Raw genomic sequence first — 56013 nt, 5'->3', positions numbered from 1 at the left:
AGGCTGAGGGTCACGTCGGCGGTGGAGAGCTGGACGCCGTTGGACCACTTCTCCAGGTGCACCTTGATGCTCCGGCCCGGCACGTAGTCGGAGATCTGGACGTGGTCGTCGTAGTCCGAGCCGTCGATCAGGACGTACGAGACGGGGGGGCTGACGCGCCTGTCGGTCACGATCCCGGCGCCGAGGGTGGAGTCGAAGGTCATGAGCTGCCGGCCTTCCAGGGCCAGCACGTCCGGTCGGTACGACCTGCGGGGCGACTTCTTCACGGGGCGTCTCCTGGCTGTGATCGCTGGGGTTGGCGACGATCGCGAAGGCCCGTGGCCACGGCGGTCACGGTCGATCACGGTCGTCGCACCCCCATGCGACGCAGGAGCCCGGGACGCGTCAGGCCCGTTCGGATTTTCCCCCGGGGTCGTCGCCGGCCATGGCGGCGTACAGCCAGGCGCGGGCGTAGCGCCAGGAGCGGTCGGCGGTGGAGAGCGAGACGCCCAGGCAGGCCGCCGCCTGCTCCAGGGTCAGGCCGCCGAAGAAGCGCAGCTCGACCAGCTTGGCCTTGGTCGCGTCGTGCGCGGCGAACGCCTCGAGGGCCTCGTGCAGGGCGAGGATCTGCTGCGGGGCGCCGCCGGCGCCGAGGTCGTCGAGGTCCGCCTGCTCGCGACGCCGCCCGCCGCCGTGCTTCTCCCGCCCCTTGCGGCGGGCGTTCTCGACCAAAATGCGGCGCATGGCCTCGGCGGCGGCGGCGAAGAAGTGCCCGCGGCCGTCCCATCGCCGGTCGCCGTCGGGGCCGACGAGGCGCAGGTACGCCTCGTTCACCAGCGCGGTGGCCTGGAGGGTCTGACCGGGCTTTTCGCGGGCCAGGCGCTGGGCGGCCAGCCTGCGCAACTCGTCGTAGACCAGCGGCAGGAGCTGCTCGGACCCCTGGGGGTCGCCCCCCTCGATGGCCGCGAGGGCGCGTGAGACGTCGTCCATGGGCGTGGGGCTCGGGGGCAACGCGGGATCCGCCTGAAGGCTCGAGACGCTCGGCCGGGCGTCGCGCCCTCGCGCGAGCCCGGACCGAGCGTCCGATTCCGTCGGGATTGTACCACGAGGTCTCGTCGGCTCAGCGCGTCTCCTCGGCCGGGTCGATGCGGTAGACGGCGTCGGCGAGCTTGACGACGACCGATTCGCTGAACGTCAGGTACTGGTTCCAGTCGGCGGACTGGGCGCGGGCCAGGTTGAAGTAGTCGTCGCTGAACTGGCGGACGACCTTCGCGGCGGCCGCGTCCTCGGGCTTGACCGTCGAGTCGACCCAGCGGCCCTCCTTGAAGTAGAACGTCTTGGGGCCGACCTGGCGGACGGTCTCGGCGCGGGCCTGATCCCAACCCTGGCCCTGCGCGTCCTTACGCCCGACGGCCCGCCCCAGGAGCACGGGCGCCGCGGCGGGCTGGCCCGGCTTGGCGGTGGCCTGGGCCTCGCCCATCATGCCGCTCATGCCGCCGTAGCCCACGCCCCCGCCCATCATGCGGGCACGGCCGGCCTCGGACGCCGGCGCGGCGCCCGCCCCCATCATGCCCATCATGCCCGCCATGCCGCCCGACTTCGCGTCGAAGCCCTCGCGCCGGGCGGCGTCGGCCAGGATGGCGCCGTCGGCCTGCTCGGCGTTCCGGTAGTAGTTCTTCAGGCCGCGCTGGTTGACGCCCGACGCGCCGCTCAGGGACTCCAGCTGATTCAGGGCCACGCTGGCCTTCGAGGCGTTCTCGGTCATCGCGTGCAGCGGCGTCCGTTCGTCGGCGAGGAACGAGGTGTAGGGGGTCATGACCCCGTACTGGGTGCTCAGCCGCACCAGCTCGTCGATCAGCTCCTTGTTCTGGCCGTTGAGGTCGATCTGGTCGATGAGGTCGCCGATCCGGCGCACGACCCAGATCCGCTCGACGAAGCGGTAGGCGTTCCCCCGGTCGCTCTCGGCCAGCTCGGCGGGGAACTCGAACGAACGCGAGTCGCCGCCGACCTTGCCCGCGACCTTCAGGTTCGTCCGCCCCGAGCGCCGGTAGCGGCCGGCCCAGACGACCTGGCCGCCGTCGAAGAGGTCGGGGACCTCGCGGGGGTAGGCCCTGTTGACGTCGGAGTCGGCGAACTCGATCCGGACGCCGGTCAGCACGGGGCTGGTCATCTTCGAGGAGAACCGGGCGACGTGGGCCTCGATGTCCTCGTCGGGCTTCACGTACTCGCTCGCCCCGCTGTTGCCGGCGCTCAGGCGGTCGAGGAGCCGGGCGTTGACGTCGTAGCCGACGCCGAAGCTGAACACCCGCGCCTTGCGGAGGTTGGCCCGCTTGCAGGCGTCGGCGATCTTGAACTCGTTGGTCTCGCCCGCCGTGGGCAGGCCGTCGGTCAGGAACAGCACGTAGCTCGGCCGCGAGTCGTCGCGGATCAGCTCGAGCGCCGACCGCAGGGCCGCGTCGATGTTCGTGCTCCCCCCCTCGCGGATGTTGTCGACGAACCGACCGGCGTCGGAGCGGGCCTCGGGGCTGTAGCGTTGCAGCTCGGGCTTGTAGGTCTCGACCCGGTCGTCGTACGCCACGATGTTGAACAGGTCGTCCTCGCGGAGGTTGTCGAGCACCGACCGCAGGGCCTTCCGCGCCTGGTCGATCTTCTTGCCGGCCATCGAGCCCGAGCGGTCGAGCACGAACACGACCGTCTTGGGGAGGGGCTTCGACTCGGCCGCCTTGACCTCGGGGCTCGCCAGGACGAGGAAGTAGCCGTCGTCGCCGGCGCTCGGGCGATAGCTCAGGACCGACGCCCCCAGCGCGCCCTCGGCGAGCGTGTAGACCACCCGGAAGTCGTTCGCCGGCGTGGCGTTCGACCGCTCCAGGGCCACGCGGACCTCGTGGTCGCCGGCGCGGTCGATGCGGGCCTCGTCGCTGGGGCAGAAGACCGACTTGATCGAGTCCTTGCTGGCGATCGCCACCCGGACGTTCAGCCGCTGGATCGGCTTCGACGCGTATTTCTGCGTCGAGAGCGGGTACGAGAACTCGACGACGTCGCGGTCGCGGCGGCAGAGCTGGGTGTAACGCATCAGCACCTTGCGCTCGGCGCCGGCGGGGATCGGGAAGACGCTCGTGCGGTAGAGCCCCCGGCCCATGTATTCCAGGAGCGCCGGGTCGCGCTTGCCCCGGACGATCTCCTCGTAGATCCGCCGGGCCTCGTCCTTGCCCATCAGGCGGCCGGGCAGCTCCTTGCCGTCGACCATCAGCACCAGGTTCTCGACCACCGCGTCCTCGGGGATCGGGAAGAAGTACTCGGCCTCCAGTTCGGTCGACCCGGGGTTGTAGAAGGTCTGCGCGACCTGCACCTCGGCCGCCTGGTCGCGGAGCTTCGCGTCGACGGCCAGCTCGCGGACCTCGAAGGTCCGCTGGATCGGGATCGTCGGCCGGCGGTCGATGATCCACCCCTGGGCGCGGGCCTCCGCCCCCATCCCCGCGGCGAGCAGCCAGGCCGCCGCCACCATCCGCACCGATGCGACGTTCCGTCCCGCAATCATGACCGTCTCCCCGGGCGACGCCCGTCGGACAGGAATCCTGAGGTCCTCCGACCCTTAGACGTCCGGGCGACGGATTTCTGAGGAGGCTCGCCGAGGAAATCGAAAAATCGGCCGCCGGGCCGTCATCCGGCCATCGGCTCCGCTTCGGTCCGTTCGCTTCGTTCGTCGGCCGGTCATGATCATCGTAAATCTTTATAAATTAACGATTTACGGAGTTATTTTGGCCTCCGGGGTTGGCTTCGCTCGTCGAAATTTTTCTGGAAAACATCCCTCCACGGCACCCTCGATCGTCCTCTTCCGCGGGCTCGATGCGCACCGAGCCTTCGTAAGGAACATTGGGACGCGATCGCCGATCGCGTGCGCCGAATTCGGGGGCGTGGGGGCGAATTCCCGCCTACCGGGGCTGCCGCCTCGCGGTCAATCGTCCCCCAGCCTCCGCAGCAGCTTGGGGGGCGCCAGCCATTCGAGGACGTGGCGTTCGCCGTCGGAGGACGGTCGCCGCAGGCAGGCGACGCCCCCCTTCTTGAATTCGAAGCGCAGGGCCCTGGGGTCGTCGAGCAGCAGCAGGCTCAGCAGCTCGTCGAGGGTCGGATTGTGGCCGACGATCATCAAGGGGGCCTCGGGCTGGAGTCCCAGCCATTCGGCCACGTCGCGGGCCGTCGACTCGGCGCGGAGGACCGCGGCGATCTCGACGTCGGCCGCCATCCTGAGGCCGTGGGCGAGGATCTCGGCCGTCCGCCGGGCCCGGGGCAGGGGGCTGGAGGCGATCCGGTCGACCGGCAGCTCAAGCGCGGCGAGGCCGGCGGCGACCTCGCGCATCCGCTTCTCGCCCCTGGGCGTCAGCGGCCTCTCGTCGTCCGGGATCCCCGGCGTCCCCCGATCGACGGCGATCCCGTGGCGGACGATGTACAGTTCCCACATGCTGTGCTCGATCGGTTTCTCTTGAGGGTTCAGGAGCGGCGCCATTCGGCGGCGCCGAAAAAATCGAGGAAAGCGGACGGCCAGGGTCGGCGCCGCCCGCCCCACGGTCCGACGTCCCGGTCGCCGGCCCGCTCAGTCGAGAATGACGCCTGCAAAGCGCGGGCCGCCAGAGGGCGCGGCGGCAGTTCCTCTCGTCGGTCGGGACCCCGTGGGCCGACGAGTCGTCCTCGGGAGGGGGGTGCCACTCCGCCTCGCGCCGGCCGCCGGGGCTCGGCGCGGCCCCTGGGAGGCGTCCCGATGCGGTCGCCGACGATCACGAGGCGGCCGCCGGGCCGCCAGGGATTTCGGGCCGGATCCCGACCCTCAGGGATCGCTTCGCGAGGTCCGAGCCCACGACGGCGTCGATCTCCGACAACGGCCGCCACGACGAGACGAGCGAATCGAAAGGGTACTGCGGGCTCCTCGCCAGGAACTGGAGGGCGTCTTGCAGGTGCCGGGGCGCGTAATTGTGGACGCCCCGGACCGTGACGCAGCCCCGGACGATCCGCTCCGGGACGACCGAGATCGGGCGGGTCGGGAAGACGGAGCCGACCAGGACCAGCGTCGCGCCCACGCCCAGCAGCGGCAGGGCGTCCTCGATCGCCTCGGGCGAGCCCGAGAGTTCGACGACGACGTCCACTCCCCGCCCCCCGGTCGCCGCCGCGACCGCCTCGGCGAGCCCGGACGGGGCGGCCGTCCTCGTCGCGCCGAAGGCGGCGGCCGCGGCGAGGCGCTCGTCGCTCGGGTCGCAGACGATCACGTCGGCCGCCCCGAGCACGCGGGACCAGGCGGCCGCCGTCACCCCCAGCATCCCCGCCCCGACGACCAGGACCGATCGCCCCTCGATCGGGCCGGCGGCCTCCAGGGCGGCGGCGACCGTGGCCGTCGCGCAGCTCGCCGGGCAGGCGGCGGCGTCGGAGAGCCCGTCGGGGATCCGGAAGATCGCCGTCCCCGGCACGAGCAGGCAATGGTCGGCCAGGCCCCCGGAGAGTTCGCGGCCGGGCCTCAGCGGCTCGTGGCCGTACTTGAAGCCGGACTCGCACTTCTGGGGGAGCCCGCGGCGGCACGGCAGGCACGCGCCGCAGCTGGCGACCACCGCCCAGGTGACGCGTTCTCCCGCGGCCATGGGCCGGCCTGCGGCGTCGTCGCGGCCGGCCTCGGGCCCGAAGGCGGCGATCCGGCCCAGGATCTCGTGGCCGAGGACCGAGGGCGTCGGCGTCGGCCGCCGGCCGTGGATGCTGTGCAGGTCGCTGCCGCAGAGGGTGCAGGCGACGACCTCGACGAGGATCTCGCCCCCGACCGGGTCGGGCCGCGGCCAGCTCGTCAGCTCGATCGGGCGCCCGACGCCTCGAAAGACCGCCGCGATCGCCCTCACGCCCCGACCTCCGCAGGGACGAGCCCGGCCGATCGGGACGCGAAATAGATCCAGGCGACCCCCAGGCCGAGCGACGCCAGGACGCCCATGCTCCACCAGGTCGCGACGAAGAAGGGGAGCGGGTCGCCGGCCACCGGCAGCCAGCCCCGGAACAGCACGAGCGCGGCGTAGGCGAGGTAGCCCGCGGCGTCCGCCACGTACATCAGGAAGCCGAGGTTGCCCCGCTCGCGGGTCATCGCGATCAGGCGTTCGAACATCGTCGTATGGATGGCGACGTAGGGCAGGTAGAGGCCCAGGCCCAACATCACCATGAACGGGAACGACCCCACCCATCCCCCTCGGAGCCCGACCAGGGCCGCGACGATCAGGGCGCACCCCGCGAGGCCGACCGCGATCGACGCGAAGAAGGCCCGGCGGTTGTCGACGATCAGGACGCTCAGCCCGTTGGCGACCAGGACGCCGAGCGCCACGAGGGCCTCGGAGTTGGAGAAGGTCGCGGGCGCGGCGGGCGAGCCGAGGGCCTTCCAGATCTCCGGGGCGAAGTCGGCGCGCACGCCCCGGGCGACGGTCACCAGCAGATAGGCGGCGACGATGGCCGCGATCCCCACGAAATGCCGGCGGAGCATCGCGGCCCGATCCGCCCCGTCCATGGGGGTGCGCTCGCTGCGGTGCTCGAGGTCTTCGGGGTCGGGGGAAGGCACCTTCGACAGCATCCAGGCGAACAGGCAGGCCGGCCCCAGGAAGAGGAGCCCCGCCGCCGCCGGCATCCAGCGTTCCGAGAGCCCCCGGCCCAGCAGCCAGGCGCCGACCGACTTGCAGGCCCCGTCGGCCATGATGAAGCTCGCGCAGAGCCCGGCCGTCAGGGCCTCGGTGTGCCGCCGGCCCTCCAGGAACCCGAGGATGAGGCCGAAGACCATGCCCAGGGACAGGCCGTTGAGGAACAGGCCGGCGACGTGGATCGGCGACGGCGCGGCGGCGAAGAGGACCAGCGACAGCTCGGCCGAGGCGATCAGCAGGACGATCCCGAGCGTCCGGGCCCCGGGCGAGACCTCCGCGATCACCCGGATCCCCACGAACTTGGCGAGCATGTAGCCGAGCACCTGCGCGACGACCAAGACGCTCTTCTCGGCGACCCCCCACACCGTCGAGTCGGCGAACACGGCGGCCGTCCACGGCTTGCGGAAGGCGTACGTGCAGAAGTACGCGCCGAAGGCCGCGACCACCGCCCAGGCCGACGCGGCCAGGCGAGGACGGCCGCGCATGAACGGGGATACGGATCGACTCGCGGGTCGGTTCATGCAAGAATCTCGCGTCGGCTGCGTTCGGGACGGCCCAGGTCGGCCCTACGTAAGTAACCCATCGGCGTTAAGGAACGATGTAGGCGGATGGAAATGGACGACCCGCGCATCGCGACGGCCGATGAGATCGTCCGGATCTTCGCGGAACGGGGGGGCTCGGCCTACGGCCGCGAGGCCGTCACGCAGCGCGAGCACGCCCTCCAGGCGGCCTACCTCGCGAGGGAGGCCGGCGCGGCCCCTTCGCTGGTCGTGGCGGCCCTGCTGCACGACGTCGGGCACCTGCTCCACGACCTCCCGGACGACGCCCCCGACCTCGGCGTGGACGATCGCCACGAGGAGCTGGCCGCCCGATGGCTGGCCGCCCGGTTCGGGCCCGACGTCGTCGAGCCGGCCCGGCTCCACGTGGAGGCCAAGCGCTTCCTGTGCGCGACCGAGCCGGGCTATCGCGACGCCCTCAGCGAGCCGTCGAAGGTCAGCCTGCGATTGCAGGGCGGCCCGATGTCGCCCGAGGAGGCGGAGCGGTTCCGGGCCTCGCCCCACGCCGAGGCGGCCGTGATTCTCAGGCGGTGCGACGACTCGGCCAAGACGCCCGACCTCGTCGTGCCCGGCGTCGAGGACTACCTTCCCTGGATCGAGCGGGCCCTGGGCGGATCATGAGCGATCGATCGGACGTCGGCATCGTGGGCGCGGGGGTCGTCGGGCTGGCGCACGCCTACGCGGCGGCCCGCCGCGGGCGTCGGGTGACCGTCTTCGAGCGGAGCCCGGCCGCCTCCGGCGCCTCGATCCGGAACTTCGGCATGGTCTGGCCGATCGGCCAGCCGGCCGGCGAGTGCCGGGCGATCGCCCTGCGCAGCCGGGAGATCTGGCTCGAAATCGCCGAGGAGGCCGGGATCTGGGTCGACCGGTGCGGCTCGATCCACCTCGCCCACCGCGACGACGAGTGGGACGTGCTCCGCGAGTTCGCCGGGACGGCCCCGGACCTGGGCTGCGACTGCCGCCTGCTCTCGCCGGGCGAGGTCGCCGGGCGCACCGACTTCGCCAACCCGGACGGCCTGCTGGGAGGCCTGTTCAGCCCCGCCGAACTCTGCGTCAACCCCCGCAGGGCCATCCGCGAACTGCCCGCCTGGCTCGGAAGCCGGTACGGCGTCCGGTTCGAGTTCGATACGACCATCGCCGAGGTCGGGCCCGGCTGGGTCCGCGCCCCGGGCGGGCCGGGTCGGGACTTCGAACGCGTCGTCGTCTGCGGCGGGGCCGATTTCGGGCGCCTGTTCCCGGGCCTGGCCGCGACCTCGGGCCTCCGTCGTTGCAAGCTGCAGATGCTCAAGGTCGGCCGCCCCCGGGCCGGGAGGCTCGGGCCGCACCTGGCGAGCGGCCTGACGCTGCGGCACTACGCCAATTTCGAGGCGTGCCCGAGCCTCCCCCGGCTCAAGGAGCGGATCGCCGCCGAGACCCCCGAGCTGGACGAGTTCGGCATCCACGTGATGGCCGCCCAGGACGACGAGGGCGCGCTCATCCTCGGCGATTCGCACGAATACGACGCCGCCATCGAGCCCTTCGACAAGGCGGCGATCGACGACCTGATCCTGAGGGAGCTGCGGCGGGTGATCCGGCTGCCGAGCTGGGAGGTCGCCGAGCGCTGGCACGGGATCTACGCCAAGCACCCCACCCGGCCGATCTTCGAGGCCGAGCCGACGCCGGGCGTCTTCATCCGCACGGGGACGGGGGGGTCGGGGATGACGACGGCCTTCGGCCTGGCCGATCGCGACTGGGAGGGGTGGTCATGAGCGCTCGACTCGCGGCCGTGATCTTCGACTGGGCCGGCACGACCGTGGACCACGGCAGCCGGGCCCCGGCCCGGGTCTTCGTCGAGATCTTCGCCCGGTGCGGGGTCGCGATCGACGAGGGCGAGGCGCGGGGGCCGATGGGCAAGGCCAAGCGCGACCACATCGCCTCGATCCTCGCCCTCCCCCGGGTCGCGGCCGCCTGGCGCGAGCGCCGGGGGGCCGGACCCGGCGAGGCCGACGTCGATCGCCTCTACGCCGACTTCCTGCCCCTCCAGCTCGCGTCGCTCGCGGGATACGCCGACGTGATCCCCGGCGTCCCCGAGGTCGTCGCCGAGTGCCGCCGCCGGGGCCTGAGGATCGGCGGGACGACCGGCTACACCCGCCCCCTGATGGACGTCCTGGAGCCGATCGCCCGCGACGGCGGGTATCGGCCCGATGCCTCGGTGTGCGCCGACGACGTGGCCCAGGGCCGCCCCGCGCCCTGGATGCTCTACCGCGCCGCCGAGCGGCTGGGCGTGTACCCCATGGCCGCGGTCGCGGCCGTGGACGACACGCCCGTCGGCGTCGAGGCCGCGCGCAACGCGGGGGCCTGGGCCGTGGGCGTCAGCCGGACGGGGAACGGCCTCGGCCTCTCGCGCGAGGAGGTCGACCGCCTCGACCCGCGCGAACGGGACCGCCGCCTGGCGGTCGTGAAGGCCGACCTGGAACGGGCCGGGGCCCACTTCGTCGTCGAGAGCGTCGCCGACCTGCTCCCCGTGCTCGACGAGATCGACGGGCGGCCGGCCGGAGGGGGCGGCGTCTCGCCCCGAGGTCGGGGCGACGACGCGTCTTGAATCGGCCCGCCTTCGCGCCGAGTTCGCCGATCCCCCGCGGCTTCTTCGCGAACGCCGCCTCGTCGCATGGCGAGGCCGAGAATGATCCGTAAGCATTGCATGAGGATCGGCATATCTTCTTGGTCGGAGGGGGGGCGTCGATCATACTTCGCTACGTGCGACGCGCCGGCCCGGGACGAGGTCCCGCCGCGGGTCGATCGCACGCCTCGGCGGGCCCTCGGCCCGGGGGGGCGCGGCCCGTTCGCGAGCAAGATCCATTTGCGGCCTCACGCTCGATCGCAGTCCGGGGGATCCCGTCATGCAGCGCGACCTTGAGAGGCGCCAGGGCCAGCCCCTCAGGCGCTACGACTGCCTGGTCATCAGCGACCTGCACCTGGGCAGCGACGTCTGCCAGGCCAAGCCGCTCGCGGAATTCCTCGGGTGGGCGGCGGAGAATTCCCGCGAGCTGGTCATCAACGGCGACATCTTCGACGACCTGAACTTCAGCCGGCTCTCCAAGAGCCATTTCGCCTGCCTCAAGGCGATCCGCCGCCACTCCGACCGCGACGACTTCCGCGTGTCGTGGATCCGCGGCAATCACGACGGCCCCGCCGACGTCGTCGCCCACATCGTGGGCGTCGACGTGCTCGACGAGTATTACTTCGAGAACGAGCGGCTCCGCCTCCTGATCCTGCACGGCGACCAGTTCGACCGGTTCGTCGAGAATTACGGCCTGCTGACGGAGGCGGCGTGCCGGGTGTACTATTACATCCAGAAGTGGGCGCCGCACCACGCGTCCCGGTACATCCGGCGGGTCTCCAAGAAGTTCCAGCGCAGCAGCGAGATGATCCGCGACGGCGCCGTCGCCTATGCGGCGTCCAAGGGCTGCCGATACGTCGTCTGCGGCCACACCCACCTGGCGGGCGTCGAGGAGGTCCGCGGCGTGCTCTACGCCAACAGCGGGACCTGGACCGAGCACCTGCCCTGTCCCTTCGTCTCGGTCCGGGGGGACGAGGTCCGCCTGGAATACTGGCCCCCGGCCGAGGCCGAGGGCGAGGCCGACGACGCCTCGGCCGGCTTCGACCGCGAGGAGGAGTCGGCCATGGCCTGCCCCTCGGCCGCCGAGCCGCAGCATCTCGCGCCTTTTCGGATCCTCGACCGATTCCTCCAGCTGTTCCCACTCGGGCATTCCCAGAAGGCAGGTTCCCCGCTATGAGCACGGCGACCGTACACCACGCTTACAACGACGTCGTCGCGACGCACTACGACCTCGACCCGCAGGGGGTGATCGGCAGGTCGCTCGACCGGGGCATCCGGCAGATGCGGCAGGAGGGGCTCCTCGAGGCGGGCTCCGAGCTGCACGTCCTCGACGTCGGGATGGGGACCGGCCTCTTCCTGGGCAAGCTCGTCGAGCAGTCCGAGGCCCGGATCGTCCCCTTCGGCGTCGACCTCGCGGACAACATGCTGGAGGTCGCCCGCCGGCGTCTGCCCGGGCTGACCGCCGTCGCCGGCGATGCGTCCGACCTCGACGCCCACTTCCCGGGGAAGCAGTTCGACTGCATCTGCACCCACTTCGTCACGGGCTTCGTCGGCATGAAGACGCTCGCGCCCCAGATCGCCTCCCGGCTGAAGCCGGGCGGGTGGTGGTCCCTCGTCGGCGGCACGAAGGCGGCCTACAAGGCGCTCCAGGCGAAGGGGGATTCGCGGATCCTCCGGATGCTCTCCGGCGCCGGCGATCGCAGGATGGACGACACGGTCCTGAACCCGGCGGACCTGGCCGAGGTCGCCCGGATCATGGAGGCGCACGGCCTCGACGTCCGCCGCGGCGAGACCTTCGAGCCGCCGCTGGCCTTCGAGGACTTCGACGCCTTCATGGAGTTCGGCCACCGCGGGGGCTGGCTCACGCCCCTGATCGAGGAGATGGGCCTGCACAAGGCCGGCCCGCTCAAGCGCTGGCTCATCAACCGCCTGGCCTTCCCCGTCGAGGACGCGCACAACATCGTCGTCGCCCTCGGCCGCAAGCGTTGAGGCCGGCGGGCGGCCGGCCCCGCCCCGCCGCGGATCTCGGGGCGGGGCGGCGGCGTCTCAACGGCGCCAGTCCTTTCGGCGGAAGCAGAGGTATTCGAGGCAGATGGGGACCTCGAAGAGGAGCAGGATGAGGTTCAGCTCGCGCCCCGGCGGGAACCGCCTGTTGAACTCGGTCATGTCGGCCGCCTCGACCCAGACCCGGTGGCTCCAGCTCTGGAGCTTGTAGAAGGCCGGGATCACGGCGAGGAAGGCCGGGATCGACCAGGCCGGCAGCGCCGGCACGGCCAGGACGCACGCGAGGAAGAGGGCCAGGAAGGCGGCCGTCGCGACGGCCGCCCGGAAAGAGGCGTTGGACGCCACGGCCGCCAGGTAGGCGAGCGCCAGCCCCGCCGCGGGGGCCCACCACGCCTGCAGGCCCGCGAGCCGAGCCCCCTGCGTGACGGCCGAATAGATGCAGAACCAGATCCCGAAGAGCGCGATCAGGTGGACGACGTTGATCCCGAACTGGGAGTGTCGCCCGAGGTGCCGGGTGTAGAGCCCGGCGAAGTCGATGTGCGTCAGGCTCAGACGCGGGGCGGTTTCCGTGCTCATGGTCTCCTCTTCGTGGTCGGGAACGGGGGGATGAGTCGGCCGAGGCCGGCGGCGAGGACGCCGAGGAAGGGCCGCTTCAGGACGTTGACGATCGTCCCGCAGAGTTCCCGGACGTCCTCGGGGTCGGAGTCGAGGGGCGGGGTGATCTTGAGGGTCTCCGGCTCGCACTGGCAGATCCCCGCCAGGACGGGGAAGCGGCGATGCCGGAGCATGGCGAGCGCGTAGAGCGGGCCCAGGCGCCTGCGGAGCCGCCTCCGCAGCGGGCCCGTCGCGTCGAGCTCGATCCCGACGAGCAGCCCGAAGACCCGGACCTCGCGGACCCCGGCGTCCGCCCCGAGCCCCTCCCGGAGCCGGCGGGCGATCTCCTCGCCCGCGTCGGCGACGCGCCGCGGCAGGTCGAGCGACTCGCCCAGGCGGAGGACGTTCAGGACGGTCCGCGAGCCCAGGTCGTAGCCGAACCGCCGCCGGACCACCCCCGGGGTCGTCGAGCCGAGGGCCGCGAGCTCGGCCGCGAGCGAGTCGGAGTAGAGGGTCAGGGCGGTCGGGAACATCATGTCCGACGCCGCCTTGCCCAGCAGCAGGAGGTCGGGCTCCAGGCCCATGGCCGCGGAGCGCACGAACGGCCCGGTCCGGTACATGCCCGTCTGGACCTCGTCGACCACGAGGAGGTAACCCCGGTCGCGCCGTCGCGCGTCGAGGTGCCGGACCAGGTCCTCCGGGACGGCCCGCACGCCGCCGACGGACTGGATCAGCTCCAGCTGCACGGCGGCGAAGTCGTGCCGGTCGAGCAGGGCGTCGACCTGCGCGCGGGCGTCGGCCGCGAACGGGTCGACGTAGTGGACCTCGGGGTGGAGGGGGCCGATGCGTTCCTTGTACGACGGGTTCGCGGTCGCGGCGAGCGAGAGGAGCGTCTTGCCCCCGAAGCCGGCCTTGAGGGCGAGGACGTGCCGCCTCGGGCCGCGCGCGATCAGCGCGAGCTTGAGGGCGTTCTCGACGGCGCCGGCCCCGCTGACCGCGGGGAGCACGTTCCCCAGGCCGGTGAGCGCGCGCAGGCGGTCGCGAAGCTCGGACTCGACCTCCTCGGCCGACGACGGCAGCGCCTCGATCTCTTCGAGATACCTCGGGGGGTTGTGCCCGCGCACGCTGCACGCGACGCCGCCGACGGCGTCGTACACGCGGCGGCCGTCGACCGCGACGAAGGGGCCGTCGGCCTCGACGGCCTTGGTTTCGAACCTCGCGGCCCGGATGAGCCGGAGCAGCGTGGGGTTGTAATACCGCCCGAACGCGTCGGCGCGGCGGCCGAGGTCGTCGCGGACGGCCCTCAGGTCGCCGGCGTGCTGGGCCAGGAACTCGGGGTCGCGACGGGCCAGGACGTTCATGAACTGGAGGGCCGAGATCGTGTTCGGCTGGAACGTCGTCGAGTGGAAGGTCCCCTTGCCGAGGCGGTTCCAGGGGGCGAAGAGCGTCCTCCGGGCCGTGAACGCGCCGAAGGGGACCGCCCGGTCGGTGAACGTCTCGTCGAACACGACGACGTCCGGCGCGACCTCGTGCAGCCAGCCGCGGGGCCCGCCGCGCAGCGCGTCCAGGTCGTCCCGGCCGACGCAGACGATCACGGCCGGCGCGTGGCGGCGGATCGCCTCGCGGATCGCGTCCGCACGCCCCGCGGGGAGGTCCCCGGCCAGCACGACCAGGTCGATCGGGGCCGCGAGGTCCGCGTCGCCCAGGTCCCCCCGGGTCGCGCGGAGGCCCGGCAGGAACTCCACGCGATCCCCCCCGGGGAGGTCCTCGGCGGCGAAGGCCGCGAGGCGGTCCTCGGGGTCGACGATCCACCCGTCCGCCCGCGCCGCCGGCGCGGGGCGGTTGTAGCGCACGAGCTTGATCGCGCCGCCGAGCGCCTCGTCGAGGCTGTTGGCCAGGAACGACTGGCACTCGCCCACGTGCCAGGTCTCGCGGACGAGGCCGTCCAGGCAGTAGCAGGCCTGGGCGACGTGCGGATTGAGGTAGCACCGGAGGAAGTTCGGCTCGCGGTCGCGGAGGATCCGGGCGATCGTCTCCAGCGGCGACGACGAGGGGCGGGCGGTCTCGCGCGGCGGGATCGGCGCGGGCGCCCCGAGGGTCGGCGAAGTCGGTTGCATGCGGGCCTCAGTGGCTGTGCTTGCCGGGGTTCGTCCGGACGCGGGGCAGGGTCCGCGCGAGGTACTCGCCGAACGCGTCCCGGTGGCGGCGGAACATGAAAAGGTCGGCGGAGACGCGGTCCTCGTCCCGGAAGGGCGAGCTCGGCATGCCGTCGCGGTGGATGTATCGCAGCTGGATCTTGCGCAGGGGGAGCTGGGCCCGGGTCTCCCAGAACGTCGCGAACTCCTCGGGCGTGAAGAAGAGCTCGGTGTGCCAGGCGACGTGGCGGCTCCCCGCGTGCATGAGGAAGGACGAGACCGGGTTCTCCTCCAGCCGGTCCCAGAGCCGGCCCAGGGCGTCGCGCGGGAGTTCGAGGGCGGCCCCGGCCCCGACCCCTTCGCCGGGCTCGTCGTAGTAGCGGGAGATCGTGACCTTGGGGCTGGCGGAGTGGGCCTGACGGACCTCGACGTTGGTGGCGTCGCGGTCCCGGAGGGCCTCGAGGATCTCGCCCGCCGAGGGCCGGACGCGGGTCTCGCGGCGGACGAAGTACCGCGCCTTCGGCCTGGTCCGCAGGTAGAGCCGGAGGACGACCACGGGCGAGTTCATGTCGTAGACGTTGCGCCGGAACGCCTCGTCGTCGCGGCCGGCCGAGACGATCCCGTCGCGGATCGGGTCGAAGAAGACGACGCGGTCGATCGTGTCGGCGACCGTGGCGTAGTCGACCGACGACCCGTGGATCGGCACGAAGAAGGCCGTGCCGAGGGCGACGTACGAGTAGTTCGGGATGACGTACAGGTCCTCGCCGCGCTCGGAGAGGCGGTCGAGGGCGTCGCGGATCGTGGCCCCGGAGTCGGCCTTCAGGCGGCCGGGCCGGAGGTGGACCGTCCGTCGGAGCAGGCCGGTGGAGACGATCGTCCTGCCGGGGTGGCGATGCCCGAAATGGTTGACGCCGTTGTTGTATCCCACGACCCGGACGTGCTGGATGTTCCGGCGGTGGCAGAGGGCGATCAGCTCGCGCATCGAGCGCGGCCGCAGGGTGTGGACGTGCCAGGGCCGCAGCCGCGGCGACCATCGCGCGAGGCCGGTCAACGCCGCGCCCGCCGCCCGGCCCGCGCCCAGCCAGGCCAGGGGCCTCGACAGGGCCCTCGCGAGCCGGCCGCCGAGGGAGGCGGGCGGGCGGCGCTCGAGCATGACGCGCCAGGGGACGTTCTCGCCCAGGATCGTGTAGGTCCGCCGGCCGTGGGCCCGGGCCCGCTCCGCCTCGATCGCGGCGAACAGGTCGGCCCGATCCACGAAGCAGGAGCGGAGGCGGCGCGGCGCCAGGGGGGCGAACGGGGCGAGCCGCGTCAGGAGCCGGTCCGCGTCGGAGTTGGGGCCCACGACGTGCCCCGTGCGGATGAGCGACACGTTCGCGCCCAGGCCGCTCGCCTGGAGCTGCGCCAGGACGAGCCGCTCGGCCTCCTCGGCCTCGGGGTCGCCGAGGTGGACCGCGAAGGAGCCGACCACGGCGACGAACCGGACCGGCCATTGCCGCGCCGATTCCAGCAGGGCCTTGATCGCGTCGCGCTCGGGCTCCGAGGGGCGTGCGGAGAGGAACAGGATCAGGCTGGCCCGCCGTTCCCGCCAGTCCCAGTCGTCGGAGGCCGGGGCCCGGCCGTCGGCACCCGAGGGCGAGCCGCCGGCCCCCCCGTCGGGGAAGACGACGACCTCGTCCCCCCCGGCCCGGCCGAGGTCGTCCGCGTAATCGGCCGCGCCGGACCCGGGGCGGCCGGCGACGACGACGAGGTCGCCCCGGGGCCCGCGTCGGTCGCCGGACGCCGCCCGCGCGGCCCGGCCGGGGCCGGCGTCAACGGGGGCCGGCGGCGTGGTCGAACCGGAAGAGGGGCTGCCCATAGCGGACCTTATCGTCAGGGGAGACCAGGGGCGTCGCCGAGGGCGTCGCCGAGGTGATGAGGACGACCGTCGAGCCGAGCCCGAAGGTCCCGATCCATTCGCCCCGCCCCACGGGGGCCGGGGAATCCCATCGGTGCGAGTCGATCCGACGTCGTCTCGGGCGGAACGTGGGCGCGAGCGGCGACGTCACGTCCCCGACGCCCCAGCCCGCGACCATGACGACGGCGCACGAGCCCTCGGGGCCGGAGAGCCGGAAGATCATCCGCTCGTTCAGGGTGTACACGGGGAACTCGGGCCGCTGGAAGGGGGGATGGACCAGCAGCCGCGAGCCGGGGACGTGCGTCATCGCGTCGACCCGCCCGTCCATCGGGCTGAAGACCCGGTGGCAGTCGATCGGCGATAGGAAGACGATCGCGAACCGCCCCCCCTCGAACGCGCCGAGGTCGTCGCACGCGAGCAGCGAGGCCGCCGAATAGGCGATCCCCTTGACGGTCAGGATCCGCCCCCGCTCGACGCGGCCGACGTCCTGGACCGTGCCGTCGCAGGGGGAGAGCCACTCCGGCGTCCCGGCGGGGACGGGCCGGCGCTCGGGCCTCAGGCCCCGGGTGAACAGGGCGTTGAACGAGCGATACTCGTCGAGGGGCCGTTCCGCCTCGCCCTCGTCCAGGCCCGGCGGGTAGAGCCGCGCGTAGGCGTCCCGGAAGAGCCGCAGCCGGAGCCGTCGCGAGGGGATCGGCAGCCGGGACATCCGGACCGCGGCGACGGCCAGGGCCAGGCGCGGCAGCCCCCCGTGGATCCGGCGGGCCTGCCGGAACTGCTCGCGACGGATCGACCATCGGGAAGGGCCTGGGGGCGGCGGGCCGACGTCGCTCATAGCTCGGCCGTCACCTTGGCCGCCACCCGCAAGGCGTTGGCCATGATCGTGAGCCCGGGGCCCACCCCCAGCGAGGTCGGCATGAAGCTGCCGTCCACCACGAACACGGACGGGTCGGAGTGCATCCGGCAGTCCGGGTCGAGCACCGCGTGCGCGGGATCGGCCCCGAACCGCAGGGTGCCGCACTGGTGCGCGACGTGGTCGTGGGCCGAGTAGCCGCGCGAGATGCAGTAGACCGCCCCCGCCCTCTTGAGGATCCGCGCGACGGCGGGGGCCATGCGCCGCCGCCGCATGCGGTCGTATCGGGAGTAGCGGTGCGTCAGCCGGAGCCCGCCGTCCGGGCCCAGGGTCACCCGGTTGGCCGGGTCCGGCAGGTCCTCGATCATCCCCGCCATCGGCAAGACCCGCTCGCGCAGGAACTGGCGGACGGGCGCGGGGAGGAACGGGGCGACCTTCGCCGTCATCAGCGGCCCCGGCACGGGGAGCGACTGCACGATCCCCATCTTGTGGCGATGCCTCTTGGTCCCGAAATAGTAGTCGGTGAAGCCGAGCTGCTTGACGAACGAGGAGCCCGCGTCGGTCGCCTGCGGGAAGACCCCGGCGACGATCGCGGCGATGTGGAGCATGTAGTTCCGGCCGATCAGCGGGTGGACCGCCCCGGAGCGCTCCAGGAGCAGCGGCGAGCCGATGGCCCCGGCGGCCAGCGCGTAGCGGCGGGCCCGGTAATGCAGGCGACGCCCCGTGGTCCGGTCGATCACGGCGAGCAGGGTCGAGCCGGTGCCGGGCTCCTTGACCAGGCGCTCCGCCTCGACCTGGGTCCGGACCTGGAGCGAGTGCCCCCGGGCGACCGCCGACTCCAGCAGCGCGACCGAGGAGCCGCGCGCGCCGGTGGGGCAGACGTATCCCGCGCAGACGCCGCAGCGGAGGCAGCGCGAGCCGTCGATGGCGAGCGGCAGGCGGAACGGCCTCAGCCCGCGTCTGCGATTGGCGGCCACGATCCGCTCGTTGAGGGGGTGCAGCGGCAGCGGCTCGCCGCCGAAGCCTCCGGCCGGCTTGCCCAGCGGGCCGAAGTCGTCGTCCGCGCAGCCGGCGACCCCGTAGAGGCGCTCCGCCTCGTCGTAATACGGCTCGAGGTCGCCGTAGGAGATGGGCCAATCCCAGATCGCCCGGGGGATCCGCCGGCCGTAGTAGCGACCCGGCTGGAAATCCTGGTCGCTGGGACGCAGGAGCGCCCCGCCGTAGACGCTCGTGCCCCCCCCGAGGATGCCGCCCATGTAGAGGCGTCGGGGCGTGCCGTTGACGTCCACCTCGCGGTCGTCGAAGGGCCCCTTGTCCATCAGGGTGGCCTTCTCGTCCTGCGCCCCCGCCCCGGCGAACCGGCGGTCGCCCCGCTCGAGCAACAGGACGGACTTCCCGGCCCGGGCGCACGCGTAAGCGAACGCACCCCCACCGGCCCCGCCTCCCACGACGATCACGTCGAAATCGTATTGCAAACGGGAGCCCCCGGGCGCGTACGAAGCGGCGGCGGCCGATCTCGACCACGGCCCGCCGCGATCGGCGCCCAAGCATCGTCGTCGCAGGGCGCGGCGGATTCAATACGCCCTACGACTATTTACGGAAGCCCAACGTTATCTTCACACGGAGCCGAAAACGCCGGCCGCGGCGGCGCCCGGCTCGCCGCGCCGGCGGGGTCCTCGGTCGCGTCCGAGCCCCGGCGGGCTGGAGGCGGGAAGGTCGCGCACGTCGAGCCTGAGGCCATCCCCGCCCGAGGGCCCGGCATCCGGCGTCGAGCCGGGGGGATGGAGCGATATTCCGATCGACGCGTCCGTTTCCGCCTCCGCACGATGCGCTTTCGGGGGGGCCTGCCGGTGGAAATCCCTCCCGCGATCCCCCCATAATGGACGGCGCCCGGCGGCGCGACGCAAGGCTTTACAGCCCCCTATCAGTCCGTATACCATAAAATACGACAAATCTCAGGCGACGCGTCCCGTCGCGGCGACCGTCCCGCGTGACGAATCCGAACCCCAGGCTGAAACGAGGTCCCGGTATGGCCCAAGCCATCGCAAATCCCGAGGAGATCCGCCGCTTCGCCGCGCGGTTGAAGCAGTTCAACAACGACCTCTTGAACCAGCTCACCGTGATCCACGGGCAGGTTTCCGGCCTGGGCCAGACCTGGCGGGACCGCGAGCACGACAAGTTCGTCGAGGAGTTCGACCAGACGCTGACGGTCGTCAAGCGGTTCGTCGACACCACGAATCAGCACATCCCGTTCCTGCTCCGCAAGGCCGAACGGCTCGAAGAGTATCTCCAGCAGCGTTGAGGTCGGGCCGAAGGGGGCCGCCGGCCGCCGGCCGGAGGCCCCTCCCCGCCATCTCGCGGGCGTCGGCCGCCCGGCGTCCCGGACCCCAGACCCGCCCAGCAGGACCCAGCACCATGAGCCAGGACGCCCGAGTCTTGTCGGTCCAAGCCCTGAGGGACTTCAAGGGCTCGATGATCAAGTTCGTCGAGGAGGCGCGCGGCGCCCTCTCCGGGGTCGACATGGAGTTGCGCCGGATGCGCGACTTCCTGGAGCGCGACCAGCTCGGCTACTGGCAGATGCAGATCAAGAAGCGGTCGGAAGCGGTCATGAACGCCCGCTCCGAGCTGGCCAAGCGGCAGATCGCCGCCAAGGGCAACAGCTCGATCTCCGACACCGAGCAGAAGGAGAACCTCCGGATCGCCATGCAAAAGCTGCGGGTGGCCGAGGAGAAGCTGGCGCTCGTCAAGAAGCTGATCCCGGTGCTGCACCACGAGATCGCCGAGTACAAGTCGTGCGCCTCGCCCCTGGGCGACCACCTCTCCGGCGGCTTCGAGCGGTCGCTGGGGACCCTGGAGAAGATGGTCCGCTCCCTGGAAGACTACCTGGCGCTGCAGGCCCCGACCACCGCCCGCGACGCCCCCCTGGGCAGCTCCGCCCGGTCGGCCGAGGGCGTGAGCGCCGCCGGCCCGCGGCCCCCGCGGCCGAGGCCGCCGGAGCCGCCCCGGCCGAGTCCGCCCCCGCCCAGCCGGCCGAGGCCGCCGCCGACCGCTGAGGCCGATTCCGTCCCCGTCCCCGTCCCGAACCCGTCTGAACGCACCCCTGGGTCGATCGATCGACCCGGACCGACCGCCGCCGCGGCCGGGAGGAGGCCTCCGCCATGAGCAGCCATTCCGCCCGCATCCAGCACGCGCTGAGGGACCTGCGCGAAAAATGGGCCGTGACCACCGACGCCTGGGCCGACCAGGTCGCCCGGGATTACGAGAAGAACCACATCGCGCCCGTCGAGGGCCTGGTCAAGCGGACCATGGTCGGCATGGACAAGCTCTCGGAATCCCTGACGAAGATCCGCAAGGCCCTTGAGGAGAACGGCTGACCGGCTCCGGCACGGCCCCGCACCCCGCGACCCGCATCGCTCGATCCTGCTCACCCTGACTATCGGATATCGCGAAAATGCCCGAGTCACCGCTGGTCCAGAAAGAAGTCGCCGCGCTGACCGACCTGGAGGGCCTGATCGCCCAACGGGCCAAGGTCGAGACCGAGGTCGAGCAGAACTTCAAGCGCCGCCGCGACCGCGAGGAGCAGGAGCACCGCCAGGCCGCGCAGGAGCTCGCGGCCCGGTACAAGGCCGAGAGCGAGGCCCTCCAGTCCGAGTACGACAAGGTCCGCGCCGCCATCGTGCGCAAGGCCCAGGCCGACACCCAGGCGACCGAGGCCGAGTACGCCCAGGTCAAGCAGAAGATCGAGGCCCAGTTCAAGTCCGAGCGGGCCAAGTCGAAGAAGGCCAGCGACGAGTCGCGCTGGCAGTCGCTGGCGATGTACGAGGCCGCCCGCGACAACACCATCAAGCGCCGGAAGTCGCTGGACGACGCCCTGGCGGCGTCGCGCCGCGACCTGGAGCACCTGCAAGACGTCTCCGAGCCCGTGCTGGGCCGCTCCGCCCGGCTCGCCGGGGCCGAGATCGCCGTCGAGCCGACGACGACCGTCAAGCCCCCGCCCCCCGCCGAGGCCCCCACCGAGGACGGCGCCGAGCTGCTCGCCCCCCCCGAGCCCAAGGGCGACCCGACCAAGCTCGACCTGCTCCAGGAGGTCGTCCGCAAGATCGACGAGGAGCTGCTCGCCCTCGAGTCGCTCAAGCTCCCCAACTTCCTGAAGATCTCGAACTTCATCTGGCCCTTCCTGCTCCTGGGCGCGGCGGCGGGCGCCGGCGGGTGGTTCGCGACCGGCAACCCGACCGTGGCGGGCGTCGCGGCGGTCGCGGTCGCGGCGGCCTCCGGCGCGGCGGCCTTCGTGATGCTCAGGAAGGCCGCCCAGCCGGCCGTCTCGCGGCACTACTACCCGCTGAAGGCCTACCTGGAGGAGGGCGCCCGGCTCCAGGAAGAGGCCAAGGATTGGATCAAGACCGACACCGAGGCCCGCCAGAAGCAGGCCGACGAGCGCCGCGAGGAGAACTACCGGACCGCCGAGGAGAAGATGATGGTCCGCGTCGCCGAGGCCGAGGCCCGCATGGGCAAGGCGCTCGGCGAGGCCGACGTCGCGTATCCCGCCCGCCTCGCCGAGATCAAGCGGAAGCGCGACGACGACCTCAAGAAGGCCGAGGGCCACTACCCCCCCAAGATCCAGGCCCGCAAGGAGAAGCACGAGCAGGAGACCAAGGCGGTCCAGGACCGGATCCGCAAGGAGAAGGAGGCCACCAAGGCCGCCTACGACGCCGCCTGGGCCGACCTGATCAAGACCTGGACCGACGGCCTGGCCCGCGTCGGCGCGATCGCCGACGACGTCAACGCCGAGTCCGCCCGGCGGTTCCTCGCCTGGGACGGCCTCAAGGAGGTCGACGGCTGGCAGCCCCCCGACGAGGTTCCCCCCGCCTTGCCCTTCGGCCGCTTCAAGTTCGACCTCGGCGAGTTCCCCCACGGCCGGCCGACCGACGAACGCCTGAAGGCCGCCGGCCCCACCGAGTTCGACCTGCCGGCCTTCGTCCCGTTCCCGACCCAGAGCTCCGTCCTCATCAAGACCGGCGACCAGGGCCGGGCCGAGGCCAACCGGCTCCTCCAGAGCCTGATGCTCCGGTTCCTGACCTCGATCCCCCCCGGCAAGGTCCGGTTCACCATCTTCGACCCCGTCGGCCTGGGCGAGAACTTCGCCGCCTTCATGCACCTGGCCGACTACCAGGAACTGCTCGTCACCAGCCGGATCTGGACCGAGGCCCGCGACTTCGACCAGCGCCTGGAGGACCTCTCCGCCCACATGGAGAACGTCATCCAGAAGTACCTGCGCAACGAGTTCGAGTCGATCGAGGCGTACAACGTGCACGCCGGCGAGGTCGCCGAGCCGTTCCGGGTTTTGGTCGTCGCCAACTTCCCCAGCAACTTCAACGAGACCGCCGCGCGGCGGCTGCTGAGCATCGTCGCCAGCGGCGCCCGCTGCGGCGTCTACGCCCTGATCTCGGTCGACCCGAAGCTCCCCATGCCCGCCGGGCTCCAGCTCAAGGACCTGGAGGCGAGCTGCATCAACCTGAGCTGGCGCGACGGCAAGATGGGCTGGCGCGACGACCACTTCGGCCGCTTCCCGCTGACGCTCGACACGCTCCCCGAGTCGACCTACTACAGCAAGCTCATGCACTTCATGGGCGACGCGTCCAAGAACGCCAACAAGGTCGAGGTCCCGTTCGACTTCATCGCCCCGACCCGGGACAAGTTCTGGACCTGGGACAGCGGCAAGATCATGGAGGTCCCCCTCGGCCGCGCCGGGGCCACCAAGTACCAGCCGCTGCTGCTGGGCCGCGGCACCTCGCAGCACGCGCTCGTCGCCGGCAAGACGGGCTCCGGCAAGTCGACCCTGCTGCACGCCCTGATCGTCAACGCGGCCCTGCGGTACAGCCCGGACCAGCTCGAGCTGTACCTGATCGACTTCAAGAAGGGCGTCGAGTTCAAGGTCTACGCCGAGAAGGAGCTGCCGCACGCCAAGGTCATCGCCGTCGAGTCCGAGCGCGAGTTCGGCCTGAGCGTGCTCCAGCGGCTCGACGCCGAGCTGAAGTACCGCGGCGACCTCTACCGCGACCACGGCGCCCAGGACCTGAAGGGCTTCCGCGAGGCCAAGCCCGACATGGTCATGCCCCGCATCCTGCTCGTCGTCGACGAGTTCCAGGAGTTCTTCGTCGAGGACGACAAGATCGCGCAGGAGGTGTCGCTGCTGCTCGACCGCCTGGTCCGTCAGGGTCGTGCGTTCGGCGTCCACGTGATCCTGGGCTCGCAGACGCTCGGCGGCGCCTACTCGGTCGGCCGGGCGACCCTGGGCCAGATGGCCATCCGCATCGCCCTGCAATGCTCCGAGGCCGACGCCCACCTGATCTTGAGCGAGGACAACAGCGCCGCCCGGCTGCTGACCCGCCCCGGCGAGGCGATCTACAACGACGCCAACGGCATGCCCGAGGGCAACAACCTGTTCCAGGTCGTCTGGCTCTCCGACAAGCGCCGCATCGAGTACCTGCAGGACATGCTCGACCTGGCCAAGGCCCAGAATCGGCCCCCGGCCACGCCGATCGTCTTCGAAGGCAACCTGCCGGCCGACATCCACAAGAACCCGCTGCTCAACAAGCTCCTCGAGGTCGCCGAGTGGCCCGCCGAGTCGCCGCGCTACGAGCAGGCCTGGCTCGGCGACGCGATCGCGATCAAGGACCCGACGGTCGCCGTGTTCCGCCCCCAGTCGGGCTCGAACCTGCTGATCATCGGCCAGAACGGCGAGGCCGCCCTGGCGATGATGCTGATGGCCGGCGTCGCCATCGCCGCCCAGCACCCGCCCAAGAAGCGGACGGGCGTGAAGTTCTACATGCTCGACGGCTCGCCGGTCGACTCGTGGCTCGCCGGCAAGCTCGGCCAGCTCAAGGACTGGCTGCCCCACAACGTGACCAACGTCACCCAGCGCAACCTGGCGGCCTCGATCAACGAGATCGCCTGCGAGATCGACCGCCGCCGCGACCACGCGGGCGACGCCGACGACCAGGCGCCGGTCTACCTGGTCATCTACGACCTCCAGCGGTTCCGCGAGCTTCGCAAGTCGGACGACGACTTCGGCTTCTCCTCCAGCAGCAGCTTCGGCGAGGAGAAGGCCCCGTCGCCCGGCAAGCAGTTCGGCGACATCCTCCGCGAGGGCCCGAGCTTCGGCGTCCACACGATCGTCTGGATCGACAGCGTCAACAACATGAACCGGATGTTCGACCGCAACGCCCTCCGCGAGTTCGAACTCCGCATCCTCTTCCAGATGAGCGCCAACGACTCCAGCACGGTCATCGACTCGCCGGCCGCCGGCAAGCTCGGCGAGAACCGGGCCCTCTTCTACAGCGAGGAGGAGAACCGGGTCGAGAAGTTCCGCCCCTACAGCCTCCCCGACCCCGAGTGGGCCGCCGAGGTCAAGGCGAAGTTCGCCGCCCGCCCGGCCCCCTTCGAGCCCGAGGCCCCGCCCGAGCCCGAGAAGAAGGAGCCGCCCGAGCCGACGCTCCCCAAGGAGAACGGCTTCCACAGCCGCTACGACGACGACGCCCCCCCGCCGTTCCCCCGCTTCGAAGACATCGAGGCGCCGCCGCTCCCCCGCTACGAAGACCCCGTCGAGGCTCCCGCGGACGAGTCCAAGCCCGACGACCTCTGAGCCCCGACGCCCTTCCCCTCGGCCGGCGCCGGCGGGAAGGACGTTTTTCTTGCCGATCCGCCGATCGCGGATCCCGATCGGCCGAGGCGGCGGAAGGTCGCGGCCATGTCCTGCACGACGCGCCTGCTCTATTACCGCCCCGAGGCCCCGAAACGCCTGACGCCCGCGGCGCTGGCCGCGTTCGCCCGCGAGTTCGCGGCGTCGACGGTCTCGAAGCCCGAATACGGCATCGGTTTCCAGGTCGGGTTCGGCAAGGCGATCGACCAGGACGATCGGCCGACTTCGTGGGACGAGCCCGGATCTTGGGTCGTACAAGAGTTCGAGTACGACGCCGAGGAAGACGAATTCTCGGACCTGGCCCGCATGGCCGACGCCCTCGACGGCCTGCCCGACCGTCCGATCTATCGGGCCACGCTCCTGCTGGGGAACCTCGTCCGCCCCATGTACGAAAGCCTCTGGCGCGAGCCGTCGGCGGAGAACGAGACGCAACTCGGCTTCAACTACGGCTGGTCGCTCGAAGCGGGCCCGATCGAGTGTTTCGACCCGGCCCTCGGGCCCTTCCCGGTCGGCTGGCTGGCGTTGAACCTGGACGGGCAAGGCGATCCCTACCCCTGGACGTATCGCGAATTGATCGCCCGCGCCGAAGGGACCCCCGGCTACGCCGCCGCGCTGGACGTCTGCCGCCGCTCCTGGCCGGTGGACGGCCCGCGTAAGCCGGGCCGGAAGGTCGTCGATCAGCGCCGGCTCATGAAGGACCTTTGGCCCTACGATGACGTCCATCGACCGTCGGACTGGTCCTGGGGCCTCCAGGTCCACTGCTAACCCCTGGGCCGAGGAGCCCGCATCGTGGGGCTCGACGACCTCCTGATCCATCGCCGCTGGTGGACGTACGCGCCGCGGACCGCGACGTGGATCGAGCACGCGACCCACGGGTTCAACCCGTTCGAGGGGACGGCCTGGGTCGTCTTCGCAGGCCTGGTGCTGGCGCGGTTCGTCCGGCGGGGACGGTCGCGGGTCGAGGTCGTCTATGCGCTCGCGTTCTTCACGTTCGGGCTGACCGATTTTCGAGAGGCCTACGCGCTCGACTCCTGGCTGATCGGGATCAAGGCGCTGAACCTCGTCGCGCTCTTCGGCCTACGGGCCCACGTCATCCGGCGGTGTCATCCGGAAGGCCGGCTGTACTGAGGGTCGCCTTCCGCGTCACGATCGCCCGGCCGGGTCCGGCGCCGCCGGTGAGGAAGAGGACGGTCGGCGAATCGCCGTGGTGGCGGAGCAGGGGGCGGAGGGCCTCGGGCTTGAGGTCGGTCGTCCGGTGCTTCACGGAGACGGGGCCGAGGCGGTCGACGTCGATCAGGCGTCGCAGCTTCTTGAGGTCCAGGGGATGGACGCCCAGGATCTCGAACGCCTCCAGCCAGGGGGTGGCGAGCGGGGCGTCGGACGTCAAATAGGGCAAGTCGGCGGCGATGCGCCCCAGGCCGTGGTCGCGGGCGAACGAGTCAACGAGTCCCGCGCGCGAGAGGGCCGGGTCGGGGTCGTAGAGCCATCGCGAGGTCGGGGCGACGACCGGGTATTCGCTCCAGGGCTCGTCGCCCATGCGGTCGGTCCAGGTGACGCCCTCGGGGAGCTTCGTCGCGCGACGGCGACAGGAGACGGCGGCGCCGAACCAGACGACGGCCTCCTTGGCCTCGCCCCCCAGGCTGACGATCTCGACCTCGCACGCCTCGTCCTCGGCGAACCGGGCGAAGTCGCTCGCCGGGCCGAGCTTGATCGCGCCGCCGGGCGCCCGGCGCATCAGGGCGTGGAGGAACGCCGGGCCGGGGACGTAGCCCTCGGCGTCGACGGCCCGGCCCCGGCCCGAGGTGCGGCGGTCGGGGTCGATGTGGGCCCAGGCCCCGCCGGGGATCGGGAACGCCTCGGCCGTCGCCCGGCAGGGGAGGACGCGGCCGCCCCGGTCGTAGACGTCGGCGTTCCAGGCGACGCGCCGGCCCATCCCCTGGTCGCGGTCGACGGCCAGGACCTGCGAGCGCCCCGCCAGCGCGATCGCGTCGCCGCCGATCCCCGAGCAGAAGTCGACGACCACGTCGGCCTCGAACCGTCGGGCCTTGTGGACGGCGACCGCCTCGGCCGTCGCCTGTTCGAGGCCGACCGGGTCGAGCCACATCCGCTCCCCGCGCGAGAACTTCGCCGGGGCCTTGCGGCGGGCCTCCGCCAGCCGGATCGCCGCGGCGACGACCTCGGGCGCGGAGCCCTTCCGCCACCGGGTCAGGTCGGCCGGGCCGGGCGTCTTCACGGCCTGCACCTCGACGAGCAGGGCGCGGCCGGCGTCGGTGGAGAGGACCTGGAATTCGGCGTCGGACTCGTCCGGGGCGCGGACGCGGCGATCCTGGGTCGAGCGTCGGGCGTCGTTTTCGTAAGATGTCATGGTGAAATCGTGAGAATCCCGGACGTCGATCCGTCGCCCCTCGGAGTTGATCGTTGAGCCTTCGCGAACCCTCGCCATTGTACCCGCCGGTCCCGCCGATCGCCCGCGAGCCGCTGCGGATCGGCGGCGTCGCGGTCCCCTCGCGGTTCTTCCTCGCGCCCCTGGCCGGCTACACGAGCCTGGCCTTCCGCCTGGCCGTCCGCTCGCTGGGGGGCCTCGGGCTGGCGACGACCGACCTGGTCAACGCCCGCTCGCTCATCGAAAAACGCCGCCGCGCCCTGGAACTCGCCGAGACGAGCGAAGCCGACAGGCCGCTCTCGATCCAGATCTACGGCCAGGTCGAGGCCGAGATGGAGCAGGCGGCGCGGTACGTCGCGACGCACGGGGCGACGATCGTCGACATCAACATGGGTTGCCCCGTCCGCAAGGTCGTGAAGACCGGCGGCGGCTCGGCGCTCATGTGCCAGACGCAGCTCGCGACGGACCTCGTCTCGGCGGTGGTGAAGGCCGCGGGCGTGCCCGTGACGGTCAAGATGCGGCTGGGCTGGGACTCGCAGACGCTCTCGGCGCCGGCCCTGGCGCGGGCCTTCGAGCAGGTCGGCGTCGCGGCGGTGATCGTCCACGGCCGGACGCGCGCCCAGGGGTTCTCCGGGGCGGTCAACCGCGAGGGGATCCGCGCGGTGGTCGAGGCCGTCGACTCGATGCCGATCGTGGCCAACGGCGACGTCCGCTCGATCGCCGACGCGGCCTCGATGATCGCCGACACCGGCTGCGCGGCCGTCTCGATCGGCCGCGGGGCGCTGGCGAACCCGTTCTTCTTCCGCCAGCTCGACTGCTGGACCCGCACCGGCGAACCCGGCCCCGACCCGACCTTCGAGGAGCGGCTCGACTTCATGAGCACGCACTTCCACGGCCTGCTCGAACGCCGTGGCGAGCACTACGCCTGCCTGCAGTTCCGCAAGATCCTCAAGTGGTACTACCACTTCACCCGGATGCCCCGGAAGTTCTACCTCGAGCTGATCAACCTCCGCTCCTCGGCGATTTTCGACGAGGTCGCCGCCGCCGTCCGGAACGAGGGACCCAGCTCGCCCCTCCCCGGCCACTTCGAGGCCCACGTCCCGGTGCCGTCGGGGCCGATCGAGGTGTGGTGAGAAGCTGACCGATCGGAGGTCTGCATGAGTGATCAAGAGGCCCTGCTGGCGCGCTGGAAGGCCCTGGCCGGGGACCATTCGAGGCGGCCGTGGACGCCCGACCATCTGGCCGGGTTCTTCCAGAACTTCCGGCCCCACGGCGTGGGGCTTGCCGAGGTCTTCGAAGGGGTCGAGGGGGCCGACGAGATCACGCCTCGCCTCCTGGAGATCTATCGTGCGACGGCGGAAGGCTGGCGGGACGACGGCGGCTACGACGCGTATTTCAACGTGAAATCCCCAGTCCCGCTGGCGGCCCCGCGCGCCGTCGAGCTGGTCCTCGGCCATCTGGAGAAGGTCCGGGCCATGGCCGAGGTGCTCGGCCGCGACGACCTGGTCGCGAGCCTCGATCCCGCGCCGGCGGTCGACGTCGTCGTCGGCGAGACGCCATGGCCGCCCGGCCCCGACGACGTCGAGTCGACGATCTACGAGGTCGTCGGCGACTACATGGCCCTTCTGACGCCGCGCGAGAGCCCGGCCCTCGGGATGGAAGAAGGGCTCTGGACGATCGCCGGCGATTACAACCTGCGGCACTACGTCCTCTGGCCGCTGTATCGCGGGGTCGGGACGATCGAGGAGCCGTTCCAGCCCTACTTCGAGCTCTGGCGGCATGGCGCGGGCTACCGTTTCACGCCCGAGGGGGCCGTGCACGTCTACACGCCCGCAGGGGCCGCGTCGCCCTGAGGCCGGTTTTCTTTCCGACGGGCGCCCCCTAAGATGGGGGAATACGATCGATCGGCAGGACCGCCCGCCCCGTCGCGGGCGGGGTCCCCTCTCTGTCCCGTTCGGCGACGATCACCCGACATCGGAAAGGACGTGCGCATGGCCACCGCGACCCAGCCTCGCCGCAGCAAGCCCGCCGCCTCGTACCAGACGAAAATGCTGATCGACGGCCAGTTCCGCGACGGCGTGGAGGGCAAGACCTTCGCGACGATCAACCCGGCGACCGAGAAGGAGATCGCCCAGGTCGCCGAGGGGACCGCCGCCGACATCGACCTGGCGGTCAAGGCGGCGCGGAAGGCGTTCGACGTCGGCCCCTGGTCGAAGATGGACGCCCGCGACCGCGGCCGGCTGATGTACAAGCTCGCCGACCTGATCGAGGCCAACATCGACGACCTCGCGGCCCTGGAGAGCCTCGACAACGGCAAGCCGCTGAAGGAGGCGCGCCACGGCGACCTGCCGCTGGTGGTCGACTGCCTCCGCTACTACGCCGGCTGGGCCGACAAGCTCACCGGCGACACGATCCCCATCCGCGGCAACTATTTCTGCTACAGCAAGCGGGAGCCCGTCGGGGTGGTCGGCCAGATCATCCCCTGGAACTTCCCGATGCTGATGGTCGCCTGGAAGTGGGGCCCCGCGCTGGCGGCGGGCTGCACCGTCGTCATGAAGCCGGCCGAGCAGACCCCGCTGACCGCCCTGCGCATGGGCGAGCTGGCGATGGAGGCGGGCTTCCCCGCCGGCGTGATCAACATCGTCCCCGGCTTCGGCGAGCCCGCCGGCGCGCCGCTGGTGGCGCACAAGGGGGTCGACAAGATCGCCTTCACCGGCTCGACCGAGGTCGGCAAGATCATCATGAGGAACGCGGCGCAGACCCTGAAGCGGGTGACGCTGGAGCTGGGGGGCAAGAGCCCCAACATCGTCTTCGCCGACGCCGACCTCGACGCGGCCGTGGACGGGGCCATGCTCGGCCTCTTCCTCAACCAGGGCCAGTGCTGCTGCGCCGGCAGCCGCCTGCTGGTTCAGGACAAGATCTACGACCAGATGGTCGACAAGCTCGCCGCGGCGACCGAGAAGCGGAAGGTCGGCGACCCGTTCGCGGCCGACACCGACCAGGGCCCGCAGATCGACCAGACCCAGTTCGACAAGATCCTCGGCTACATCGAGAAGGGCAAGGAGCAGGGGGCCCGCTGCGTGGCCGGCGGCGAGCGCTCGGGGACCGAGGGCTACTTCATCAAGCCCACCGTCTTCGCCGACGTGAAGGACGAGATGGACATCGCGGTCGAGGAGATCTTCGGCCCGGTCATGCAGGTGCTGAAGTTCAAGGACGTCGACGAGGTGGTCCACCGCGCCAACACGACCGACTACGGCCTGGCCGCCGCCGTCTGGTCGCGCGACATCGCCAAGGCCCACTCCATCGCCGACCGCCTGCGGGCCGGCACCGTCTGGATCAACTGCTACGACGTCTTCGACGCCGCCGCCCCGTTCGGCGGCTTCAAGTCCAGCGGCATCGGCCGCGAGCTGGGCGCCAAGGCCCTCGACAACTACACCGAGCACAAGACGGTCACCGTGTCGCTGAAGTGAAGCCGCGGCTCCGGGGGCCCGCCGCGCGGGATCGAACGATGAGGGGCGTCGGCCGTTCGCGGGCCGGCGCCCCTTCGTCGTTCAATTCGCGGACGCCAGCGCGGGGTAGTCGGTGTAGCCGTGGTCGTCGCCGCCGTAGAAGGTGTGGACGTCCCAGGGGGCCAGCTCGGCCCCGACGCGGAGACGCTCGACGAGGTCGGGGTTGGAGATGAACGGCCGGCCGAAGACCACGAGGTCGACGCGCCCGGCCGCCAGCGCCGTCGCGGCCGTCGCCCCGGTGAAGCCGCCGACCCCCAGGATCGGGCCGCGGTAGAGCGGGCGGAGCAGGTCGATGGGGTTGAACGGCGGGGCGGTGCCGCGGCCGTAGCCGCTGTCGTAGCCGACGTGCAGGTAGGCCAGGCCCAGCGGATCGAGCCGCCGGACGAGGTGCGTGTAGGTCGCGGCCGGGTCGTCGTCGAAGGTGTCGTTGACGGTGAAGCCGGGGGCGATCTTGATCCCGACCCGGTCCGCGCCCCGCACGTCGCAGAGGGCCTCGATCACCTCCAGCGTGAACCGCGACCGCCCCTCGACCGAGCCGCCGTAGGCGTCGGCGCGGCGGTTCGAGCCGGTGACCTGGAACTGGTTGGGGAGGTAGCCGGTCGCCGCGTGCAGCTCCACGCCGTCGAAGCCCGCCGCGATCGACAGCTCGGCCGCCCGGCGGTACTCGGCGACGACGGCCGGGATCTCGTCGGCCTCCAGCGCCCGGGGCGTCTCGAAGGGGGCCTTGCCCTCGAACGTGTGGATCGAGCCGGCGACGGCGACGGCCGACGGGGCAACCGGCAGGGCGCGGCCGGGGAGCAGCGACGAGTGCGACACCCGGCCGGCGTGCATGAGCTGGACGAAGATCCGGCCGCCGGCGGCGTGGACGGCGTCGGTCACCTTCCGCCATCCCGCCGCCTGCTCGTCGTTGTGAAGGCCGGGAGGGTGGGTGTAGCCGCGCCCCATCGGGCTCGGGTGCGTCCCCTCGGTGATGATGAGGCCGGCGGAGGCCCGCTGCGCGTAGTACCGGACCATCCGCTCCGAGGGGACGCAGCCCTCGTCGGCGCGGATGCGGGTCATCGGCGACATCACGATGCGGTTGGGCAGCTCCAGCGGCCCGATCCGCACCGGCGTGAACAGGTCCGTCGAAGCGCCCATCCGTCGTCCTCCCCGAGATTCGATCGGCCGGCGCCGGCGGAACGACGCCCGCGCCTGAGGGCGGACCGTCGGTGATCGCCGACGCGAACGTCCCCGCCCCGATCGCCGGGGCCCGTCGAGCTTCGCGGCGACGGCCCGCGCGGCCCTTCATTCCGCGCCAAGAAGCCGGCGGCGATAGAGGGTTCAGGCCTGGAGGGGGCGGAGGGGCGACGATCCGCGGGGCGATCCCCGGGCGAGGGGCGATCCCTCCCGCCCGGGGCGATGCGCTCAGGAGCCCAGCCAGCTCGGCAGCTCGCCCTGGGCGGGGAGCTTGATGAGGCGGACGCTGAGGATGTCGGGGTGCTTGGCGACGGCGTCCAGGTCGTCCTGGGTGGGGATGCCGTCGAGGTTGACGACGCCGATGGCCTCGCCGCCGGGCCGCTCGCGGCCGACGTTCATCTGGGCGATGTTCACGCCGCGGTCGCCCAGGGTCGTGCCCAGGAAGCCGATCAGGCCGGGGCGGTCGTTGTGCGTGAAGGTCAGCAGCGGGCCGTCGAAGTGGGCGTCGAGCTGGAACGAGCCCAGCCGGACCAGCCGCAGGAACTCCTTGCCGAACAGGGTGCCGGCCGCGACGTAGGTCTTGCGGTCGGTCGTCACCTCGGCCTGGATCAGCGTGCCGAAGTCGCCGGGGGCGTCGACGATCTTCTCCTCGATGATCAGCCCGCGCTCGCGGGCGAACGGCAGCGCGTTGACGAGGTTGACCGACTGCGCGAGCGAGGCCTCCATCAGGCCGGCGGCGAAGCAGGCGGTCAGGAGCTTGGTGTTCTTGAGGGCGGCGTCGCCGCGGTAGGTGAGCACGGCCTTGGTGATCGCGCCGCGGTCCATCTGGGCGTGCAGCAGGCCCAGCCTCCAGGCGAGGTCCAGGTGCCCGCGCAGGTCCTGCATCTCGGCCCGGTCGAGGGTCGGCGTGTTGACCGAGAACCGGACCTGGCCCCGGATCAGGTAGTCGCACAGGAGCCTGGCGGCCTCGACGGCGACGTTGACCTGGGCCTCCTCGGTCGAGGCGCCGAGGTGGGGGGTGACGACCGTCTTGGGGTGGGCGATGATCGGGTCGTCGGCCGGCGGCGGCTCGGGGTCGAAGACGTCGATCGCCGCGCCGGCGACCTTGCCGGCGTTCAGGGCCTCGAGCAACGCGGCGTCGTCGATCAGGCCGCCGCGGGCGCAGTTGATGATCCGGACGGTGGGCCGCATCGAGGCGATGGCCGCGGCCGAGACGACGTGGCGGGTCTCGGGGGTCAGCGGCGTGTGCAGGGTGATGTAGTCGCACTGCGGCCAGAGGTCGTCGAGCTTGTGGACGAACTCGACGCCGTGCTCCTGGGCCTTCTCGGCCGAGAGCAGCGGGTCGTAGCCCAGGACCTTCATCTCGAAGCCCAGCGCCCGCTGGGCGACGGCCAGGCCGACGCGGCCGAGGCCGACGACGCCCAGGGTCTTGCCCTCGAGCTGGACGCCGGTGAGGCTGTTGCGGTCCCACTTGCCGGCCTTGAGGCTGGCGTCGGCCCGGGCGGTGTTGCGCGACAGGGCGAGCATCAGGGCCATGGTCTGCTCGGCCGTGGAGATCGTGTTGCCGCCCGGCGTGTTCATGACGACGATGCCCTGGCGGGTGGCCGCCGGCACGTCGATGTTGTCGACCCCGACCCCGGCCCGGACGATCGCCTTGAGCCGCGTCTGGCCCTCGAGGACCTCGGCCGTGAGCTGGGTGCCGGAGCGGATGGCGATCCCGTCGGCGTCCTTGAGGGCCTCCTTGAGCGCCTTCGGGTCCTTCGCCAGCTTCGAGTCGACGACGACCTCGACGTCCTTCTCGGCGCGCAGCAGCGCCAGGCCTTCTTCGGAGAGCTTGTCGGTCACGAGCACGCGGTACGCCACGCTGGTCACTCCGGGGGGTCGATTGGAGGCCGATGGAAATGGGAAAGCCGGGGGGGCGGGCTCCCCGGCGGGCGTTCGAGGCGCCCCGCCGGGAATCCCGCCCCGCCGACGTCGTGGGTTGGATTCGGTCGCGATCTCGGCCGGCACGTCACGCCAGGGCGGCGGCGCCCTTGCCGATGAGGACCTGCTGCGCGGCGGTGACGGCCTTGCCGGGCTCGACGTCGAATCCGAGTTCGGCCAGGGTCATCTCCAGGGCGGCGAGGGCGGCGATCACGTCCAGCTCGTCGGTGTAGCCCATGTGGCCGATCCGGACGATCTTGCCCTTGAGCTTCGCCTGGCCGCCGACGGTGGTCACGCCGAAGCGCTCGGCCATCTTGCCGCGGATCTGCGAGTCCTTCATCCCCTCGGGGACGCGGAAGGCGGTCAGGCCCTCGGCGGGCCGGGCGCTGAAGAGTTCCAGCCCGAGCGCCTGGACGCCCGCCTGGCAGGCCTCGCTCATGACGCGGTGCCGCTTCCAGACGCCTTCCATGCCCTCGGCCCGGATCCGCTTGAGGGCGGCCCGCAGGGCCAGGATCAGCGTGTGGGCCGGCGTGTAGGGGGTGTCGAACTCCTTGGCCTTGCTCCGCGCGGCCTTGAGGTTGAAGTAGAAGCTGCGCGCGTCGAAGGCCTCGATCTTGGCCCAGGCCTTGGGGCTGACGGAGATGAACGCAAGGCCGGGGGGGAGCATGAGGGCCTTCTGCGAGCCGACGCAGAGGACGTCGATCCCCCACTCGTCGGTCCGGCATTCCATGGCGCCCACGCCCGAGATGCCGTCGACGATGAAGACGGCGTCGGACTCGGCGACGACCCGGCCGATGGCCTCGACGGGGTGGCCGGTGCCGGTGGAGGTCTCGGACAGGGTGCCCAGGACGGCGACGGCGTCGGGGTGCTGCTTGAGGGCCTCGGCCACTTGGTCGGGGTCGACGGGCTTGCCCCACTCGGTGTCGAGCATCACGGCGTTCAGGCCGAACGCCTTGCAGAGCGAGCCCCAGCGGGCGGCGAAGTGGCCGGCGTTGAGCACGATGGCCTTGCCGCCGGGGGGGACGACGTTGACGACCGCCGCCTCCATCGCGCCGGTGCCGGACGACGTCAGGATCATCACGTCGTTCTGGGTCTGGAAGACCTCCTTGAGGCCCTCGGACACCTCGACGATGACCTGCTTGGCCTCGTCGGATCGGTGGTGGATGACCGGCCTGGCCAGCTCGAGCAGCACGTCCTCGGGGACCATCGCGGGGCCCGGGGTCATCAATCGCGGCTTTCGCATCGACTCTTCATCCTCTACGGTTGCGGCCGGTGGGGAGGGGCCTGGCGGCCCCGGATCGACCAGGTACTCATTCTAGTAAGGCGAGGACGTCCCCGGTAAGGGGACTTCCCGGCGGCGTGGCCGCCGTGCCACACGCCGGCTCAGCCCGCGTCGGGGGCCGGCGGGGGGTCGCCGCCGCCGTGGTAGACGGCCTCGGCGTCGAAGACGGGCTCGCCGACGACCTCGAGGCGGCCGTCGGCGGCGACGCGGCGGAAGAAGCAGCTGCGGTAGCCCTCGTGGCAGGCCCCGCCGACCTGGCGGGCCTTGACGAGGACGACGTCGGCGTCGCAGTCGACGTGGATCGACTCCACCTCCTGGACGTGGCCCGAGGTCTCCCCCTTGAGCCACCCCCGCCGCCGCGAGCGCGAGTAGAAGTGGGCCAGGCCGGTCTCCAGGGTCTTGACGAGGGCCGACTCGTCCATCCAGGCCATCATCAGGACCTCGCCGGTGGCGGCGTCCTGGACGATGGCGGGGACCAGGCCGTCGGCGTTCCAGGCGATCGTGCGGAGGAAGGCGGGGGTCGCGGCGGGGGGCATCAGTCTCGTCCCATCGATTCCAGGAGTCGCCTGGCGCGGCGGTCGACCCCGCGGAGCCCGAAGGCCGGGGCGAGCCGGACCGCCTCGTGCAGGAAGGGCCGGGCGTGGGCGGGGGAGCCGGCGTCGAGCAGGGTCTCGGCGGCGTCGAGGGCGAGCCGGGCCCCGTCGAACGAGCCGTCGAGGATCGCCCTGTACGCCTCGACCGCCTCGTCGGGGCGGCCGGTGCGGGCGAAGATCTCCGCCCGCCAGACGTCGAGCCCCCGCTTCTGGTTCGCGGCGGCCAGCGGCTTGACCTGGTCGATGCGGTCGAGGGCCTCCTCGGGGCGGCCCTCCTGCATCGCCCGGCGGACGAGGCACGCCCCCAGGTCGGCGGCGTCGGCGCGGGCGAGGGCGTCGGGGCGGCGGAGCAGCTCGTCGGCCAGGGGGGCGGCCAGGGCGTCGTCGTGGAGGCCCTTCGCCGAGAGGAAGGCCTCGCCCAGCTGGTGGTCGTCGAGGTCGCCGGGGGTCAGGGCCCGCAGCTCCCAGGGGCTGGCGCAGCTCAGGTCGGCGTGGTCGACCGAGGCCGGGTCGACCGGGTCGAGGCCGAGGCGGCGGCGGAGCCGGTCGAAGGGGTAGCCCTGGTACAGGCCCATCGAGCTGGGCCGCGCCCCGAGCTGCTCGCGGAGGCGGACGACGGCGGCGAGCTTGGCCCCCGCCTGGTCGTCGCCGGCGTGGGCGTCGTGCGCGGCGGCCAGCGGCGAGAGGCCGTCGAGCCCCTGGCGGGGGCGGTGGATCCAGCGGTCCTCGTAGTAGTCCTCGACGACCTCGCGGGTCCAGCGGTCGGCGTCGCCGCGGTCGCGGCCCTCGGGGAGGCGGACGGTCCAGACGGCGGCGTCGAGGAAGGGCAGCGGCAGGGGGGCGGCGGCCCGCTCGACCTCCTCGTCCGGGTCGCCGATCAGGAGCCTCAGGCGCTCCTCGGCCTGCTCCAGGCCGTCGACGCGGGGGCTGGAGAGCCGGAGCATGCCGGGCCCGACGTACACCGTGGCCAGCACCTGCGGCAGCTCGGAGGCCGCCACGCCCTCGCGGTCGGCGGCGGGGAAGGGCCGGTCGAGCCACTCCAGCACCTCGAGGTCCGCCAGCTTGGAGTCCGGGCGGGTGGGGTCCTGGGGCGTGGGGATGCGGCGGATCTCGGGGAAGAGGGCGAGCAGCTCGTCGACGTCGACCTGCTCGTCGTCGCGGGGGAGGCTGCAGGCGTAGCGGAGGTCGTCGGCGAGGACCTCGGCGCCGCCCCCCTGGCGGAGGACCTCGGCCAGGGTCCAGGCCTCGACGGCGCCCTCGGCGTCGTGCGAGGCCTCCAGGGCCACGACCCGGTCCAGGCACTCGACGGCCTCGCCGTCGCGGCCCCGCCAGGCCAGGCAGAGGGCGCGGTTGAACCAGGCCTCGACGTCGTCGGGGGCCTCCTCGGTCAGCCGCTCGAACACGGCGGCCGCGGCGTCCAGCTCGTCGGCCCCGCCGGCCCGCATGCGCAGGTCCCAGCGCGCCCGCTGGTCGGGCGTCCGGGGCTGGCGGAAGCGGTAGGCCTTGCGCGCCGCCAGGGGCAGCTCGTGGGCGCTCTCCAGGGTCGCCAGGGCCTTGCGCGCGGCGGTCGAGCCGGGCTCCGCCCGCAGGGCCCGCTGCCAGGCGCCCCAGGCCGCCAGCGGGCGCTGGGACATGAGGTGGTTCCAGCCTTCGTGGACGAGGGCCAGGGCCGCTTCGCTTTCGTTCCGGGTCGTGGAGGCCATCCGCGGTGTCCTGGACTGGGTGGGCGGTTCCGGGCGGGGCGCTGCGCCGTCGGGGAGGAGGACGAGTCTCGGATCGAGTCCGTTCGTTCGAAGTCGGGAGGCGTCGCGAGGCGTCCGGGTCAGCGGCCGGGGAAGATGATCCGCGGCTTCTCGGCCGGGGCGGCCGGCGCGGCGGCCGGGCCCGAGCCGGGGGTCCAGATGCCGCCGCCGCCCCTGCCCCCGCCGCCGGCCTGGGCGCCGGGGGTCCAGATGCCGCCCCCCGCCGGGGCGCCGCCGACCGCCTGCACGCGGGGGCCGAAGCGCGCCAGCAGGCCGTACAGCACCGTCGGGTCGGCGACGTACTTCGTCGGGTCTTCGGGCGAGGGCGCCAGCTCGATCAGGCCCAGGTCGATCAGGTGCGAGAGCACCTGCTGCATCCCCTGGGCGTTCCCCTCGTACCGCGACAGCACCGCGGCCACCTCGGGCACCCAGCTCTCGGGGCCGTCGAGCATCGTGCGGATCCGGACGTCCAGCATGTCCCACGACGGGGCCGTCGCGCCGCGCCGCGCCGCCGGCTCGGTCTCGCGGCCCTTGCGGACCCAGCCCAGGGCGGCCTCGCGGTCGCCGGAGAGGGCCGCGTCGATCGCCAGGTCGGAGAAGACCTGGATCGTCGGGAAGCCCTCGCGCTCCAGCAGCCTGCGCCGCGAGGCGATCTCGCGGGCGGACCGCACGACCACCTCGGTCAGGCCCCACTGGTGGGCCCGCTCGCGGAGGTCCACCAGGCGTTCGTCGTCGAGCCCGTGGGGGTCGACCTTCGCCAGGCGGCCGACGTGGACCCGCTCCAGCTCCACGTCGATCGGGTCGATGGCCGGCTCGGCCGGCACGCCCAGGCGGGCCCGCAGCGCGTCCCAGTCGATCAGGCCCTGCCAGTTGCCGTGGGCCTCCAGCAGCGTCAGGGCGGCCCGCAGGGGGACCTCGAACTTGCCGCCGCGGCCCGCCTCGACGGGCGTCTTGCCGCCCAGGAAGACCATGGGGGTCTCGACCCAGCGCTTCTGGACCCGCTCGGCGCCCAGCCGCCCCACGAGGGAGCGCTGCTCTTGCGGCGGCGTCCCGGCCGGCGGCTGGCAGGCGAGGTCGAGGACCAGGGACTGGCGGGAGACGCGGCCGAGGATCTTGGTCCGGGGGTGCGCCGGGGGGATCGTGTGGCCGGCGATCGCGGCGAGCCGGTCGATCAGGTCGTTGAGCCGGCCGTCGTCGAAGGTCTCCAGCTTGACGGCGTCGGCCGCCACCACGATCGAGCCCGCGACCAGGGGCAGGTCGCCCGGCTCGGCCTTGGCGCCGTCGGCGATCCGGGGGCGGTCGAGCAGCGCGAACTCGAGCTCGTCGCCCGGCTCGGCCTCGGCGTCGACGCGCTCGACGCAGGCCTTCTCGGCGCGGAGGCGGGCGAGCAGGCCCTCGCGGTCGCGGAGCGGCCAGCTCAGCTCGACCTCCTCGACGGGGTCGTCGCCGACGTTGGGGTCGACGAGCTGGGCGAGGGCCTCGAGGTCGACGACGTCGGTCGTGGCCGGGGCCCCGGCGATCCCCCGCCGGATCGCCGCGGCGGCGGCGGGGTGGTCGGCCAGCCGCAGGCGGCAGAGGCCCTGGTTCACGTCGGCCGCGCGGCCGACGGCCGGGTCGCCCGAGAGCAGTTCGAACGCCGCCGAGGCCCGCTCCAGCAGGCCGAGGCCGGCCCAGTCGGCGGCCTCCTGGAACCGCCGCCGCGCGTCGTCGCCGGCGGCCGCGGGGCAGGGGAGGAGGTCGTAGGGGTTCTTCAGCCAGGGCGAGGTCGACGGGTTGGCGCACAGGGTCGCCGTCAGCTCCTCGCGCATCGCCTCGGCCCGCTCCGAGCCCCGCTCGGCCGGGCCGCCGTCGGCCAGGCCCAGGTGCTCGAGCGCCGCCGGGACGTAGCCGGCGCGGAACAGGGTGGCGCCGAGCGACGTGGCCAGGTCGGCCGGCGCGGGCTCGTGCTCGTCGGCCGACCGCTCCAGCAGCTTCTGGAACAGGTCGACGGCCCCCCGGACGTCGCCCGCGGCCTGGAGCAGGCGGAGCTTGACGTTCAGCGCGCCGAGGTGGGCGGGCTGCTTCTTCAGCAGGGCGTCGACGATCTCGCGGGCCTCCGACGACCGCCCCAGCATCGCCAGCAGGATCGCCTTCCGGAGGATCAGCCAGGGGGTGTCGGGTAACTTCGCGAGCCCCTCGTTGAGGGCGGCCAGGGACGCCTCGCTCTGCCCGTTCCGCTCCAGGCGCATCGCGCGGTCGACGTACGTTTCCGCCTTATGGCAGCACCATTTGAACTTCTGACCGCTGCCGCAGGGGCAAAGGGAGTACGGGTCGACCGCCGCCATCGTCGTCGTTTCCTTGGGGAGGGGGACTGCGCGAGCACTGGGGCCACACTAGCAAAACCGCGCCGCCGGCGTCTATGCTGATGCCGACGCGCCCGAGCCCCGCGCGGCGCAGGCTCGGGGCGTCCTTCGATCCCGGTCCGGAGCGGTCCCGACATGCCTTCCCAAGCAGCACCGACGCGGCCCTCGGCGGGCCGCGCGAAGCCCCCGCGGACCCTCGCGCGGCGGCTCGCCGCGGCGACCGCGGCCCTCCTCGTGGCGGTCGCGGCCGCGGCCCCGAAACCGGCCTTCGCCTGGGGCCGCAACGCCCACCGGGCGGCGGCCCGGCTGGCCGAGAGCCGCCTCACCCCCGAGGCCCGCGCGCTGGTCCGCGAGCTGCTGGACGAGGGCGAGTCGCTCGCCGACGCCTCGACCTGGGCCGACGAGAACAGCCGCGACATCCCCGGCAGCGCGTCGTGGCATTTCGTCAACGTGCCGATCACGGCCGAGCGCTACTCGCCGCAGTATTGCCGCGACGGCTGCGTCGTCTCGCGGCTGGCGGAGTTCCGGCGGATCCTCGCCGACCCGACGGCCCCCAAGCCGCGGCGGCGGATGGCCCTCCGCTACGTCGTCCACCTCGTCGAGGACGTCCACCAGCCGATGCACGTCGGCGACCGCCGAGACCGCGGGGGCAACACCGTCCAGCTCTCGTACTTCCGCGACGAGTTCACCAACCTGCACCAGGTCTGGGACTCGGGCATCCTCCGCGTCGGCTTCCGCAACGAGCGCGAGCTGGCCGACGCCCTGTTCGACGTGGCCCGCCGGCCCGAGGCCCGCAACTGGCTCGGCGGCGACGCCGAGGACTGGGCCGACGAGAGCCTGAAGGCGGCCAAGAAGGCCTACCTCATGCCCGGCACCAACGAGTTCATCCGCCCCGGGGCGCGGCTCGGCCGCGAGTACCAGGACGCCCAACTCCCCGTCGCCGTCGAGCGCCTGGCCCGGGCCGGGATGCGGCTCTCCGACGTCCTCAACGCCGACCTCGCGCCCCCGAAGAAGAAGGCGCCGGCCCCGAACGCCGTCCCCGCGCCCCACTTCAACCGCGACCGCCGGCCCAGCCGCGGCGCCGCGCCGGCTCAGCCCTCGCCGCGCTGATCGGCCTTCGGCTCGGGCTTGCCGGCCGCCTTCGGGTCGGCCTCGGCGGGCTTGGGGGCCGCGTCGTCCTCGTCCTTCTTCGGCTCATCGGCCCCGTGCTCCGGGGGCCGACGGCCGAAGATCTGCTCATGATTCGGGAATCCATACTTCCTGACGATCGGGCCGCTCATGGGTGTGCTCCGCGAGGAGGACGAGGCGTCGGGGTGGCGATCCCGACCATAACGGCCTTCCCCCCCGGCGGGGGAAGGTGGCCCGAAGGGCCGGATGAGGGGGAAGACGAGCAGGGATGCTGTCGACGTTCGAGATCCGAGATCTCGGCAGGCCTCGCGATCGTCTCAGCGGGATTCGATCCCGTCCAGCCTCCGAGTGCAAGCGAGGATCGAATCGACGACCGCCCCGACGTCCGCGAGCCCGTCGTCGTTCGACACTCGGAATACGCACGGATTCCGGGATTCGAGCCAGGCCTGCCGGGCGAGGTCGTACTCGGCACGGCCGATATGGCTGTCCCCGTCCAGCTCGACGACGAGGCGGCGAGCCGATTCGTAGAAGTCGACGACGAGAGCGCCGAAGGGGACCTGCCGCCGAAACTTCAGGCCGGACGTTCGGAGGCTTCGGAGCGCCTGCCAGAGCGACCTCTCGGGCATGGTCATGTCGCGACGCAAGCGGCGGGCGCGATCCAGGGGGTCGGCGGGGGTGGAATGCTCGAATTTCGGGTCCATCGCTCGCCTTGGCTCGGGACGAAGAGCGGGACGTGAACTCCGGCGGCCGACTTGCTCGTCTTCCCCCTCATCCGGCCCTTCGGGCCACCTTCCCCCGCCGGGGGGGGAAGGGGCTTCACGGGTCTCAGGCGCCGGCCTTGGCCTGGCCCTCGGCGAAGGCCTGGTCGAAGAGGCGGCCGGGGGTGGCGAAGATCATCTTCTCCTTGACGAAGCGGGCGGCCTCGGCGGCGCCGTACTCGCGGTCCATGCCGGGGTCTTCCCACTCGACGGAGAGCGGGCCCTCATAGCCGATCTCGTTGAGCGCCCGCGCGATGGCGTTGAAGTCGACCTGGCCGCGGCCCGGCGAGCGGAAGTCCCAGCCCCGGCGGGGGTCGCCGAAGTTGATGTGCGAGCCCAGGATCCCCGACTTGCCGTCGAGCGTCAGCGCCGCGTCCTTGACGTGGACGTGGTAGATGCGGTCGGGGAAGGCGCGGATGAAGGCGACCGGGTCGACGAACTGCCAGATCAGGTGGCTGGGGTCGAAGTTGAAGCCGAACTCGGGGCGTCGGTCCAGCGCCTTCAGCGCGGTCTCGGCCGAGTGCAGGTCGAAGGCGATCTCGGTCGGGTGGACCTCCAGCGCGAACTTCAGGCCGAGCTTCTTGAACTCGTCGAGGATCGGGTTGAAGCGGTCGGCCAGGTCCTTGTACCCGGCCTCGATCATGGCGTCGGAGACGGGCGGGAACGAGTAGAGGAGGTGCCAGATCGACGAGCCGGTGAAGCCGTTGACGACCTTCACGCCGAGCTTGGCGGCGGCGCGGGCGGTGTCGATCATCTCCTTCGCGGCCCGCTCCTTGACCCCCTCGGGCTTGCCGTCGCCCCAGACGTGGGGCGGCAGGATCAGCTTGTGCCGCTCGTCGATGACGTCGCAGATCGCCTGGCCGACGAGGTGGTTCGAGATCGCCCACGTCTTGAGACCGTACTTGCCCAGCAGGTCGTGCCGGCCCTGGCAGTACTTGTCGTCCTCGAGCGCCTTCTGGACGTTGAAGTGGTCGCCCCAGCAGGGCAGCTCGATCCCCTCGTACCCCCACTTGCTGGCCTTTTCGCAGATCGACTCGATCGGAAGGTCGGCCCACTGGCCGGTGAAGAGCGTCAAGGGGCGCGACATCTGATGGTCTCCCTGCATGGGGAAGGACGAGCGACGGAGGTTCGGGGCACGACCCGGCTTCGACGGCGGCGGCGCGCCAGGTTCGCGGAAGCGGAAAAGGCAAAATAGCGCCCCCCGGGGGCGTTGTCAACAATTTGACGGCCCGCGCGGGCCGGGGGATAATGGCCCTCGCGGCGTTCCCCGCCCTACCCGACGACCCCGCGCGACGTCCCATGGCTCCAACCGCCGTCCTGTTCGATTTCGACGGCGTGATCGCCGACGCCGAGAACTACCACGTCGCCGCCTGGCAGCGCACCCTGGTGCGGATGGGCTGGGAGGTCGCCGACGAGGTCGCCGCCCGCGCGGTCGAGCAGGACGACCACGCCTTCGCCGCCGAGCTGTTCGCCGACCGCGGCGTGGTCGAGGCCGACCTCGACGGCTGGGTCCGCAAGAAGCAGGAGCTGACCGTGCGGATGATCCGGCTCCACCCCCGGGCGTACCCGGGCGTCGCCGAGTTGTTCCGCGCCCTCGCCGGCCGTACGCGGATCGCCGTCGTCTCGACCACCTGGCGCGAGAACGTCGAGGCCCTGCTGGAGGCCGCGGGCCTCGCCGACGCCGTCGAGCTGATCGTCGCCAAGGAGGACGTGAAGGCCCTCAAGCCCGCGCCCGACGCCTACGTCCGCGCCCTGAAGCGGCTGAGGGTGGCCGCGTCGCGGGCCGTGGCGGTCGAGGACTCGCCCCGGGGCCTCGCCGCCGCCGAGGCCGCCGGCCTCCGCCGGCTGGCCGTCGGCCATCGCCGCGAGGCCGGCGACTGGGTCGGCGACGCGGATTTCGTCCCGGCGTTCGAGCCCCTCGCCGACGTCCTCGCCCAGCTCGGCTTCCCCGATCGGAACCCCGCATGACCCCCTCCAACGGACATCCCAAGGATCCTTCCCGGCGGCCGAACGGGCCCGGCGGCCCGCAGCGCCGGCCCCGCCCCGGCCCCGGCGGCCCCGGCCCCCGCGAGCACCGCCCCGGCCCGATCGGCCTCCGCCGCGTCGAGGGCGAGCTGTTCGAGCTGGTCCACCCCGCGTGCGTCGAGGAGACCGACCTCGACTACCAGGAAGGCCTGGAGATCTGGAAGGCCGGCGAGCCCGAGGAGGCCCGCGACGCCCTCCGCTTCGCCCTCGAAGGCTGCCCTGACAACCTCTGGGTCCACGTCGCCCTCGGCGACCTGGCGCTCAAGGAGTTCCGCGACCCCCGCCTGGCCCAGGGACATTACGGCTACGCCTTCGAGCTCGCCCAGCGCGCCCTCCCCCCCGACTTCGCCGGCCGGCTGCCGCGCGAGCGCGAGGCCAACCGCCCCTTCTTCGACGCCCTCCAGGGCCTCATCGCCTGCCTGCGCGCCGTCGGCGAGGGCCGCGAGGCCGACAAGCTCCAGAAGCTGCTCGAAAAGCTCCGCTGATCGCGGCCCGTCGGAAATCGGTCGTCGGGCGGATCGATGGTGGCGAGGGCCCCCGGGCCGGTCTACAATCGGGCGCGGCCATTCCTCATGGATCTCGACCGACGACCCCTTCCGGCGGAGCCCCACCATGCGCGAGCGGAACCGACGTCACTTCCTCCACGACACGGCGGCCCTGGCGGCGGCGATCGCGGCCCTGCCCGCGGGCCGGGCCCTGGCCGAGCCCGAGGACGCCCCCGCGCCCGACACGGCCAAGCGCAGCGCGAATGAGACGATCCGCGTGGCGGTCGTGGGCGTCAAGGGCCGGGGGATGGACCACGTCGACGGCTTCAGCCGCCAGCCCAACGTCAAGGTCGCGGCGATCTGCGACATCGACGAGAACGTCATCGGCCCGGCGAAGCAGCACCTGGAGAAGCTCGACCCCAAGTCGCCGCCGAAGTACTACCAGGACATCCGCAAGCTGCTCGAAGACAAGGATATCGACGTCGTCTCGATCGCCACGCCCAACCACTGGCACGCGCTCGCGGCCATCTGGGCCTGCCAGGCCGGCAAGGACGTCTACGTCGAGAAGCCGGTCAGCCACAACGTGACCGAAGGCCGGCGGATCGTCGACGCCGCCCGGCACTACAAGCGAATCGTCCAGACGGGCACCCAGTGCCGCAGCCACAAGGCCGTGATCGACGCGGTCGCTTTCCTCCGCTCGGGCAAGCTCGGCAAGGTCTACATGGCCAAGGGCCTCTGCTACAAGCCCCGAGGCTCGATCGGCCACAAGCCCGACGGGCCGGTCCCGGCCGGCGTCGACTTCAACGTCTGGCTCGGCCCCGCCCCCGAGCGGCCGTTCAACCCCAACCGGTTCCACTACAACTGGCACTGGTTCTGGGACACCGGCAACGGCGACCTGGGCAACCAGGGCATCCACCAGATGGACCTCGCCCGCTGGGGGATCGCCAAGAACGAGTTCCCCAAGACCGTCATGTCCTCCGGCGGCCGGTTCGGCTACGAGGACGACGGCGAGACCCCCAACACCCTCTCGACGTTCTTCGAGTTCGACGACGTCGAGCTCCAGTTCGAGGTCCGCGGCCTGATCACGAACCCCGAGCAAGAGGTCAAGATCGGCAACATCTTCTACGGCACCGAGGGCATCCTGACGATCGACGGCTACAACACCTTCCGCACCTACTTCGGGCCCAAGCTCGAGCCCGGCGAGTCGGGCAAGGGGGGCGGCGACCACTACGCTAACTTCCTCCAGGCCGTCCGCGCCCGCGACCCCAAGATCCTCAACGCCGACATCGAGGAAGGCCACCTGTCGAGCGCGTATTGCCACCTGGGCAACATCGCCTATCGCCTGGGCCGCAAGCTCCACATCAACCCCGCCTCCGAATCGTTCGTCGACGACTCCGAGGCCGACGCCATGCTCACCCGCCCCTACCGCGCCCCCTTCGTCGTCCCGGCGAAGATCGGCTGAGCGGGTCGGCCTTTTGAATCGGTCGGGGAGGGAAGGTCGTCGGCGTCCACGCCGGATCACGACGTCCTTCGCCCCGGCCGGGAAGGCGGCCCGTGGCGGCGGGAGACAGGCCGCAGGATTTCGCCGCTTCGCCGGATCGCCTCGGGGCTCGTCACGTCCCGCAGAAGGTGCGATAGCCGCACTCGTCGGGCGGCGGGGCCTGATACCGCGATACGTCGCCCCGGGGTTCATAGGGCGACGCCAACGCGGAAAGCAGGTCGTGAAGCGGGGACAGATCGTCGCGGTCCTCGGCGGCGGCCAGCGCCTCCTCCACCTGGTGGTTCCGCGGGATGACGGCCGGGTTGGAGGCCCGCATCAGGGCGACGGCCGCGTCGGGGGGCTGGCCGTCCCGGCCCAGCCGTTCCCGCCACCGGCCATGCCATGCCAGGAATTCCGGGTCGCCTTCCGATGGCCGCTCCGGCGACAGGTCGCGGAATGTGTTCACGAAATCGGCCCGGGATTTGTGCATCCAGGCCAGCAGCGCGGCGACCAGATCGGCGTCGCCCGGCTCGCCGGTCCGGAGCCCCAGCTTCCTCCGCATCCCGGCCAGCCAGTAGCCCTCGAACGCGGCCGGGAACCCTGCGAGCACCTCGGTGGCGGCCGCGATCGCCTTCGCCTCGTCGGGGTCCAGCAGCGGCAGCAAGGTCTCGGCGAGCCGGGCCAGGTTCCACAACGCGATGTCCGGCTGCCTGCCGTAGGCGTACCGGCCGGCACGATCGATCGAGCTGAACACCGTGTCCGGGTCGTACGCGTTCATGAACGCGCAGGGGCCGTAGTCGATCGTCTCCCCGGAGACCGCCATGTTGTCGGTGTTCATCACGCCGTGGATGAACCCGACCAGCTGCCAGCGGGCGATGAGGGCGGCCTGGCGGTCGGCGACGGCCCGCAAAAACTCCAGGTACTTCCCGGGGACGCCGGCCAGGGCCGGGTCGTGGCGGTCGATCGCGTAGTCGGCCAGGGCACGCAGGGTGGGCTCGTCCCCCAGGGCCGCCGCGTACTCGAACGTCCCGACGCGGATGTGGCTGGCGGCCACGCGGGTCAAGATCGCCCCACGGCGGGCCGTTTCGCGATAGACCGGCTCGCCGGTGGCGACCACCGCGAGGCTGCGGGTGGTGGGGACGCCGAGGGCCGCCATGGCCTCGCTGACGATGTACTCGCGGAGCATGGGCCCGAGCGCAGCGCGGCCGTCGCCGCCCCGGGAGAACCGCGTCCGCCCCGAGCCCTTGAACTGGACGTCGACGAGGCCGCCGGCGGGCGTGCGGTGCTCGCCCAGCAGGATCGCGCGGCCGTCGCCCAGCATGGTGAAATGGCCGTACTGGTGGCCGGCGTAGGCCTGCGCGATCGGCCGAGAGCCGGCCGGCAGCTCCTGCCCGGCGAACAGGGCGGCGGCCCCCTCCGGCGCCGCGGCGTCGAGGTCGAGGCCGAGCTCGCCCGCCAGCCGGTGGTTGAGAATCGAGGCCCGCGGCTCGCGCACCCGGGCCGGCGTCGCCGGGACGGAAAGGGCGTCCGGCAGCCGCGCGTAGGTGTTGTCGAACCGCCACCCGAAATCGTCGGCGTCCGCGCCCGATACGGCCCCGGTGACCATCCTCGCTCCTCTTCCCGTGACGCGCCCGCTCTCGGGGCGGGCGACTGCTGATGCAAGGCCGTTACGGGCGCTGTCGTGCAACTTCGGGGCCGCGGGATGGGCGAGGGGGCGGCGCTCGCCCGTCCCGCGGCCCCAGGCGGCCGCCGGTGGCCGGTTCGAATCACCCCCGCCGGGCGACGTCGCGCAGGGGCGGCAGCTCGTCGAGGGCCTCGCGGGAGAGGGCGTCGACGAAGCGGCGGAGGGACAGCTCGAGGTGCTCGGCCGTCTCGCCGTGCTGCTCGATGACGTCGTTCTGGTCCCAGCGGTCCTCGGGCTTGCGGTACAGCTCGGGCCGGCGCGGCTCTTCGGGGTCGTCGACCAGGGGGACGATCATGTGCCAGACGTGGGTGCGGATGGCGTATTCCTCGACGTCCATGCCCATGCAGGCGTAGTCGCGGATCTTGGTCTGGTCGCCGCGGACGAGGGGGAGCAGGTCGCGGCCGTGGATCGGCGGCGCGTCTTCGGGGGGGTGGACGCCGAAGAAGCCCAGCAGGGTGGGCAGCAGGTCGACCGTCTGCACGATCGCCTGGTGGCGGATGCCGCCGTGCTTCGCGCCCGGCATGCGGATGATCAGCGGGGTGTGGATCAGCTCCTCGTAGAGCCAGGGGCGGAAGCGGCGGACGAAGCCGTGCTCGCCGAGGGGCTCGCCCTGGTCGCTCGTGAAGATGATCAGCGTGTCCTTGTCGCGGCCGGACTTCTCCAGGGCGTCGAACAGCTCGCCGAGCCAGCGGTCGACCATGGTGACGGCGCCGGCGTAGGTGCGCCGCAGGCGGTACAGCTCGGCCTCGCCGAGCACGTCGCCCACCGCGCCGGCGGGGACGTCGATCAGGACCGCGACGTCCTCGATGTCGATCTCGGGCTCGTCGTCGGTCGAGTCGTCGACGAGGTCGCCTTCCTCGTCGGCCTCGAACTCGTCGGGCTCGATCGTGGCGTACTGGTCGCGATACGGGTCGGGGAGGTCCCAGGGGCCGTGGGGGCTGAACAGGTCGAGCCAGAGCAGGAAGGGCTCCTTGTCGCCCTCGCGACGGCCGACCCAGTCGATCGCGGCCTTCACCGTGCGGGCGACGCCCGTGTTCTCCTCATCGTCGGTCTTGAGGACCTTGCGGTTGCGCAGGAACTGCTCCCAGCGGGTCCGCCAGCGCCCGGCGGTCTCGGGGTCGTCCTCGTCCTCGGGGAGCCGCAGGCCGGGCTCGTCCTCCAGGCGGACGCCGCGGGCGCGGGGGTCGTCGGCGGGGATGTAGGGGTCGTAGCCCTGGCCCCGGATCCAGATCACGTCGTCGAACCCGCGGCCGTAGCCCATGCCGGTCTCGCGGAGGAAGGGCGAGTCCGAGATCAACGCCGTGCGCACGCCCCGGCCGCTGAGGAAGTCGGGCAGGATCCGCTCGTCGTTCCGCAACGGCGTCCAGCCCAGGTCGGGGTCGGTGAAGCCGTAGCGGCCCGTCCACCAGCTCCGGCGCGTGGGGAGCGTGGTGAGGTTCTCCGGGAAATGGTGGTCGAACACCACCCCCTGCGAGGCCAGGCGGTCGAGGTTCGGCGTCTCGATCCAGGCGTTGCCGTAGGCGCCGAGGAATCCCAGATGCACGCTGTTGCAGGCGACGACGATGGCGTTCATGGGCACCATTGTAATGACGGCCCCCGCCGCCGCCTACGGCGTCCCCGCGCGGCGCAGCACGACCAGCGACGGCCCGCGGTGCACCACGGCGAAGCCCTGGTCGACGAACATTTTCGGTTCCAGCCCCGGGACCTTCCAGAAGACCCAGCGAAACTCCGGCGCGAGCCTCGGATAGCCCCGGGGCTCGTTGGCCGTGAGGACGTGGCTGTACAGGCTCTTGCGCGACGAGAGCGGGGCCGCGAACTCGTACGAGGCCAGCACGGCGTCGTCCGGGCCGACCTGGCGGGCCCAGGCCCAGTAGGGCTCGACGTCGGCCGCGTCGACCGGCGGCGGGATCCGGTCCATCCGCTTCATGACCTCGCGCAGGCCGAACGCCGAATAGCCCGCCGCCAGCAGCCAGACCGCCACGAGGACCGCCCGCCCGCCGCGCCGGCCTCGCAGCAGCACGGCCAGGCGGGCGTAGCCGATCAGGCCGGCGGCGAGCGTCGTCGCGACCGACGGGGCCGCGTAGCGGACGTGGTGCCACGACGCCTGACCCAGCATCCGCATCGCCCACTGGCCGTTGCACAGGCTCCAGACCCAGGGGGCCGCCAGGACCGCCGCGCCGGGGACGACGAGCGCCAGCAAGGCCCAGGGGCCGAGGCCGTCGCGCACCACCCAGAACATCGTGTCGAGCGCCTGCCCCAGCGTCGGCTTGGGGCCCAAGAGCTGGTCGACGTACGCCTGCGGCGCGCGGGTCCCGACCATCAGCTTGAGGTAGACGAAGTAGACCAGGACCCAGCCCAGGCCGACGTCGAACAGCGCCAGCCGCCAGCGGGCCTTCTTCGCCACGTCCTCGTCCTCGCGCGGGGGGAGGAACGCCAGCGACATGACGACGACGGCGAACTCCTGGCGGCACGCCAGCATCCCCGCCACGCCCGCCGCCGTCAGCCCGGCCCGCCGGCTCCGCACCCCCTGGAAGGCCCAGAGCGCGAACGGGATCCCCGCCTGGATCTCGCGGAAGTCGTTCCAGGCCATCGGCCAGAGCAGGGGGGTGAGGGGCACGAGCGCGACGGCCGAGAGCGCGACGCGGTCCGACCCCGACTCCGACCTCGCCAGCGTGTACGCCGCCGGGATCAGCCACCAGAAGACGATGTTGGCGAAGATCAAAAGCGTCCGCGGGTCGGGGAAGGCGAGGTGGAACGGGACCATCGCCAGCCGGATCGGCCCCAGGTGGTTCGACTTCCAGGCCGAGGGCCCCTCCGTCGAGACCGACCCGATGGGCCGGACGGTGATCAGGCCGTCCCCCTTCGTCACCGTCCAGATCGACTGGTTGAAGTACGCCAGGTCCCACGACCACCCGGTGCGAAGGTCGTGATACCGCCGCAAAGCCTGGGTCGTGGTCGTCGCCGTGAGCGTCGCCGTCAAGGCCGCCACGATCAGCCAGGCCCCGGTCCTCTCGTCGATCCGCATCGCGTCGTCGTGCCTCCGGGTCGAGCCGACGCCGCGGGAACCGCCCCGGCCTCGATCGCGATATTATAGGGCCGCCTCGCGGGGTATGATGCGCCCCTCGGGCCGGCGACCGGGCGGGACGACGATCGTGGGGGACGCGTCATGCGAGAGCGGCGGATTCGCGTGGGATTCCTGGCGGCCTTCGGGCTGCTGGCGACGGCGGCGCTGGCCCTGGGGCGGGGTGGGGCGAAGGAGGAGGGGGCTCCGCTCTGGGAGGTCCTGGCGAGGCTCCGGCAGGGGCGGTTCGTCGACCTGACGCACGCGTTCGGGCCCGGCGCGCCGCACTGGGGGGGCGCGCCGGACGAGGCCGTCGAGACGCTGTACGACTTCGAGCCGGGCGGCGGCTCGATGGGCAAGGGCCTGCTCATGCACCGCTACAGCCTGGTCGGCCAGTGGGGCACGCACGTCGACCCGCCGGCCCACTTCGTCAAGGGCCTGCGCACCGTCGACCAGATCGACGTCCGCGAGATGCTGCTGCCGCTGGTCGTGCTCGACCTCCACGAGGCCGTCGCGAAGGACCCCGACGCCACGCCGACCCTGGACGACGTCCGCGGCTGGGAACGCCGCCACGGGCCGATCCCCGCCGGCTCGTTCGTCGCGCTGCGGACCGACTGGTCGAAACGCTGGCCCGACCCCGCCGCCATGCGCAACCTCGACGCGCAGGGCGTCTCCCACACCCCCGGCTGGGGCCGCGAGGTTCTGCGGTACCTCTTCGAAGACTGCAAGGCCGCGGCGATCGGCCACGAGACCCTGGACACCGACCCCGGCTCGGCCGGGAGCCGGGGCGACTACGCCCTGGAGGCCTACGTCCTGGGCCGGGACAAGTATCAGATCGAGGCGCTCGCGAACCTCGATCAGGTGCCGGAATCGGGCGCGATCGTCGTCGCCGCCTTCCCCAAGCCGCGCGGGGGCTCGGGCTTCCCGGCCCGCGTGTTCGCGATCGCGCCGTAACGTCCCGGGCGCCGGCCTTGTCAGCTCACCGCGGTCATTTGCAGATCGAGTCGGCGCCAGCCGAGGCCGTACCAGGCGTACCGCGCCTCCCAGGCCCACGAGCAGGCCTTCGGGCCGGGGGACGGGTTGGTCCGCGTGGAGTACGAGCAGACGATGAGGCCGGGCGCGATCGCTCGGCAATCGACGGCGTAGACCGTCTTGCCCGGCCCGTACTCGCCCGCGAGCGAGGCCCGCACGGCCCCTACGCCGACCGTGGCGGTGAGGTACTGGAGAACGCCCGCAAGGACGACCGCCGCGACGGCCGCGCGCAGGACCCGGCGGGACGGGCGTAGGGTGCGACGGGCCTTGCGGGGCCGCGGCGGAAGGTCGGGATTCATGATGGCGAGCCTCCTTCGAATCGGCGATGTCGTCAGCCGTTCGACCAGTCGTCCGGGTCGCGGGGCTTGCCCGTTTGCCGCGACGGCCGGACGCCGAACCACTGGACGAGCCCGCAGCGATCGCACATCAGGGTGGTTGCCTGCCTGTTCGCCCAGTCGAGATTCATGAACGTCATGCCGGGGGTGTTCATCAGGGTCCGGCCCTCGACGAAGCGGTCCGATTCGCAGTGCGGGCAGCAGACCGTCCGCCCGCCCGCCAGGTACGAGGCCGGCCCCCGGCTCGTCAGATCGGTCATCCCCCGCATCAGGCCCTTCCAGAGTCCCATCGTACGATCCCCCAACGAACGAAAGCGGCTGTCGGCGGCGTTCGGTCCGCCTTCGCACGCGCCGCGTCGGGCGGTCGCGTGGATCCGATTCCCCCATTCTATTCGCATCCGTCGGTCGGAGATTCGGGGAATCGCCGTCAATCCTCGCGCGCGGCCTCCGCCGTGACCGGCGGCAGGTCGAGGACGCCGCTCGCGGCGGGGGAGCGACGCGCGACGGTCGCCCCCGGGATGGGCGTCGTCTCGGGGCGGACGGTCACGTCGCGAGGGGTCTCGTCGCGGTCCCAGAGGCGGCTGCGCACGCGGCTGATGAGCGAAGGTCTCCCGGTCATCGACGTCACCGCGAAGGGCGCGGGCGAGTCGAACGAGGCGGCGCACTCCGAGGTGCAAGGGCGGTGCAGGCAGCGCGAGCCCACGGCCGTGCAGCCGCTGAGGGTGGCGATCGCGAGGGCGACGGACAGGTTCCGGATCGTGGCGCGCATGGGATCCCCTCCTGGCCCGCGCCGGGGCGTGGGCCTTGATATCGTGAAGCCGCCGAAAACGGCGGCGCGTCCTGTGGGTTCCGCGAATCGAGGTGCGGGTCTCGAAGTGATGCAGGAGGGATAACGCAAGCCCGGCGCCGAACGCCGCGTCGGGCCGATTCGACGTCCCGAAACGGTTGGTTTCGCGAGGTCTGGGCGGACCTGGAGGCCGATCGCGGCCCCCTTGCCGGATCGCCCGTCCCGAACTCAGGCCTCGTAAAGCTCCAGCGGCAGGCCGTCGGGGTCGGCGAAGAAGGTGAAGCGCTTGCCCGTGTGCTCGTCGACGCGCACGGGCTCGACGATCACGCCGCGGGCCTCCAGGTCGCGGACGGCCTCGTCGAGGTCGGGGGTCTCGAAGGCCAGGTGGCGCAGGCCCCGGGCCTCGGGGTAGCTCGGCCGCGGCGGCGGGCTCGGGAAGGAGAAGAGCTCGATCTGGGCGCCGTCGGGGAGGGCCAGGTCGAGCTTGTACGAGTCGCGCTCGCGGCGGTGGACCTCGCGGACGACGGCCAGGCCGAGGGTCTCGACGTAGAACCGCCGCGAGCGGTCGTAGTCCGAGCAGATGATCGCCGCGTGGTGGATTCGCCCCAGCCGCATGGCCGTCCTCCGGGGTGTTTACATTCTGTTACGGACCGAGCTTCTCGAATCCCACATAATCCGACCAGGAGCGTTGGAGGGGAAGAGGCGACGCCCGCGAAGGTCGACCATCCGAGGGGGGAATCATGCCGACGGCCATCCTGCGAATCCTCATGTCCACCGGCGCCTGCGCGGCCGTCGGGCTCGCCATCCTGGGGGCGACGTTCCCGGCGCCCGAGTTCGATCCCGAGGCCCTGGGGCGATCCCAGGAGCCGGGCCCGCCCGACGGGTTCGGCCCGCCCCCCGGCGGCCCGGGGGGCTTCGGCCCCGGCGGGTTCATGGCGGGCATGCTCCTCGAAGAGGCGGACGCCGACCGGGACGGCCGGCTCTCGCCCGAGGAGGCCGGCAAGGCCGCCGCGAAGTTCGTCGCCGAGGCCGACAAGAAGGGCTCGCTCGACGCCCAGGCGCTGGGACGCGCCCTGAACCGGCGGATGTCGGGCCCCCCCGGGATGCCGGCCCCGGACGACCCGGACTTCGGCCCCGGCACGTTCTTCGGCCCCATGCTGCTGGAGGCGGCCGACGCCGACAAGGACGGCCGCCTGACCCCGAAAGAAGCCGGCGCGGCCGCCGTGCGTTTCGTCCGCCAGGGCGACGCCGACAAGAAGGGCTCCCTCGACGCCGAGGCCCTCGCGGCGGCCGTGAACTCCAGCCTCCCCGGCCCGCCGGGCTTCGGCCCCGGGGGTCCGGGCGGTCGCGGCGGTCCCATGGGCGGGCCCGGCGGGCCGATGGGCGGCGGCGAGCGCAAGCTGGTCAAGAAGTACGACAAGGACGGCGACGGCCGCCTGAACGGCGACGAGCGCCAGGCCGCCGTCGCGGGCGAGAAGTCGCAGCCGGGCGGACGCGGCGGCCCCGGCGGCCGTCGCGGGCCGGGCTTCGGGCCTCCGGGCTTCGGCGGCGGCGAGCAGGGGCCGGCGAGCCCGGGCGCGAAGGTCGCCAAGTCCGAGGTCGTTACCTTCCCCGGCAAGCCGCTGTACGACCCGGGCGTGCTCCGCACCCTCTTCCTCGACTTCGAGGACGACGCCTGGGAGTCGCAGATGGCCGCCTTCTACAAGTCGGACGTCGAGGTCCCCGCCACCCTCACGGTCGACGGCGGCGTGATCCCGGGCGTGGGGGTCCACTTCCGCGGCCAGTCGTCGTACTTCAGCGTCCCCGAGGGCCGCAAGCGGTCGCTCAACGTCTCGGTCGACTTCACCGACCCGGACCGGCGGCTGGAGGGCTACAAGACGCTCAACCTCCTCAACGCCCACGAGGACGCGACGTTCCTTCACACCGTGCTCTACTCGACGATCGCCCGCCGCTACATCCCCGCCCCCAAGGCGAACTTCGTCCGGGTGGTCATCAACGGCGAGAACTGGGGCGTGTACGCCAACGTCCAGCAGTTCGACAAGAAATTCCTGGCCGAGAACTACGGGACCGAGGAAGGGGCCCGCTGGAAGGTCCCCGGGAACCCCGGTGCCGACGGCGGCCTCGGCTACCACGGCGAGGACCTCGCCCCCTACAAGCAGCGCTACGAGCTGAAGTCGTCCAAGAAGGGGGAGGACGTCGCCTGGACGGCGCTGGTCGCCCTCTGCCGGACGCTCGACGAGACGCCGACCGACCGGCTGGAGAAGGCCCTCGAGCCGATCCTCGACGTCGACGGCGTGCTGCGGTTCCTCGCCCTGGACAACGCCCTGATCAACGGCGACGGCTACTGGACCCGCGCCAGCGACTACAGCATCTACCTCGACCCGAAGGGGAAGTTCCACGTCGTCCCCCACGACATGAACGAGGCCTTCCAGCCGGCGATGATGTTCGGCGGCCCGGGCGGGCCGGGGGGCTTCGGCCGTCGCGGCGGCGGGCGGGGCGGTCCTCAGGGGGGCGGTCCCGGATTCGGACCTGGCGGCGGTCCCGGCGGCCCCCCGGGCCGTGGCCCCGGCGGCGGCCCTCCGGGCGGTGGTCCTGATTTCGCCGGCGGGCCTCCTCCGGGGGGCGGGCCGGGCTTCGGCCCCGGCGGCCCGGGTGGGCCTGGCGGCCCTCCGGGAGGCGGTCCCGGTCGTCCGGGAGGTCCCGGCGGGCCGGGCGGCGGGAACGTCGAACTCGACCCGTTGATCGGGCTCGACGCCGCCGGCGGCACGCGCACGCCCTTGCGGAGCAAGCTGCTGGCGGTCCCCGAGCTGAAGGCGAAGTATCTCGGCTACGTGAAGGCGATCGCCGAGAAGGATCTCGACTGGAAGACGCTCGGGCCGGTCGTGCAGAAGTTCAAGGACCTCATCGACGTCGAGATCGAGGCCGACGCGAAGAAGCTCTCGACCTACGCCGCGTACCAGGCCGCCACGTCCTCCCAGCCCGGGGCCGAGGGCCCCGCGGCCAAGGGGCCGCAGCGAGGCCGGGGGCCGGGCGGCGGCGGGATGAACCTCCGGGCCTTCGCCGACGCCCGCCGGAAGTTCCTGCTGGGCCTGCCGGCCGTGCAGAAGGCGGAGTACCGGTAAAGCCCGGGCGAAGTCCGCGAAATGACGGCGTTTCGGGACGCGGTCCGCATAACATTGAGATCAAGGTTTGCAGGAGTCGAACCGCCGCGACGGCGGCGGAGGGGTTTGCGATGCCGTCCTGGATGAGCGAGTCGTTGTCGAACAACCAGGGGCTGCCGGGGGCCGTGATGGCCTGGCGGATCGCCTCGGCGCTGGTGCTGGG

General features: G+C 72.2%; 49 protein-coding genes (2 of these 49 only partly in view). 21 read left to right on the top strand and 28 right to left on the bottom strand.

All coding sequences use genetic code 11. The features are described 5' to 3' along the window. The 6 genes from PZE19_RS13060 to PZE19_RS13035 form a co-directional block, all read right to left on the bottom strand. Positions 1-266, bottom strand: the 5' end (the start) of a protein-coding gene (locus tag PZE19_RS13060; protein ID WP_277861065.1) for a calcium-binding protein. The gene continues 874 nt to the left of window position 1, outside the view; the window shows 266 of its 1140 coding nt (coding positions 1-266); the start codon lies at positions 264-266; its stop codon lies beyond the left edge, outside the window. A gap of 118 nt (positions 267-384) precedes the next feature. After that, positions 385-969, bottom strand: a complete 585-nt coding sequence (locus PZE19_RS13055; protein WP_277861064.1) for an ECF-type sigma factor — start codon at positions 967-969, stop codon at positions 385-387. Between the two features lie 130 nt (positions 970-1099). Then, positions 1100-3517, bottom strand: coding sequence for a VIT domain-containing protein (locus PZE19_RS13050; RefSeq protein WP_277861063.1), 2418 nt, complete (start codon positions 3515-3517; stop codon positions 1100-1102). A gap of 417 nt (positions 3518-3934) precedes the next feature. Then, entirely contained in the window at positions 3935-4438 is a 504-nt protein-coding gene (gene sixA, locus PZE19_RS13045) for a phosphohistidine phosphatase SixA (protein WP_277861062.1), read from the bottom strand. Between the two features lie 313 nt (positions 4439-4751). After that, positions 4752-5852: a zinc-binding dehydrogenase gene (locus PZE19_RS13040; RefSeq protein ID WP_277861061.1), complete on the bottom strand. Its 1101-nt coding sequence runs from the start codon at positions 5850-5852 to the stop codon at positions 4752-4754. Next, positions 5849-7150 carry a DUF5690 family protein gene (locus tag PZE19_RS13035; protein ID WP_277861060.1) on the bottom strand — a complete coding sequence of 434 codons (1302 nt, stop codon included), beginning with the start codon at positions 7148-7150 and terminating at the stop codon, positions 5849-5851. The genes PZE19_RS13040 and PZE19_RS13035 overlap by 4 nt, the downstream gene beginning before the upstream one ends. 93 nt (positions 7151-7243) lie before the next feature. Here PZE19_RS13035 and PZE19_RS13030 point away from each other — a divergent pair, with 93 nt between their 5' ends. From PZE19_RS13030 to PZE19_RS13010, 5 genes are all read left to right on the top strand, one after another. Continuing rightward, positions 7244-7807, top strand: a complete 564-nt coding sequence (locus tag PZE19_RS13030) for a phosphonate degradation HD-domain oxygenase (protein ID WP_438269989.1) — start codon at positions 7244-7246, stop codon at positions 7805-7807. Next, the gene (locus PZE19_RS13025; protein ID WP_277861058.1) at positions 7804-8934 is read left to right on the top strand and encodes a TIGR03364 family FAD-dependent oxidoreductase; all 1131 of its coding nucleotides are present in this window, start codon (positions 7804-7806) and stop codon (positions 8932-8934) included. Before PZE19_RS13030 ends, PZE19_RS13025 begins: the two co-directional genes overlap by 4 nt. Continuing rightward, positions 8931-9767: a phosphonoacetaldehyde hydrolase gene (gene phnX / locus PZE19_RS13020; protein ID WP_277861057.1), complete on the top strand. Its 837-nt coding sequence runs from the start codon at positions 8931-8933 to the stop codon at positions 9765-9767. Before PZE19_RS13025 ends, phnX begins: the two co-directional genes overlap by 4 nt. Before the next feature lie 298 nt (positions 9768-10065). Further along, on the top strand, positions 10066-10962 hold the full coding sequence (locus PZE19_RS13015; RefSeq protein ID WP_277861056.1) for a UDP-2,3-diacylglucosamine diphosphatase: 897 nt from the start codon (positions 10066-10068) through the stop codon (positions 10960-10962). Continuing rightward, entirely contained in the window at positions 10959-11774 is an 816-nt protein-coding gene (locus tag PZE19_RS13010) for a class I SAM-dependent methyltransferase (RefSeq protein WP_277861055.1), read from the top strand. Before PZE19_RS13015 ends, PZE19_RS13010 begins: the two co-directional genes overlap by 4 nt. 57 nt (positions 11775-11831) lie before the next feature. On the opposite strand, the gene PZE19_RS13005 is transcribed toward PZE19_RS13010, so the two are convergent. Genes PZE19_RS13005 through PZE19_RS12985 form a run of 5 tightly spaced genes read right to left on the bottom strand, consistent with a single transcriptional unit; the run spans position 11832 to position 18740 of the window. Next, positions 11832-12365, bottom strand: coding sequence for a hypothetical protein (locus PZE19_RS13005; RefSeq protein WP_277861054.1), 534 nt, complete (start codon positions 12363-12365; stop codon positions 11832-11834). Further along, positions 12362-14500, bottom strand: a complete 2139-nt coding sequence (locus PZE19_RS13000) for an aminotransferase class III-fold pyridoxal phosphate-dependent enzyme (protein ID WP_277861053.1) — start codon at positions 14498-14500, stop codon at positions 12362-12364. Before PZE19_RS13000 ends, PZE19_RS13005 begins: the two co-directional genes overlap by 4 nt. 7 nt (positions 14501-14507) lie before the next feature. Next, positions 14508-16373, bottom strand: coding sequence for a hypothetical protein (locus tag PZE19_RS12995; protein ID WP_277861052.1), 1866 nt, complete (start codon positions 16371-16373; stop codon positions 14508-14510). Beyond that, positions 16327-17247, bottom strand: a complete 921-nt coding sequence (gene asd, locus PZE19_RS12990; RefSeq protein ID WP_277861051.1) for an archaetidylserine decarboxylase — start codon at positions 17245-17247, stop codon at positions 16327-16329. Before asd ends, PZE19_RS12995 begins: the two co-directional genes overlap by 47 nt. Next, complete coding sequence (locus PZE19_RS12985) at positions 17244-18740, bottom strand: GMC family oxidoreductase N-terminal domain-containing protein (protein ID WP_277861050.1); 1497 nt, start codon at positions 18738-18740, stop codon at positions 17244-17246. The genes asd and PZE19_RS12985 overlap by 4 nt, the downstream gene beginning before the upstream one ends. Positions 18741-19294: 554 nt before the next feature. On the opposite strand from PZE19_RS12985, the gene PZE19_RS12980 reads away from it, so the two are divergent. From PZE19_RS12980 to PZE19_RS12955, 6 genes are all read left to right on the top strand, one after another. Beyond that, positions 19295-19567 carry a WXG100 family type VII secretion target gene (locus PZE19_RS12980; protein WP_277861049.1) on the top strand — a complete coding sequence of 91 codons (273 nt, stop codon included), beginning with the start codon at positions 19295-19297 and terminating at the stop codon, positions 19565-19567. Between the two features lie 113 nt (positions 19568-19680). Then, on the top strand, positions 19681-20427 hold the full coding sequence (locus PZE19_RS12975; protein WP_277861048.1) for a hypothetical protein: 747 nt from the start codon (positions 19681-19683) through the stop codon (positions 20425-20427). Beyond that, positions 20424-20639: a hypothetical protein gene (locus PZE19_RS12970; protein WP_277861047.1), complete on the top strand. Its 216-nt coding sequence runs from the start codon at positions 20424-20426 to the stop codon at positions 20637-20639. Before PZE19_RS12975 ends, PZE19_RS12970 begins: the two co-directional genes overlap by 4 nt. Positions 20640-20716: 77 nt before the next feature. Further along, the gene (locus PZE19_RS12965; RefSeq protein ID WP_277861046.1) at positions 20717-24907 is read left to right on the top strand and encodes an FtsK/SpoIIIE domain-containing protein; all 4191 of its coding nucleotides are present in this window, start codon (positions 20717-20719) and stop codon (positions 24905-24907) included. Between the two features lie 105 nt (positions 24908-25012). Beyond that, positions 25013-25729, top strand: a complete 717-nt coding sequence (locus PZE19_RS12960; protein WP_277861045.1) for a hypothetical protein — start codon at positions 25013-25015, stop codon at positions 25727-25729. A 24-nt stretch (positions 25730-25753) separates the two neighbouring features. Continuing rightward, positions 25754-26092, top strand: coding sequence for a hypothetical protein (locus PZE19_RS12955; protein ID WP_277861044.1), 339 nt, complete (start codon positions 25754-25756; stop codon positions 26090-26092). On the opposite strand, the gene PZE19_RS12950 is transcribed toward PZE19_RS12955, so the two are convergent. Next, positions 26055-27329 carry a THUMP-like domain-containing protein gene (locus PZE19_RS12950; protein ID WP_277861043.1) on the bottom strand — a complete coding sequence of 425 codons (1275 nt, stop codon included), beginning with the start codon at positions 27327-27329 and terminating at the stop codon, positions 26055-26057. The two genes, PZE19_RS12955 and PZE19_RS12950, sit on opposite strands and share 38 nt — an antisense overlap. A 53-nt stretch (positions 27330-27382) precedes the next feature. Between PZE19_RS12950 and dusB the strand changes: the two genes are divergently transcribed. From dusB to PZE19_RS12935, 3 genes are all read left to right on the top strand, one after another. Next, positions 27383-28480, top strand: coding sequence for a tRNA dihydrouridine synthase DusB (gene dusB / locus PZE19_RS12945; RefSeq protein WP_277861042.1), 1098 nt, complete (start codon positions 27383-27385; stop codon positions 28478-28480). Positions 28481-28504: 24 nt separating this feature from the next. Next, the gene (locus PZE19_RS12940) at positions 28505-29200 is read left to right on the top strand and encodes a hypothetical protein (protein WP_277861041.1); all 696 of its coding nucleotides are present in this window, start codon (positions 28505-28507) and stop codon (positions 29198-29200) included. Positions 29201-29338: 138 nt separating this feature from the next. After that, positions 29339-30817, top strand: coding sequence for an aldehyde dehydrogenase family protein (locus PZE19_RS12935; protein WP_277861040.1), 1479 nt, complete (start codon positions 29339-29341; stop codon positions 30815-30817). Positions 30818-30898: 81 nt separating this feature from the next. On the opposite strand, the gene PZE19_RS12930 is transcribed toward PZE19_RS12935, so the two are convergent. From PZE19_RS12930 to PZE19_RS12905, 6 genes are all read right to left on the bottom strand, one after another. Continuing rightward, a complete protein-coding gene (locus tag PZE19_RS12930; protein WP_277861039.1) occupies positions 30899-31993 on the bottom strand; it encodes an alkene reductase in 1095 nt (364 codons plus the stop codon). 267 nt (positions 31994-32260) lie between these two features. Next, positions 32261-33904: a phosphoglycerate dehydrogenase gene (gene serA / locus PZE19_RS12925; protein WP_277861038.1), complete on the bottom strand. Its 1644-nt coding sequence runs from the start codon at positions 33902-33904 to the stop codon at positions 32261-32263. Between the two features lie 139 nt (positions 33905-34043). Then, positions 34044-35198 carry a pyridoxal-phosphate-dependent aminotransferase family protein gene (locus PZE19_RS12920; RefSeq protein ID WP_277861037.1) on the bottom strand — a complete coding sequence of 385 codons (1155 nt, stop codon included), beginning with the start codon at positions 35196-35198 and terminating at the stop codon, positions 34044-34046. Positions 35199-35338: 140 nt separating this feature from the next. Further along, a complete protein-coding gene (hisI, locus tag PZE19_RS12915) occupies positions 35339-35773 on the bottom strand; it encodes a phosphoribosyl-AMP cyclohydrolase (protein WP_277861036.1) in 435 nt (144 codons plus the stop codon). After that, positions 35773-37533 carry a tetratricopeptide repeat protein gene (locus tag PZE19_RS12910; RefSeq protein ID WP_277861035.1) on the bottom strand — a complete coding sequence of 587 codons (1761 nt, stop codon included), beginning with the start codon at positions 37531-37533 and terminating at the stop codon, positions 35773-35775. The genes hisI and PZE19_RS12910 overlap by 1 nt, the downstream gene beginning before the upstream one ends. A gap of 119 nt (positions 37534-37652) precedes the next feature. Then, complete coding sequence (locus PZE19_RS12905; RefSeq protein ID WP_277861034.1) at positions 37653-39896, bottom strand: tetratricopeptide repeat protein; 2244 nt, start codon at positions 39894-39896, stop codon at positions 37653-37655. A gap of 153 nt (positions 39897-40049) precedes the next feature. On the opposite strand from PZE19_RS12905, the gene PZE19_RS12900 reads away from it, so the two are divergent. Further along, positions 40050-41024 carry a S1/P1 nuclease gene (locus tag PZE19_RS12900; protein WP_277861033.1) on the top strand — a complete coding sequence of 325 codons (975 nt, stop codon included), beginning with the start codon at positions 40050-40052 and terminating at the stop codon, positions 41022-41024. Here the strand turns inward: PZE19_RS12900 and PZE19_RS12895 are convergent. From PZE19_RS12895 to PZE19_RS12885, 3 genes are all read right to left on the bottom strand, one after another. After that, complete coding sequence (locus tag PZE19_RS12895; protein ID WP_277861032.1) at positions 41006-41194, bottom strand: hypothetical protein; 189 nt, start codon at positions 41192-41194, stop codon at positions 41006-41008. The two genes, PZE19_RS12900 and PZE19_RS12895, sit on opposite strands and share 19 nt — an antisense overlap. A 165-nt stretch (positions 41195-41359) precedes the next feature. Next, the gene (locus tag PZE19_RS12890) at positions 41360-41743 is read right to left on the bottom strand and encodes a DUF559 domain-containing protein (RefSeq protein ID WP_277861031.1); all 384 of its coding nucleotides are present in this window, start codon (positions 41741-41743) and stop codon (positions 41360-41362) included. A gap of 124 nt (positions 41744-41867) precedes the next feature. Continuing rightward, positions 41868-42887: a sugar phosphate isomerase/epimerase family protein gene (locus PZE19_RS12885; RefSeq protein WP_277861030.1), complete on the bottom strand. Its 1020-nt coding sequence runs from the start codon at positions 42885-42887 to the stop codon at positions 41868-41870. Positions 42888-43099: 212 nt separating this feature from the next. Between PZE19_RS12885 and PZE19_RS12880 the strand changes: the two genes are divergently transcribed. The 3 genes from PZE19_RS12880 (at position 43100) to PZE19_RS12870 (ending at position 45772) form a co-directional block, all read left to right on the top strand. Continuing rightward, positions 43100-43768: an HAD family hydrolase gene (locus PZE19_RS12880; RefSeq protein ID WP_277861029.1), complete on the top strand. Its 669-nt coding sequence runs from the start codon at positions 43100-43102 to the stop codon at positions 43766-43768. Beyond that, positions 43765-44310, top strand: a complete 546-nt coding sequence (locus PZE19_RS12875) for a tetratricopeptide repeat protein (protein WP_277861028.1) — start codon at positions 43765-43767, stop codon at positions 44308-44310. The genes PZE19_RS12880 and PZE19_RS12875 overlap by 4 nt, the downstream gene beginning before the upstream one ends. 127 nt (positions 44311-44437) lie before the next feature. Continuing rightward, a complete protein-coding gene (locus PZE19_RS12870) occupies positions 44438-45772 on the top strand; it encodes a Gfo/Idh/MocA family protein (protein ID WP_277861027.1) in 1335 nt (444 codons plus the stop codon). 151 nt (positions 45773-45923) lie between these two features. Here the strand turns inward: PZE19_RS12870 and PZE19_RS12865 are convergent, their stop codons facing one another. From PZE19_RS12865 to PZE19_RS12855, 3 genes are all read right to left on the bottom strand, one after another. Next, positions 45924-47396 carry a protein adenylyltransferase SelO gene (locus PZE19_RS12865; protein ID WP_277861026.1) on the bottom strand — a complete coding sequence of 491 codons (1473 nt, stop codon included), beginning with the start codon at positions 47394-47396 and terminating at the stop codon, positions 45924-45926. A 160-nt stretch (positions 47397-47556) separates the two neighbouring features. Beyond that, positions 47557-49047: a sulfatase family protein gene (locus PZE19_RS12860; RefSeq protein ID WP_277861025.1), complete on the bottom strand. Its 1491-nt coding sequence runs from the start codon at positions 49045-49047 to the stop codon at positions 47557-47559. Between the two features lie 33 nt (positions 49048-49080). Further along, positions 49081-50499, bottom strand: a complete 1419-nt coding sequence (locus tag PZE19_RS12855) for a DUF2079 domain-containing protein (protein ID WP_277861024.1) — start codon at positions 50497-50499, stop codon at positions 49081-49083. Positions 50500-50640: 141 nt separating this feature from the next. On the opposite strand from PZE19_RS12855, the gene PZE19_RS12850 reads away from it, so the two are divergent. Next, the gene (locus tag PZE19_RS12850) at positions 50641-51489 is read left to right on the top strand and encodes a cyclase family protein (RefSeq protein ID WP_277861023.1); all 849 of its coding nucleotides are present in this window, start codon (positions 50641-50643) and stop codon (positions 51487-51489) included. A gap of 20 nt (positions 51490-51509) precedes the next feature. Here the strand turns inward: PZE19_RS12850 and PZE19_RS12845 are convergent, their stop codons facing one another. From PZE19_RS12845 to gloA2, 4 genes are all read right to left on the bottom strand, one after another. Further along, positions 51510-51866, bottom strand: a complete 357-nt coding sequence (locus PZE19_RS12845; protein ID WP_277861022.1) for a hypothetical protein — start codon at positions 51864-51866, stop codon at positions 51510-51512. A 32-nt stretch (positions 51867-51898) separates the two neighbouring features. After that, a complete protein-coding gene (locus PZE19_RS12840; RefSeq protein WP_277861021.1) occupies positions 51899-52192 on the bottom strand; it encodes a hypothetical protein in 294 nt (97 codons plus the stop codon). Between the two features lie 137 nt (positions 52193-52329). Then, on the bottom strand, positions 52330-52671 hold the full coding sequence (locus PZE19_RS12835; protein WP_277861020.1) for a hypothetical protein: 342 nt from the start codon (positions 52669-52671) through the stop codon (positions 52330-52332). A 246-nt stretch (positions 52672-52917) separates the two neighbouring features. Next, positions 52918-53304, bottom strand: coding sequence for an SMU1112c/YaeR family gloxylase I-like metalloprotein (gloA2, locus tag PZE19_RS12830; protein ID WP_277861019.1), 387 nt, complete (start codon positions 53302-53304; stop codon positions 52918-52920). Positions 53305-53429: 125 nt separating this feature from the next. On the opposite strand from gloA2, the gene PZE19_RS12825 reads away from it, so the two are divergent. Then, entirely contained in the window at positions 53430-55811 is a 2382-nt protein-coding gene (locus PZE19_RS12825) for a CotH kinase family protein (RefSeq protein ID WP_277861018.1), read from the top strand. Between the two features lie 122 nt (positions 55812-55933). After that, a protein-coding gene (locus tag PZE19_RS12820; protein WP_277861017.1) for a DUF4956 domain-containing protein crosses the window boundary here: on the top strand, positions 55934-56013 show its beginning. The gene runs 595 nt beyond the window's last position; 80 of the gene's 675 nt are visible here — the first part of the coding sequence; its start codon is at positions 55934-55936; its stop codon lies off the right edge, out of view.

Source organism: Paludisphaera mucosa (assembly GCF_029589435.1).
Classification (GTDB): Bacteria; Planctomycetota; Planctomycetia; order Isosphaerales; family Isosphaeraceae; genus Paludisphaera; species Paludisphaera mucosa.
Note: the sequence above shows the minus strand (reverse complement) of the source record. Positions and strands in the feature narration are given on the sequence as shown.

What these genes read in the sequence shown, in the direction of transcription:
- PZE19_RS12875 (WP_277861028.1), top strand. Translation starts at nt 43,765, where the DNA reads ATGACCCCCTCCAACGGACATCCCAAGGATCCTTCCCGGCGGCCGAAC.
- PZE19_RS12885 (WP_277861030.1), bottom strand. Translation starts at nt 42,887, where the DNA reads ATGTCGCGCCCCTTGACGCTCTTCACCGGCCAGTGGGCCGACCTTCCG.
- PZE19_RS12960 (WP_277861045.1), top strand. Translation starts at nt 25,013, where the DNA reads ATGTCCTGCACGACGCGCCTGCTCTATTACCGCCCCGAGGCCCCGAAA.
- PZE19_RS13010 (WP_277861055.1), top strand. Translation starts at nt 10,959, where the DNA reads ATGAGCACGGCGACCGTACACCACGCTTACAACGACGTCGTCGCGACG.
- sixA (WP_277861062.1), bottom strand. Translation starts at nt 4,438, where the DNA reads ATGTGGGAACTGTACATCGTCCGCCACGGGATCGCCGTCGATCGGGGG.
- PZE19_RS12970 (WP_277861047.1), top strand. Translation starts at nt 20,424, where the DNA reads ATGAGCAGCCATTCCGCCCGCATCCAGCACGCGCTGAGGGACCTGCGC.
- PZE19_RS12850 (WP_277861023.1), top strand. Translation starts at nt 50,641, where the DNA reads ATGCGAGAGCGGCGGATTCGCGTGGGATTCCTGGCGGCCTTCGGGCTG.
- PZE19_RS12825 (WP_277861018.1), top strand. Translation starts at nt 53,430, where the DNA reads ATGCCGACGGCCATCCTGCGAATCCTCATGTCCACCGGCGCCTGCGCG.
- PZE19_RS12905 (WP_277861034.1), bottom strand. Translation starts at nt 39,896, where the DNA reads ATGGCGGCGGTCGACCCGTACTCCCTTTGCCCCTGCGGCAGCGGTCAG.
- PZE19_RS13015 (WP_277861056.1), top strand. Translation starts at nt 10,066, where the DNA reads ATGCAGCGCGACCTTGAGAGGCGCCAGGGCCAGCCCCTCAGGCGCTAC.
- PZE19_RS12840 (WP_277861021.1), bottom strand. Translation starts at nt 52,192, where the DNA reads ATGGGACTCTGGAAGGGCCTGATGCGGGGGATGACCGATCTGACGAGC.
- PZE19_RS12880 (WP_277861029.1), top strand. Translation starts at nt 43,100, where the DNA reads ATGGCTCCAACCGCCGTCCTGTTCGATTTCGACGGCGTGATCGCCGAC.
- PZE19_RS13000 (WP_277861053.1), bottom strand. Translation starts at nt 14,500, where the DNA reads ATGCAACCGACTTCGCCGACCCTCGGGGCGCCCGCGCCGATCCCGCCG.
- PZE19_RS13035 (WP_277861060.1), bottom strand. Translation starts at nt 7,150, where the DNA reads ATGAACCGACCCGCGAGTCGATCCGTATCCCCGTTCATGCGCGGCCGT.
- PZE19_RS12835 (WP_277861020.1), bottom strand. Translation starts at nt 52,671, where the DNA reads ATGCGCGCCACGATCCGGAACCTGTCCGTCGCCCTCGCGATCGCCACC.
- PZE19_RS12895 (WP_277861032.1), bottom strand. Translation starts at nt 41,194, where the DNA reads ATGAGCGGCCCGATCGTCAGGAAGTATGGATTCCCGAATCATGAGCAG.
- PZE19_RS13025 (WP_277861058.1), top strand. Translation starts at nt 7,804, where the DNA reads ATGAGCGATCGATCGGACGTCGGCATCGTGGGCGCGGGGGTCGTCGGG.
- PZE19_RS12900 (WP_277861033.1), top strand. Translation starts at nt 40,050, where the DNA reads ATGCCTTCCCAAGCAGCACCGACGCGGCCCTCGGCGGGCCGCGCGAAG.
- PZE19_RS13030 (WP_438269989.1), top strand. Translation starts at nt 7,244, where the DNA reads ATGGACGACCCGCGCATCGCGACGGCCGATGAGATCGTCCGGATCTTC.
- PZE19_RS12890 (WP_277861031.1), bottom strand. Translation starts at nt 41,743, where the DNA reads ATGGACCCGAAATTCGAGCATTCCACCCCCGCCGACCCCCTGGATCGC.
- PZE19_RS12935 (WP_277861040.1), top strand. Translation starts at nt 29,339, where the DNA reads ATGGCCACCGCGACCCAGCCTCGCCGCAGCAAGCCCGCCGCCTCGTAC.
- PZE19_RS12870 (WP_277861027.1), top strand. Translation starts at nt 44,438, where the DNA reads ATGCGCGAGCGGAACCGACGTCACTTCCTCCACGACACGGCGGCCCTG.
- PZE19_RS12845 (WP_277861022.1), bottom strand. Translation starts at nt 51,866, where the DNA reads ATGAATCCCGACCTTCCGCCGCGGCCCCGCAAGGCCCGTCGCACCCTA.
- PZE19_RS13055 (WP_277861064.1), bottom strand. Translation starts at nt 969, where the DNA reads ATGGACGACGTCTCACGCGCCCTCGCGGCCATCGAGGGGGGCGACCCC.
- PZE19_RS12930 (WP_277861039.1), bottom strand. Translation starts at nt 31,993, where the DNA reads ATGGGCGCTTCGACGGACCTGTTCACGCCGGTGCGGATCGGGCCGCTG.
- hisI (WP_277861036.1), bottom strand. Translation starts at nt 35,773, where the DNA reads ATGCCCCCCGCCGCGACCCCCGCCTTCCTCCGCACGATCGCCTGGAAC.
- PZE19_RS13005 (WP_277861054.1), bottom strand. Translation starts at nt 12,365, where the DNA reads ATGAGCACGGAAACCGCCCCGCGTCTGAGCCTGACGCACATCGACTTC.
- PZE19_RS12865 (WP_277861026.1), bottom strand. Translation starts at nt 47,396, where the DNA reads ATGGTCACCGGGGCCGTATCGGGCGCGGACGCCGACGATTTCGGGTGG.
- asd (WP_277861051.1), bottom strand. Translation starts at nt 17,247, where the DNA reads ATGAGCGACGTCGGCCCGCCGCCCCCAGGCCCTTCCCGATGGTCGATC.
- phnX (WP_277861057.1), top strand. Translation starts at nt 8,931, where the DNA reads ATGAGCGCTCGACTCGCGGCCGTGATCTTCGACTGGGCCGGCACGACC.
- PZE19_RS12950 (WP_277861043.1), bottom strand. Translation starts at nt 27,329, where the DNA reads ATGACATCTTACGAAAACGACGCCCGACGCTCGACCCAGGATCGCCGC.
- gloA2 (WP_277861019.1), bottom strand. Translation starts at nt 53,304, where the DNA reads ATGCGGCTGGGGCGAATCCACCACGCGGCGATCATCTGCTCGGACTAC.
- PZE19_RS12965 (WP_277861046.1), top strand. Translation starts at nt 20,717, where the DNA reads ATGCCCGAGTCACCGCTGGTCCAGAAAGAAGTCGCCGCGCTGACCGAC.
- PZE19_RS12910 (WP_277861035.1), bottom strand. Translation starts at nt 37,533, where the DNA reads ATGGCCTCCACGACCCGGAACGAAAGCGAAGCGGCCCTGGCCCTCGTC.
- PZE19_RS12920 (WP_277861037.1), bottom strand. Translation starts at nt 35,198, where the DNA reads ATGCGAAAGCCGCGATTGATGACCCCGGGCCCCGCGATGGTCCCCGAG.
- PZE19_RS13050 (WP_277861063.1), bottom strand. Translation starts at nt 3,517, where the DNA reads ATGATTGCGGGACGGAACGTCGCATCGGTGCGGATGGTGGCGGCGGCC.
- PZE19_RS12975 (WP_277861048.1), top strand. Translation starts at nt 19,681, where the DNA reads ATGAGCCAGGACGCCCGAGTCTTGTCGGTCCAAGCCCTGAGGGACTTC.
- PZE19_RS12995 (WP_277861052.1), bottom strand. Translation starts at nt 16,373, where the DNA reads ATGGGCAGCCCCTCTTCCGGTTCGACCACGCCGCCGGCCCCCGTTGAC.
- PZE19_RS12855 (WP_277861024.1), bottom strand. Translation starts at nt 50,499, where the DNA reads ATGCGGATCGACGAGAGGACCGGGGCCTGGCTGATCGTGGCGGCCTTG.
- PZE19_RS12980 (WP_277861049.1), top strand. Translation starts at nt 19,295, where the DNA reads ATGGCCCAAGCCATCGCAAATCCCGAGGAGATCCGCCGCTTCGCCGCG.
- PZE19_RS12860 (WP_277861025.1), bottom strand. Translation starts at nt 49,047, where the DNA reads ATGAACGCCATCGTCGTCGCCTGCAACAGCGTGCATCTGGGATTCCTC.
- PZE19_RS12940 (WP_277861041.1), top strand. Translation starts at nt 28,505, where the DNA reads ATGAGTGATCAAGAGGCCCTGCTGGCGCGCTGGAAGGCCCTGGCCGGG.